The sequence below is a fragment of the Westiellopsis prolifica IICB1 genome, from assembly GCF_004323185.1.
In the GTDB taxonomy this organism is placed as follows: Bacteria; Cyanobacteriota; Cyanobacteriia; order Cyanobacteriales; family Nostocaceae; genus Pelatocladus; species Pelatocladus prolificus_A.
Map to the genome: position 1 here is coordinate 2,453,785 of NZ_NAPS01000002.1, position 40,900 is coordinate 2,494,684.

The following is a 40,900-nucleotide window of genomic DNA, read 5'->3' on the forward strand; positions in this document are numbered from 1 at the left end:
GAACTGGGAGTTTTCCCCTCAGAACTTGAAACTTCGACTTCAGAACTCGAAACTTCGACTTTAGAATTTGAAATTTCCACATCAGAACTCGAAACTTCGACTTTAGAATTTGAAACTTCAACTTCAGAACTCGAAACTTCAACTTCAGAACTCGACAGTTCCACCTTAGAAATTAAAACTTTAGCCTTAGAACTCGCAAGTTTGACTTCCGAAATCGAAATTTTGACTTCTGAGTTTGAAAGCTTGAATTCAGAACTTGAAACATTGACTCCAGAACTCCAAACTTTCACCATCTCCCCACACTCCACTCTTCCCCAATTTCACTTCCTCTTAGAACAACTACGTCAAAACGAACAGCACAACCTTCGCACAGTCTTGATTTTTGATCAATTTGAAGAATTTTTCTTGATTCACACTGAGTCAGAACCAAGGCGACAATTTTTTGAGTTTTTAGGAGAATGTCTGAAGATTTTGTCCGTCAAAGTCATTGTGTCGCTGCGGGAAAATTACTTACATCATTTGCTGGCGTATAATGATCTACCCGGCATGGAGATCATAAATAAAGATATTCTAAGTAAAAATATTCTCTATAAATTAGGGAACCTTTCACCTGGTGACGCTAAAACAGTTCTCGAATACTTAACCGCAGGTACTCGTTTTCAACTGGAACCTGCATTGTTAGAACAATTGATACAAGACTTAGCAGGAAAATTAGGTGAGGTGCGTCCAATAGATTTACAGATAATGGGCGTCCAATTACAAACAGAGAATATCACTACCTTGGCAGAATATCAGCAGTATGGTGATCAAGCACAAGAAAAGCTGATTCAGCATTATTTAAATGAAGTCATCGAAGACTGTGGGATAGAAAATCAGCAGTTAGCAAAACTGGTACTGTATTTACTCACAGATGAAAAAGGTAGTTGTCCCCTCAAAACTCGTACAGAATTAGAACAGGATTTACAGCAATATTTAATTAGAGATAGAAAAACAGAGAAATTTTTATTGGATTTGGTCTTACAGATATTAGTCAAATCCGGGATTGTGATCTTAGTGCAAGAAAACCCTTATGATCGCTATCAATTAACACATGATCATTTAGTTAATTTCATTCGTCAGCAACAACAACCAAAATTAAAACAGCTAACGGCGGCACAAGAAAGAAAAACAGGCTTGAAATCAGCGAGGAAAATCATTGTTGATCGTTTTTTCAAACAAATTCTCTTTGGTTCATTTGCCGCAGGATTTATATTTGCTGTGATGACAGTTATAGCTTTTGATGCTACTAGGCATAAGCATACTGAATTGAGTGAAATGTATCTGATTCAAGGTGAAAAATTAGCAAGAGAAGGCAACTTTGAAGATGCTGCTAACCACTTCCGCAAAGCCCAAAAATGGAATTCTGATTTAAAGTTTGATTCCAAAGCCAAAGCACAAGAGTTTATTAACAAAGCCAAAGCCGAACGCTTGTTTGTGGAAGGACAACAACGTTTGGAAACTAATGAACTAGAAAGCGCAGTAAGTAAGTTCCAAGAAGCACTAAAACTGGATACTCAAATCGGGCGGTTAGCAGCTCCAGTTTTAATTTATGAAGGAAACAAATTTATGAAACAGGGCAAGATAAAATTAGCTGCGATCGCTTATATCAATGCCCAAAATGTAGATCCAAAAGTAGAAATTTCTGCTGACGCCTGGAAAGAAATTTGCTTACAAGGTAGCTTAAAAAAACAAGCAGCAGATGTTATGCTAGCCTGTGAAAACGCTGTACAACTAGCTGCTGATAATCAAAAAATTCGAGTTGTACGTGGTCTTGCTAGAGCAATAACCGGCAACAAACAAGGAGCAATTGAAGACTTTGAAGCATATATCGCCGCAACAGATAGTAAAACAGGAAAATCAAAAGTAAGAGCTTGGATTAAAGCTTTACGCACTGGCAAAAACCCCTTTACAGATAAAAAATTGAAGAGATTACTAGGAGAAAATAAAGAGTAGTATTTAATTATAATTGTCAGTCAATACAAGTGTGCATCCCAATTTTGCATGAATAGCCAGGGATTTAAATCCCTGTCTGAAAGCTAAAGTCCTCTATAAGAGGACTGGGAAAATTCTTTAACAAGTATTTTTCAAAATTGGGATGCTCCCGTTAACAATTGCCTCAGAGAAAGCTATGGCGGAGCAAGCAAAGCAATTAATTGAGCGAGTAAAATTAGAAGAAACAGGTACACGGATAACTAACTTCTACAACAATTTTACTCACTCCAAACAACGTCTTAAAAACCTCTGGGGAATTTCTGAGGAAGCACCCCAGTGCATGTGAATATAAGAGGCGTGAAGATTGAGATGTGGTGAATTAGATCCCCATCCTTCACACCCTGTAAATTCTTCATTGTCAAAGCGATAAGTTTCAAATAGTGGCTGCTCAAAATTGGACATTAAATAGGAACGATGAAACTCATGTCCATAAACTGTTGTTCCTGCATTTACTAATAAACTATCTTGCAGAACAACAGCGCGGCGATATCCCAAAGTTAAACGTCCACTCATAACTGCGGTTGTAGGTAACACTCCCACCATCGACCAAGATTTACCTGCAAAATCGATAACTTGCTCACACAAATACATCAACCCGCCACACTCGGCAATTGTTGGCATTCCCGTCAGAATCGCTGTTTTAATTGCTGCTTTGGCATCAGTATTTTCAGCAAGGTTCTGGGCGAACACTTCTGGAAACCCACCACCAAAATACATACCTTGGACTCCTTCTGGTAGCTTAGGATCTTCTAAAGGACTCCAAAAAACCAACTCTGCACCCAGTTGTTGTAACAAGTCGAGATTGTCTTGGTAGTAAAAATTAAAAGCGCGATCGCGTGCCACAGCAATCTTTACAATAGACGAAAGACAAACAAGCAATTTATCCCCCCTGTCCTCCTTATCCCCCTTGTCCCCCCTGTCCCCCCTGTCCCTCTTGTCCCCCTTGTCCCCCTGTCCCTCTATTCTCAGCAACGGTAACAACCTCTCCCAATCAAAGCAAGTGTCACCCAAATCAGCAAATCGCTCAATTAAAGCATTGAGTTCGGGAAGTTCAACTGTGGGTACTAAACCGAGGTGACGATCAGGAATGGTAATGTTATCTTGGCGACGCAGTACACCAAGAATTGGTAATTGTAGGGGTGTAAGAGAATCTTTGAGTAATTGCAAGTGGCGATCGCTACCAACACGATTTAAGATTAATCCGGCTATTCTAATTCTGGGATCAAAAGAATTATAACCGTGAGCGATCGCAGCAACAGAACCAGACAAACGGCTACAATCAATCACTAATATTACAGGTAAATCTAACAGTCTTGCTATATGAGCAGTACTGGCATAATCAGTCATTTGTCCTATGTCATTGGTCATTTGTTCTTGGTGTTTTGCCAATGACAAATGACTACTGACTAATGACGAAACTCCATCAAACAACCCCATCACGCCCTCAATTAGGGCATAATCCATACCTTGGCTGTGACGAGTAAAACACTGTTGTACGTATGTTTCTGAAGTTAAAATCGGGTCTAAATTACGACAAGCACGTTTAGTTACATGCTGATGAAACATCGGATCTATATAATCCGGCCCTACTTTGAAAGATTGCACTTGGTGCGATCGCCGACACAAAGACGCCAGCAGGGTGAGTGTGACTGTTGTTTTACCCACCCCGCTACGTTCTCCTGCAATAATTAAAGCCATAGCAATTTTAGATTTTAGATTTTAGATTTTAGATTTTATACGCAATCCAAAATCGAAAATCTAAAATCCAAAATAGAATTACCCATTCCCTAATTTGAGTATTTGTCCTATGACTGCGAGACTTTCTTCAAACAGCGCTTCATTTCCCCAACGTTGTACCTGTTGACTCAACAAAACTTCGGCTTTCTGTTCAGAGAGTGAAGTTACTTGCTGGAATAATCCGGCAGATTGGGCGCCACCTTGGGTTTCCATCCGCATACAACCGCCAGTTTCCGTACAGATTACAGTACCACAGTTAGCTTGAGGATTGGTAGAACTTAAGCGTAAAGCAATCAAGTCCCCTGGAACTTCGCCTACATCAGCTACAGGGACTCCTGCTAATTCCGCTTCTACTTGCCGTTGGTTATCGGTGCTAAAGCTGACGCGGGTAATATCATAATCATCACTTTCTTTTTGATAAGAAACCGGACGCCAATTCAAACGACTTGCTAACCAACCTAAAAAGAGTAACGCCTGTGTGGAGTTACCTTTTTCGTAATCAATATTTACTCTGTCAATCTCAATCAAGGCGGCGCGACGCTGGGGTGGGTCGTAAGCTTCTGCTGTCAATTCTTGCCATCCAGAGAGGCGACGCCAGTTCAAGTCAGCTACAGGTACACCATTTTCCACTAATGCTTGTAGGCTGAGTAAATCTATTTCTGACTTATTAAAGTTGCAAGAATCTACAATCACATTATTGCATATTGCCGCCAAGCGTTTGAATAAACCGTTGTTGGCGTCAGGCGTGGCTTTCCACCACAAAAACTTAGGTAAACCGCCAATCGTCAATGCTGGGATCATACCACCAATCCGTTCTAAAGCGGTGGCGGTTCCAGTAAGGGTAATGTATTCACAACACACCAGACTGGTGGATGCGCCTTTTTGAATGGGACAGTAGGCAGAGACTTGTGCTTTGACACCTTCGTCTTCTCCGACTACTGGTAAAAGAGTAATAATCCGACAGGGGTTACGCAGAGCAATTTCGTCAGCAATTCTGGGACTTTTTGCATCTAAACCATAGGATGCAGACCCATTCTCTGTTGTCCCACTCTTGTAACGTTTAGCAACTTCTTCCCGCAACAGAGTCAAAGTTTCCTCGGTAGCTGTTCCAGTTTCTGTCAATCCGTACTTTTTCTGTAATTCTCGCAATGCTGCTTGGGTTTGCGGGCCAGGGATACCATCAATTGGCCCATTGTAAAATCCCAACGCAGCAAGTAAATGTTGGGTTTCTTCCGACTCATAAACCACCAAAGTAAATGTGGTTGCTCTTGTCGCTGCTGGAAGTGTACCATCTTCGCCAGCCATGCCATAACTTTGCCAAATTTGGCTGAGTTCCGCTTCAATATCTGTTAGCGAAACATCCTTGGGAGCCTGTAGTGAAAAAATAGTAGGAGCTTGGGGAGTCATAAGAATAATTTTGTCATTTGTCATTGGTTATTTGTCATTGGTCATTGGTCATTGGTCATTGGTTTTACTAATGACTAATGACTAATGACTAATGACTAATTTCTATAGTCTGCGCCAACGGCGACCATCTTGGTTAATCAATAATTCCGCTTCCACGGGTTCCCAGGTTCCAGCTTCATAGTGGGGAATGGTTGTTGGATCTGCGGGTGCATCCCACACAGAAAGAGCTGGCGTGACAACCTGCCAAGCAGCTTCTACTTCGTCTCCCCGTGTAAATAATGTTTGATCGCCCATCATACAATCTAAAAAGAGGCGATCGTAGGCATCAGAAGTTGCGGTGATGCCAAAGGAACCATAACTAAAGTCCATATCAACCGAACGAGTCCGGAAATCTGCCCCAGGCATTTTAACTTCAAACCGTAGAGAAATACCTTCATTCGGCTGAATCCGCATTGCTAAAATATTTGCATTCATCTGTTGCGCTGCGGATTGAAACATCCGAGAAGGAACTTCGCGGAAGTGGATAGAAATCTCGCTAACTTTTTTTGGCATTCGCTTACCAGTACGCAGGTAAAAGGGAACTCCTTGCCAGCGCCAGTTGTCAACCAGGAATTTCATCGCTACGTAAGTAGGTGTAGTTGAATTGGGATTGACTCCAGGTTCTTCTCTATACCCAGGTACTGGCTTACCTTTCATCCAGCCAGCGCTGTACTGTCCACGCACAGCCGAAAGATTTAAATTGTTGATATCTGCTAAACGTGTAGCTTGGAGTACTTTAACTTTTTCTGTACGGATACTATCTGCATCCATAGCGTTGGGAGCTTCCATTGCTGTCAAGCAATAAAGTTGCATCAAGTGATTTTGCAACATGTCCCGCAGTGCGCCGGAGCTTTCATAGTAGCCAGCCCGATCTTCTACTCCGACGGTTTCAGCTACGGTAATCTGGACGTGGTCAACAAAGCGACGATTCCATAATGGTTCAAAAATAGCATTAGCAAAGCGAAATACTAGCAAATTTTGAACTGTATCTTTACCTAAGTAATGGTCAATGCGGTAGACTTGCTGTTCTTTACAATATTTCTGCACTACTAAGTTCAGACTTTTAGCCGAAGCCAAATCTCGACCAAAGGGTTTTTCAATGACTAGACGATGTTTGTAGGGATCGTCCAGCATTCCCCCGGTTCCTAGTTGTTTAATTGCTTCTGCAAAGAAGTTGGGCGCCACAGAAAGGTAGAACATCCGGTTTCCTCGTGTTCCCCGTTTCTCGTCTAACTCATGCAAAAAAGTCTTGAGTTTATGGTAATCTTCGGGCTTATCGATATTACCAGAGCAGTAAAATAATCCTTGAGAAAAGTCCTGCCAGAGTTCCTCTGGACCAACACCGCCATGAACCTCTTCCATCCCTTTTCGCATTTGTTCGCGGAAGTATTCATGAGTCCAGTCCCGACGTGCTACGCCAACGATGGTTGTCTCTGGTGGAATGCGTCTCTCGCGTCTTAATTTATATAGTGATGGCACAAGTTTGCGCCAAGTAAGGTCTCCAGAAGCACCAAAGATAACTATAATCTGGGGTTCGGCCATCCCTTGTTGTTGTAGACCGACCCGCAAAGGATTTTCTAGCAGACTGACCATAGGAATGAATTTTGAATTTTAGGTTTGAGATGTTGGATCGGGGATCGGGGATCGGGGATCGGGGATCGGGGATCGGGGAAGGTGGGGCCCCCTCTGGGGATAAGGGGTAACGGGGATTGGGGATTGGGGATCGGGGATTGGGGATTGGGGATTGGGGATCGGTTATTCTCCCTTGTCTCCCAGCTCCCAGCTCCCAGCTCCCTGCTCTCTGCTTCCTTGTCTTCCTTGTCCTCCTTGTCTCCCTACACTTCCTCCACACCCCACACTCCCCACTCTCCCTTGTTTCCCTTGTCCATTATTCTTATACTGGCGACAACTGCTTGACTTTGTTTTCTAAAGAATCCATTAAGGATTGGAAGGGCTTGACAAATTTGTCGATTCCTTCTGTTAGCAGTTCGTCCATCACTGCGTTGATGTCGATGTTCACGTCTGGATCTTTGAGATTTTCGATCAGGTTGTAAGCCTCATCTACGTCTGTTTCCACTCGGTTAGCGACATCGCAGTGATCAGCACAAGCTTCGATGGTTGCTGGTGGTAAGGTGTTAACGGTGTCCTGACCAATCAACTCATCAACATACATGACGTCGCTGTATTGGGGGTCTTTGGTGCTGGTGCTAGCCCACAGCAAGCGCTGCACTTTTGCACCTTTGGCTGCCAATTCTTGCCAACGATCGCTTTGTACAATCTTTTTATATTCCTGATAAGCAATCTTTGCATTAGCGATCGCTACTTTTCCTTTAATTGCTTTTAGCTTGGCTTCAACGTTGAGATCGTCAACGCCTTTGGCTAGCTTGGCATCAATTTTACCGTCAATGTTGCTGTCAATCCGACTGAGGAAGAAGCTAGCTACAGATGCAATTTTGCTGATATCTTTACCTTCTGCTGCTCGTTTTTCTAAGCCGCGAATATAAGCCCAAGCTGTGTTAATGTAGCTTTCTACAGAGAACAGCAGCGTGATATTGACATTAATCCCTTCGGATATTACCTGCTCAACTGCTGGCAAACCGGGTTCTGTGCCAGGAATTTTGATCATGACATTTTCCCGACCAATTTCTTGAAAGTAACGACGAGCCTCAGCAATTGTAGCTTCGGTGTCATGAGCAATTGTTGGTGGTACTTCTATGCTGACGTAACCATCCAACCCATTTGAGGCTTCGTAAACAGGGCGCAGAATGTCGCAAGCATCACGGATATCTTGAAATACCAGTGACTCATAAATTTTGTAAGTTGGCAATCCTGCTTTAATTCCAGTTTCGATATCTTGGTCATAAATAGCATTACCAGCGATCGCTTTTTCAAAAATAGTTGGATTGGAAGTAATGCCACAAATACCTTTATTTTCCACCAAATCTTTCAATTCACCAGACTTAATAATGTCACGAGTCAAATTATCCATCCAAATACTTTGACCGTAATTTTTGATCTCTAATAAATGATTTGTCGTCATATTTTTTCCCTCCTGCTTATTCTCTTTGCTAGAGAAATTTTCAAACCTAGTAAGTTGTTAGTTGTTAATTGTTGCTGATTTCCCGCTAACACCTTACGGGCTAACGACCGTTAGCCCCTACTAACCATTAACTTTTACTACTACTAATGGCCGTTTTGAATAAAAGACTCTACCTTTGCTACATCCTCTCTACTACCAATAATTAGAGGTGTACGTTGATGTAGTTTCTTTGGTACCACGTCCAAAATGTTCTCATGTCCGGTTGTTGCTCGACCACCTGCTTGCTCGATCAAAAAAGCAAGGGGAGCTGTTTCATAAAGTAAGCGTAGTTTACCTTCTGGCTTTTGAGCGGTTCCAGGATAGAGAAACACACCACCTTGAATTAATACTCTATGGACATCGCTAACCATTGCCCCACTGTAACGAGCGCTATAACCTTCTGTACGATGAACGTAACGGATATATTCCCGAATTGATTCATCCCATTGCCAAAAGTTGCCCTCGTTCACACTATACACCGGACCATGGGCAGGAATCTGAATATTTTCTTCAGTGAGGATAAACTCTCCTAAACTAGGGTCAAGGGTAAAGGAATGAACGCCCCTTCCTATAGTATAGACCAGCATCGTACTAGGACCATACAGGATGTATCCAGCAGCGATTTGTTTACGTCCCGTTGCAAGCAAATCTTTTGCTGTACCATCAACATCTTCTCCTTCCTGTTGACGAATTGAGAAGATGGAACCCAAACTCAAATTAATATCAGTGTTAGATGAACCATCAATGGGATCATATAGCAAAGTGTAGCGGCCAATGGGACAGTTTTCGGGAATATAGTAGGGATTTTCCATTTCTTCAGAAGCCAAGCGACATACTAACCCGCTTTGCTTAAATACTGCGATAAATACGTCATTGGCGTAGACATCCATTTTTTTCACAGATTCGCCCTGGACGTTAGTCTCGCCTGTAAAGCCGAGAACACCTTCCATTAAACCAGCGCGACTGAGGTGACGAGCAATGAGTTTGCCAGCCAAGCCAATACGATTCATCAGCGCACTTAAATCTTGTGCTTGTGGCGAAAAAGTCTGGAGTTGTTGCAGGACGTGACGGGATAAAGTAGTACAATCACGATCTAAGCTGCGGTTAGCTGTAGCATCTTTAATGGACTGCTCTAAAGATTCTGCTGCTTTCGTCATTATCTTTGTCCTCCATAGCAATTAGCTATTTGTTGGGTTGATCCCGTGCCTTGCAACTTGTGGTTGCTGCCTCTATCTTAGAAAGTTAATTTGACAATTCAGAGGTGACTTTAGACAAACTAAAGAAATCAACCTTTTATCATGCTCAATTAAAGTTGTTTGCTTACTTGAGATGATTTTTTCAGGCAAATCTACCTAGTCTTACAAGTAATCAAAATTTATTCGCTATGCACCAGCCATTAGTAATAATGACCAATAATTCCTTATTCAGTGGGGGACTTACGGCGATTTAGCTAAACTCTTAATCAAACAGCAATAGCCAACTAGTGGCTAACTTACCTGGAAGTCACAACTAGCTGGCTATTTAGCTGCTATTTAATTTTTGATCGATTCACTACGTTTTGGTTACTTGCGGTAACTTATAACTTGCCTAAAAAGTAAGCAATTTGCTATTATTATCTTTCGTCAGTTTTAAAAGATATATATTACCTTTTCGCCCAACTGCCTCGTCGGTTATCCTCCCTTGGTCTTGCCTTGTTGACTTTGAGTTGACGGCCCATCCATTCAGCACCATCTAATTCTGTAATCGCTGCATCCTCTTGGGCATCATCATCCATTTCAACAAAAGCAAACCCGCGCAGTCTACCCGTATCGCGGTCGGTCGGTAACACAACTCTTTTAACCTGGCCGTATTCGGCAAAAACAGCCTTTAAATCGTCTTCGGTAGCGCTGTAGGAGAGATTTCCAACGTAAATAGTCATTTGGATCACGTAAGTCTCAACTCGAGGCGATAAATTCAGCTAATTAGTAAAGTTAACAAGAAACGAAAATACTTTCGTCTGGTCTAACATTTAGGCTGAATTTTTCGCGTACGCCTCATATGATAACCGATCTTGACATTTTTTAAAGTGTGAGATTTTACAAACACCTTTAACTTCAAATTAGTCTCTCTTATATGTGGAGTTTGATTGATGATAAGGTGAATCTTTGAAAGATTTATTCATGCTATTTCTACCAAATATACCTATTTGTGCAGATGCGGGATTTGCCAATTTAGGAATACGTGATTCACAAAAAAATAATAACCATTTGTGAACATATGTTCTTTCTCTCAGAATTGCTACGCGATCGCACCCAATCCTAAAAGTATATTCAACTATTATTTCTCAAAGGAATTAGCTTAAGCGAGTTTGGGGAAAGATGGGGACGGACACTAAAGCGTCCTACGCATTGAGGCGGCTGAAATGTCGGAACCTGTGTCCGACATTTCAGCCGCCGTCCCCACGGCTGAAGCTCGTGGGCTTTCTGCTTCTATTGCTGTAATTTCATTTTTGCTTTATTCAATAGCTATTGATTGAGGACCACTAGATCTACCATTCGTTTGTTCAACGCTAGAAGCTGTATGAACATTTGGGTCAGTTTGTTGATCAAGCCAACTTTTAACAGGGTCATCAGCAAGATTTAGTCGCAGTACCCCAGAGAAAAAACCACCCATGAATGATACTGGGTGCTGGGCAAATTGTTGAAAAATAGGCGTTAGTTCATCCAAAAACATAATTATAGTCTCCTAAATTACCTAGATGAGTCTCAAAATTGGTGAATTTTATTCATCGTAGTGTGTGCGAGGAAGTTTGTTAGAAAGAAATGCTTCACTAAACTAAGAAGAAGAAAATCAATCTAAATGATTCCTTCTTCCTAGTTTCTACATTAATGTGAGTCCGATAAATATTATCAGACTAAGCAATCAACTCGCCCGCAAGCCCCTTAAAACTACAGGAAGTGGGTTTTTGCTATTAGCTCCAAATTGATTTGAGGGCGGGATGTTAGGCTAATCAAACCCATCGAATTCACGTTAAATTAACTAATTAATTGGGATTTACTTCAGGCATCATGCATTTATCTGAATCACAACCTGCGGGTCCTACTTCGATTAATTCACCGAAATCATAATGACTCAATGCTGTGTGAAAATCATTCGTTTTACGACGTACTATGACTTCTTGCATCAGTTTTTCGTACTGATCCTTTGTAATTGGTTCAAAGGGCAAGCGTGGAAAAGTTTGATGATCATCAAATCGCGCTAAAAGAGCTGCACTGATATAACCTTCATCATCACGAATAGTTTCGTATATACGACTTCCCAAAGCTTCTACTTCTTGCTCTCGCAGTTCAATTGTAGCAGATGTGTTATGGGTCACATAAAATTTCTGCACCTGCATATAGAAATCCATCTGAGATAAAGCGCTAAATTTACTAATGTCAACTTCATCAGCGCCTGATAAATCAGCCCAAGGAACAGCCACAGGAATTTCTACTAACCACTCACTGACTCTAGAATCAAAGGGGTCATTTAATAAATTCCCCTGTTCATCTTTATCAGATTGAGAAGGTATGACATTGTAACCATAGTCAATACATGCTAAAGCTACTGGATCATTTTTACGGAAAGTGATTCTGCGAATAAATCTTTGGGCTTTGGGGGGGTGCCATCCTGGAGAAGCACTAGTCAACAAAGATTTTGTACCACTAGGCTGAACAGTGGTGCAACGATTTGGACGTTTAAGATTATGCTTGGAGCAATAATCCCAAACTACCTGATGCACAATATTTTTCCAGGTACTCAAGTATTTTTGTTCTTCATGTTTAAACGCCAATCCTTGAGCAGTGTTTGGTCTTCCTTCAGCCCACCAATATAACCAATCAACCCCAAAAGCATGAACAAAGAAATCAAATAAACCAGTAAAAGAAACTCCGACAATCGGGTCAAGTTCACGGCTGTATTGATAGCGTGGCTCTTGGAATTTGTGATGCAAAAGAGCAGCTACAGATAATGCACCTGCGGTGAAGGCTTCTTCCTGTTCTTTATAGTTAAATGGATCAATTTGATTGAGATGGATTTCTGATAAATTACAGTGGAAGTTAGCACCAATAATCTCCAGTTTTGTTACCCTAAAGGCTTTTTATCCTCTAGTTCTACAGGTTCTATAATTCCCTGTAGCTCGGCATACATTTTCTACCATTTGGTAGCCAGGGACTCTTGGAGACATTATTGCTCTCTTAACGCTCAGTCTCTATGCTCTACGGTGTCTGGTGATTTTCCAGATTACCACGGGATTGGCAGGTTCATCTGCTAATGATTCCTGTTCTCAGCCTTCCCCGTTTTTCCCCAGTTTTTTACGTGAGGCAAGTATTATCAAATACCACACGGATTTAAACCATATCTACTCAAACGATGTTCTAATTCTTGAGCATCAATATCTGGGTGACGTTGTTGTATCCATTCTTTGGCTTTTCCTTGCTCATAAGCTTGCAAAAATTCAGTTTTCAATTCTGGTATATTTAGCAGATCACAGTTAGCTCTGGCTACAGCTTCACCAGCCCATTGAATTGCACCTTCGCCACTGTAGTATTGTTTGCGAACAGCATCAACACATTCTTCTAATGTTGGCTTACGGTGAAAAACTCTGGTGTGGTTTGCCATTCGCAGTGAATCCCGTTCTGGATCAATACGCCAGTTGCCGTTTTCATCCTGATGCCAAAGGTTTGCTTTCGCATCAGCAAACAAATTATCACTGCTATAACCTTGACGTATTCCCGCACTTCTTCGGATATTGCCTGCAACAATTGTTACAGCAGCTTCATCGATCAACAAACAGCATTCTACTGAATTTAATTGACGCCCAATTGCTTTATTAAGGATAGAAGCGCAGCGCTGGTACAGTCCAGGCAGTTTTACAGGATTGGCAACTCCTCCAAAGCCATTAAGAACTTCTCCGGCTTGACGCACATCACTGATATCAACTATTACTTGAATTTCCTGAGTCAATCTTTCATCTGTAGAGAGTTCTAGTAAACTCTGATATGATTGCACCCAGCCTTGACGGCTGTCTCCGACATGGATGATAACGCGGTTAGCATTTGTATCTATTTTGACTTCTGTCAATTCATGCCGTTCTAGACGGGGAGTAAAACCAATTTCTCCCTGTACAGTTACATTTAAACGATTACGAATTGGGGGCAATTGGTTGATGTATTTTGGTTCTAAAATTGCTCCAGTACCACAGCCCATCATTGCCAAATCCATCATCAAACCAAAAGCACTCCAGTCTTGGAGGTTGGTAGAAGTACAATTGTAAGCCCCAGAAAAATTCTGTGGCTTGGCTATCCAGTCTGTACCACCAACCCACAGCCAGCGCCCACTGGGTAATGCTTTCAAGTTACGCTGCATCCGTTCGAGAATGTCAGCCTCTTGTGGTTGTAGTTTCCCTAAACTGATTAAACCTCCCAAAGTGCGATCGCACACCTGTTCCCATGTTTCTCTTGTTTGTGCCTCTCTACGACGGCTGTAAGTTCTAAAAAACACTGGGTTAGCAGCTGGGGCTGTTTCTGGAAAGTTTGCACTCTGGCGTTTTCGTTCAAGCTCTCGAACCATAAATCAAGCCTTGTTGGTCTCTCATCAGATTATGACTATACGTTAACTAGCCTCAAGGGTCAAAGCTTGAAAAAAGTATCAGTTTACGGTAAATTTATATCTACAACTACCCAGTAATCTTGTAAGCTTAATCGTATCTTACATATATAAAATTAAAATAATTTATACTTATTCATATCACGTATTATATTTAGGTATTCAGACACATTAATTTTGGATTTATATAATATAACTTTTTTCAATTTTATTAATAAATTAGGTGATTTACAATTATTTACTGGTGTTGAAAAAGTTAATGATATTGCTCAATACGGTTCAGTTAGTATTTTTTAGTTAAATGGACGATGTTTAAAGACTTACCATGATACATATCTATATTTGCTTAAACACAAAGGTTTTGGCGTGGTTTGAACTATATTGAATTATTGATTACTTTCAATTTATGTATAAGATTATTAAATAATTATAAAAAATAAAAAAATCTGATTTCGCGAAATCAGATTTTTTAAATTTAAAATATTACTAATTTATTCGCAAAAAACATTGAAGACAAGAAAATACTAAGTAATTTTTAGGAACCCATATCTGATTGATCAAGATATTTTTATTACACATTCAATCTTGAGCATAAAATAAGAAATAATTTTGCTGAGAAGCTAATTTCAATATGTTTAAGATAATTGAATATTTCAGATAGCAATATTTTTGACTATATTCAGCAAAAATTCGGCTTTGAGCAAGATTTGATCAAAAAATAATATTTTTGATAAATTGAAATAATTCTATGTAATTCATTATATATTTCTAATGGAATATATAAATTAAAGGATATATAATCCCTCTTCTGCCAAGAGTCAGAAAATAAACTATGTGCAGACTCTGACAATAGGCGTTTGTCAGATGCCATTAGTTAGACATATACTATGACCAGAAATGCTTGATTATCTTACCAGCACTAGTATTTATGGACTTACATGAATCGCAGTGCGATCGCAAAGAGTTGATGAAACAAATACATTTTGACAACTTGTTTAGTGAGATAATTAGATCGTGAGGAAAAGAACGGAAGCACGTTGAAATTTCAAGGGGGAAATATGAAAAGTAAAATATTGGCAGCTTTAACCTTAGCAGCTCCCCTGTTCTTTACTGGTGCAGTTAGCGCCAACAATCCGCAGCAAGTACAAAAGCTGTTATCAACTGGGGAATGTATACAGTGTAATCTATCAGGAGCAAACCTCAGTGGTGCTCACCTAATTGGTGCTGACTTAAGAGGTGCAAATCTTCAAGGAGCTAACTTGGAAGGAGCAAATCTCGAAGGTGCCGATCTTACGGGTGCAAACTTGGCAGGTGCTAATTTAGAATCAGCATTTGCAACCAATGTTAATTTCAAAAATGCCAATCTCAACGGCGTCAATTTCACCAGTGCCACGATTTTAGATTCTAATGTCCATGGCGCATCAATGAATAACCTCAACATCACTAATGCTGAAATATACAATACAGGAATCGGTATTGGTGGTGACAGCGCGGATATTCCTGATTGGGACTAAAGGAATACCAAAAAAGAAATTATTCAATATTTCGTAGGTGCATTACCAAACAATCTCTGATTTTATTGCTGGTGCGTTAGGCGTTTTGCTAAAACGCACCGTAAGATTTGAAGAATTTTTAAGGAATTTTTCGCATAAGTTATACAGCATTTGAACCCAGTTAAAGTGACGTGAGCTTCCAAAGAACAGCATTCGTTATATCTTAAGAGAAACTGTCTAGTTTGCTAGTAGACTTGAGCTATAAGCCAGCAATTTATTTGAGGGCGAGTAGGTTGCTTGGTCTGATAATATTTATCGAACCCACTTAAAGTGGGTTTTCGCTATTAGCCCGCACTTAAGTCGCGGGCTATATTTTGGTAAAAATAAATACTTTGTTAAACTCACATGATATTTTGGAGATAGTAGGTAGCTAATTTAGTATTTTCCTATATACGTACAGCCACCATTACCACAAATAATTTTAAAAGTCTAGGCTGTGTGAATACATAAAAATTTTTATTAAGTCTTAATATCAATCTTACTATCAACATTAAGAATAACAGCTTAAGATTGCCTAAATATCAGGTAAAATCGGCATTTAGACTTGTATAAATAAGGGATGAACTTATTAGTGCATGATTTGTACTTGAATGAGTACGATCATAAGCAGCTTACCAGTCTGAATGCTAGCCCACCAAATGGGCAAAATTGGTAAGAGCAAAACTTGAACTTTAGTTCAAGGCACATGTCTATATGTGTAAAGTGATGTGTTAGTGCATCGCCGACTCAACAGCCTTTTGGTTGTAATTGTCCCGATCAAAGTAACTCAACTGTCACAATCATGGGAGCGGAAATGCAAGAACCGGAAGTAGTAGAAACAAAGTCTCCAGAGGCAATAGTGCCAGAAATGAACAACCAAACAGGAACCATTACAAAAATCCAGCCTACTGCACAAACTCAAGACCAATGGTTAAAGTATGGAGAAGTCGCTTCTAGCTTTTTAGCGACACTACCTGAATACTTGGGAACCTTCTTTAACAAGTACAAACAGCCCCTGGTTACTATTGGTTTAATTGTGGGAGCAATTGTCGCTGTTAAAGTTGTCTTGGCGATTCTGGATGCTTTAAATGATATTCCTTTAGTAGCACCGACTTTTGAATTAATTGGTATTGGCTACTCTGCATGGTTTATCTACCGTTATTTACTCAAAGCTTCTACCAGGCAAGAATTAACCAGTGAAATTGCAACTCTCAAATCACAAGTGGTGGGTAAAGACGCCTAAAACTGAGTAATTCAGTACCCAAGCGCGATGGCGCAGTAGCGCCCGCCGCCGGCGATCGCATTATTGGTACGCCACAAATTGCTGCTGGATCTCGCCTCCTCCCAAGTGGTCAAGTAGATTCTTACCAACACTTGGCCACTTGTGTCATCACATTTAATTAGACGCTTTGACAATGTATTCAGATTCAATTGCGTCTAGTCTTCCCGTTCGCACCAAAGCTTGATAAACCATAGCGGCTACCTCAGCACGGGTAGCTTCTTTATTTGGATTTAGCGTTTTGGGATTGGGGTAGTTGACTACAAGATCATTGACTGTGGCTGCTGCTATTTTGTTGTTAGCATACTTAGGGATTACTTTTGCATCCCTGTAAAAACTTAATATTTGAGTTGGGGAATCAGGAACATTTAAATTCATACCACTAGTAAGGGCAACCAATACCTGTACCCGTGGAATTCTTTGCTGTGGTCTAAAAACTTTGTTAGGGTAGCCTTTCAAAAATCCTGTACCAATAGCTTGATCAATAGCTGAGTTCGCCCAAAATTGAACTGGTACATCCTTAAAAGCGATCGCACTCTTAGTTTTGCCAACTTCTTTCCCAAATGCTTGTTCCACAATCGCTGCAAATTCAGCCCGCGTTACAGGCTGATTTGGTCTAAAAGTGTAATCTTCATAGCCCTTAATAATATTTCGAGAGGAAAGCGCATCAATAAAACGACGCGCCCAAAAATCGCCAGGTACATCAGTAAATGCGATCGGTGGGGGAATTGTTGATTTTTGCTCAGGAATGACTAGTGGGATCGTTTTGTTGGTAATAAAAGGTGGTGAAGATGGTTGTTGTTGAGGTAAAGTATTAAAGTTAACACTAGGAGATGGTGTTACTACAGGTAACTTATCCTCAACAGATGTAGATGATTGCTGGCGAGATTCGACATTAGGAGCAGTTTGCTTAGGTGGAGTACTAGGAGAAGTTACCGAACTAGAGTCAGGTGACAACAAGCTGTTGAAGTTCCATCCAGATTCCTTACGAGAAAATGACCAAAACAAAATTGCCCCGATAGTAGCAAAGGCAACAAGAATACCAATAAATTCATCAAAGCCGAGGGCATTTGTTTGAGATGACTTAGGATCGGGAGGCGTGTCTGTCATCGATGATTATCCTTGATTGTTGGTTGTTAATTGTTGGTTATTGGCTGGTCTTTTTTTATTACCAATTACTTGCTTCCCGTAATAACCACTAACTACTATCTACTATTTACTCTCTACTAACAAAGTTTCTTATAAAACTCGTAACAAGCTGGGAATGCTGTGTATTGCTGCTAAAGTCTGAATTTCTGCCAAAGCTTGTCGAAAATCTCCTTCTCGGACATCGTGGGTAACAACAACAATTTCTGCTAAATCTCCTTGAAAGCCTGTTTGAACAACTGATTCTAAGCTGACACCGTATTTACCAAAGCAAGTGCCTAATTTACCAATTACTCCTGGTTGGTCTTGAGTGAGAAAACGGGTATAGAATCTGCTAACAAGTTCTTCTGGTGGTGTAATTTCGCAGTAGTCTTGATGTCCACAAGTCAATAGAGGATTGGGTGTGGTTGTACTGGCTTGTAGTGCTGCTACTAAATTTAAAATGTCAGATGAGACAGCGCTAGCAGTCGCACCTGCACCCGCACCTGGGCCAAAAAACATTACCTGTCCAATCGGTTCTCCTTCCACAAGGATGGCATTATAAACACCGTTGATACTAGCTAGGGGATGTGCTTTGGGAACTAGGGTGGGGTGAACTCTAACGGAGATGGGGTGATTGGGGGATGGAGTGATGGAGGAAGAATTAACTGTTTTAGCTATTGCCAATAATTTAATGACAAACCCTAATTTATCCGCATAGGCTATGTCTGTTTTGCTGATTTGGCGAATACCTTCACAATAGACATTTTGCAGTTTGATGCGTCCACCAAAGGCTAATGAGGCCAGAATAGCAATTTTGTCTGCGGCATCCAAGCCATCAATATCGGCTGTCGGATCGGCTTCTGCATAACCCAATTTTTGAGCATCAGCTAAGACATCATTAAAACTGCTGCCTTCAGTTTGCATCCGTGTCAGGATATAGTTGGTCGTACCGTTGACAATACCTGTAACAGTATGAATCCGGTTAACGCTCAAAGATTGCTTCAGGGGTTGAATCACCGGGATACCACCACCAACAGCAGCCTCTAGCATGACATAAACACCAGCTTTATTGGCAGCTGTAAAGATTTCATCTCCAAAACGGGAAATTACTGCTTTGTTAGCAGTCACAACGTGTTTGCCATTTTCAATAGCTTTGAGAATTAGCGATCGCGCTGGTTCGAGTCCACCAATGACTTCGACGACTATATCTATCTGCGGATCATTGACAATTGCTTCCAAATCTGTTGTTAATACAGCATCTGGGACTTTGACCGCGCGGGGTTTATCGAGCGATCGCACTCCCACCTGGTGTATTTCTATATCTCGCAACAACGGGTGACGTCCGACACTATCTTGCAAAAGTTGCACCGTACCCGTACCTACCGTACCCAAACCTAGTATTCCCAGCTTTACGCCCACGAATCTTATACCAAATTTCACCAACAATAATTCAATAATAATTGTAGGGTGAGCATTGCCCACCCTACAATTATTACTTAGTCAATTGTCCTACTCTACCTTGAAGCCTATGAGCGCGTCTATGTCATTTGTCTTTTGTCACTAATGACCAATGACAATTGTACAGACGCGAGGAACATCGCGTCTCTACCAATGACTAAAATTAATATGTTTCAACGTGCCAGCGACCAGCTTTCTTAATTTCTTTCTGGTAGTCGCTCCAATTAACACCCTCTTTCGCTGCTGCTGCTGAAAGTGCTGCATCAATGCCATCTTCCATACCACGCAAACCGCAAATGTAGGTGTGGGTTTTTTCGTTCTTAATCAAACTCCACAGTTCATCTGCATGTTCAGCAACGCGGTCTTGAATGTACATTCTGCCGCCTTGGGGGTTTTTCTGTTCGCGGCTAATGGCGTATGTCAAGCGGAAGTTATCAGGATACTTCCCTTGCATTTCTTCCAATTCTTCTTTATAAAGAATATTTGGAGTTGTGGGAACACCAAAAATCAGCCATGAGAAACCTTTGAACTGGTATTCTGGGTTAGCAGCTTTTTCGGCATCCTTAAACATCCGCCACAGATAGGCACGCATAGGGGCAATACCTGTTCCTGTTGCCATCATAATTACGTTGGCATCTTCGTCTGCGGGTAGTAACATTTCCTTACCCACTGGGCCTGTGATTTTCACATCATCTCCAGGCTTGAGGTTACATAGGTAAGTAGAGCAGACTCCGTAGACTGTTTCGCCACTTTCTGGATGCTTGTACTCCAATTGACGAACGCACAGCGATACAGTTTTGTCGTCTACATCATCGCCGTGACGAGTCGAGGCGATGGAGTACAGTCTCAATTTTTCTGGTTTACCATTCTTATCCAGTCCTGGCGGAATAATACCAATACTTTGACCTTCTATGTAACGCAAATTTCCGCCAGAGAGGTCGAACTTGAGATGCTGAACGATACCAATACCGTTTTCTCCTACTAATGCTTCATTGGAAATACATTTACCAATGTAAGGTGCATTCGGACGGTAAAGATTGACAGGAACGTCAGCGTGGGCATCTTTTTTAGCTTTCGCTTGAGTCATGGTCTTGCCTTTCGTCTCATTCTTCTGGGGCTGTTGCTGGACTGGTGGTTCAGCATTCACAGGTGTGGCATTACCATTTCCTTCGTAAGCAGATTCAGCAGATGTGGCTTTACCATTTGTTTGCTGTAAAACACTCACTGGTTGTATGCTAACTATTCTGCCACCCAGGCGAGTAATACGTCGCATTTCCTGATTCATGCGGCTGTAAGGCACTTTGATGAACACACTGCCACTGTTACGAATTTGATGGTTCGTCTGATCAGTTTCTTCGCTCTGACGTAGACCAACCACTTCGTAAACGAAAACACGGCTACCTGATTCTGTGTTGGCAGCTCCTTCAACAGTACCTCTGTAGTACATTCGTTCTACCACTCCGATATTTACTTAACCTGTTCTCACAAAAAACCCTTTCACCACAGATGCTGTTCTTTGAATTACCAAATTTTGGTTACAAAAAACTAACACTGGGAAAAGCAGCATCAGCCAATGCCTTGTTACGTAGACTCACCAAAGATACTAAGGCATGGTAATAGTCACACCTGTTCACCTTCTAAGGTAGAGGATAAGTTCTTTGGAGAATGTTAATAATGAGTCAATTTAATTTTTTTTTCGTGATATGGCATCGCTACAACTTGACACTCTCACCGCCAAAGCTCAAGGTTGGCGCGAGATTCCTGATTCAACGAGCGATGCTTTTAGTGCAAGCACTACGAGTCTTACTCGCTCTCCACAGGCTTAAAATCCCGTATGTCTTACGGTACTGTAATACTTTGTTTACTTACTCACCAGTTATGCCGCTTAGTTTTTACGACTACAGGTATTTTCGGTAAACTATTGGCATTTTACCACAGTCCCTGCATGCAATTCATCTTACGGCCATAGAGCAATCTTGACAGTGAGATAATTTTCGCAAGAAGGATAACTCTGTTTGACAATTTTTAATATTATCGAGTTTTGCTTGTTCTCTAATAAAAATTTGAAAAAGGTAAAAAACTACTTTAAAAATCAGATTATACCCTATAGACTTGAATTAACAGAGTCATAAACTGCAATCCGATCATACCATAACGCTCTTAAGAGCTAGCATTTTGCTGCCACATAGAATAAAAATTCCAAACCCATGATTTCTGGGGTTGTGACTTAAACTTTAGTGGTTGGGGATTGACTAGACAAAACTGAACAACCCTTCTCACTCACGTTCGGAGTTGTTGCGACTATTTTCAGTATTGTTGCGAAAAACCGAACGTGAGTGAGAATCCACCCCAAAAATATAGTTGGCCAAGCCAACAAACCACGCATGGTTGTTCAGTTTTGTTCAGTAAAAATGAAGCGGCTGTACAGCTAGTGTTTCGGGAGTTTTCGTGATTGCTAAACATTCACAACCATGATTTGAAAAACGCAATTTCTTGCTGTTAGCAAGCCTTGTATAGAGTAACCCCTTCTGTTAGAATCCAATATATCACTAGGATTAAATACTTACCAGCAACAACTTAGACAATAAAAACGGGTAACAATTATTACTGTTAAGCTTACCCGTTGTATTTCTATTTGTGCTGTTAAGTAGCAAGAACGCAGGATAAACCAAAGGGGTAAGCTCTTGGCTTGATTTCTTGTAGGTGTGAAAAATTATTGATTGACTCATCTTTAGCATTTAGAGGAGATTTATGAGTAATAAACCAGAACGAGTGGTACTAATTGGAGTAGCCGGAGACTCTGGATGTGGTAAATCTACGTTTTTGCGTCGTCTGACAGATTTATTCGGTGAGGAGTTGATGACAGTTATCTGTTTGGATGACTATCATTGTTTGGATCGCAAGCAGCGTAAAGAAACAGGTATAACCGCACTTGACCCCAGAGCCAACAATTTTGACCTGATGTACGAGCAAATTAAAGCGCTCAAAGAAGGTCAATCGGTCATGAAACCTATTTATAATCACGAAACCGGCGCTATCGATCCACCGGAACACATAGAGCCGAATCATATTCTAGTGGTTGAGGGGCTACATCCTTTATATGATGAACGTGTGCGATCGCTAATTGACTTCAGTGTCTATTTTGATATTAGTGATGAAGTTAAAATTGCTTGGAAGATCCAGCGAGACATGGCTGAACGTGGTCATCGTTATGAAGATGTTTTAGCTCAAATCAATTCTCGCAAACCTGATTTTCAGAAGTACATTGAACCACAAAGAGAATTTGCTGATGTAGTTCTTCAGGTATTACCTACCAACCTCATCAAAGAGGATAAAGAGCGTAAAGTTCTGCGGGTACGGATGCTACAACGTGAGGGTAAAGAAGGCTTTGAACCAGTTTATCTGTTCGATGAAGGCTCTACAATCCAGTGGACTCCCTGTGGACGCAAACTGACTTGTTCCTATCCTGGTATGCAACTGTACTACGGTTCAGATGTGTACTACGGTCGCTACGTTTCTGTTTTAGAGGTAGATGGTCAGTTTGACAATCTCGAAGAAGTGATTTACATCGAAACTCACCTCAGCAAAACATCTACTAAGTATCAAGGTGAGATGACTCACTTGTTACTCCAGCACCGCGAGTATCCTGGTTCCAACAATGGTACAGGTTTGTTCCAAGTGCTAACAGGATTAAAAATGCGCGCCGCCTACGAGCGTTTAACAGCAAAGGAAGCCAAAATGGCCGTTCAAGTTTAAAAAAACAGTATTTGTGTCAAATATCTAAGGGACACCAAGAGTGTCCCTTTTTTTATAACTAGAAATATTGTTATGATTGCAGATTGAGTAGCTAGATTAAATGTTGTCATTTAGTCAGCAAACTCACATTGTTTTGGAGGAATTAAATTTGTCTAAACGCTATCTATTTACCTCCGAGTCAGTGACCGAAGGTCATCCAGATAAAATTTGTGATCAGATTTCTGATGCAATTCTAGATACCTTGCTCACACAAGACCCGACTAGTCGTGTGGCTGCGGAAGTTGTGGTTAACACTGGTTTGGTATTGATCACTGGTGAAATCACTACTAAAGCAAGTGTTAATTACGTCAATGTCGCTCGCAATAAAATAGCAGAAATTGGCTACACCGATGCTATTAATGGCTTCTGCTCCAACAGCTGCTCAGTCCTGGTAGCTTTGGATGAGCAATCGCCTGATATAGCTCAAGGCGTAAATGTTGCCCATGAAGCTCGTCAGGATAGCGAGGAACAATTCGATAAAGTTGGTGCTGGCGACCAAGGTATTATGTTCGGTTTCGCTTGTAATGAAACACCAGAACTGATGCCTTTGCCAATCAGCCTTTCTCATCGTATTGCCCGCCGACTAGCAGCAGTTCGCAAAACAGGTCAACTATCCTACCTGCGTCCTGATGGCAAAACTCAGGTAAGTGTGGCTTACCAAGATGGACGTCCTATAGGTATTGATACTATCCTGATTTCCACACAGCACACACCTACCATTGGTGATATCACCAATGAGGTAGAAGTGCAAGCCCAAATCAAAAAAGACCTCTGGTCAGCAGTGGTTGAACCTGTGTTTGGTGACTTAGAAATCAAGCCAGATGAAAATACCCGCTTTTTAGTTAACCCCACTGGTAAATTTGTCATTGGTGGACCACAAGGAGACTCCGGTCTAACTGGACGTAAAATCATTGTCGATACCTATGGTGGTTACTCCCGACATGGTGGTGGAGCCTTTTCTGGTAAAGACCCCACTAAAGTAGACCGTAGTGCTGCCTATGCTTGTCGCTATGCGGCAAAAAATATTGTAGCCGCCGGTCTAGCAGAAAAGTGTGAAGTCCAGCTTAGTTATGCCATTGGTGTAGCACGACCAGTGAGCATTTTGGTGGAGACTTTTGGCACTGGTAAAGTTGATGATGAAACCTTGCTGCAACTAATTACAGATCATTTTGAACTGCGTCCAGCTGGGATTATCCATTCCTTTAACTTACGCAACCTACCAAGTGAACGAGGCGGACGTTTTTATCAGGACGTCGCAGCTTACGGTCACTTCGGTCGGACAGATTTAGATCTGCCTTGGGAGCGTACTGATAAGGCAGAATTGTTGAAACAAGCACTCAACAAACAACCTTCAACTGCTGCGATCGCTTAATTTAAAACCAGAGTTAGGAGCCAAAAGTAAAAACTATGGCTCCTAATTTTTTGTTATCCCCTATTCCTGATATTTGTATAAAATTCATCAATATAAAAACTGCTTAAATACCATCAGAGTAAGACTAATTATAATATTGAGCGAATATTAGTTCTTGCTATAAAGGAAGATAAGATTAGGTGAGAGTCACTGATGTCAGTGATTTCATGCCTAAACTAATTTGCTAATTTTGGCGGATGGATAAGAAGATTTGAGGGATATAAACTCATAAGCCAACCGCTGTTGACAATAGTTTACAAACAACAAAAGTGTCAGCCAACGAACCCTCAACCGATGAACTACCAACTATCGAATTTCCCTCGCGAGGGAAACTCAAAGCTAGTTCTTGGCGCATCCATCAAAAAATAGGCTATGGTTACTTTCTGGCAATTGGGATTGGGTTTTTTGGTTCACTTGCTGGATTGTTTGTTGCGAACTTTTACCGAGGACAACAAATCAAGGAATTAGATCACGCCCATTACCAGACGCAAATGCTGGTAAATTACAAAGATGCGATCGCAGATGCACAAATCCAGAGTACGAATTTGCCTGCTGTTGTGGAAGATCCCGAAAGACTAGCCTACAGAAGAGACAAATTTCTGGAAAATATTGAAAAAACCAAAAAAATAGAAAATCAAATTATGGCTTTTCTGGAAAGCAAGCCTAGAAACCTAGCAACCAGTGAAGCTTCTTTACAGACTTTATTACAAAATTACGCGACTAATTTAGACTCCTACGTTCAAGATATTGAGTCTATATTAGAACCAATTAATAACCAGCAAATATCACAACAACAAGCATCCATAGTCCAGAACCAATTATTAGCTGTGATGCGCGGTGAAACAGCTGCGCGCCTAGATCAACTATACAAATATTTGAATGATCTCCTGCAAAGCGCTGAACAAGTAGAAGAGAGGATGAAAAATGACGTCAGCCAGTCTAAAGGAATTGAAAGATCAATAGTCATAGCTAGTATGCTCTTGTCAGTCGGAGTGGCCGCTGTTGTGGCTTGGCGTACTTCGCGAGCGATCGCCGAACCAGTGATCACAGTTACTCAAGTCGCGGAACAAGTCGCACGGAAATCAAATTTCGACTTGCGAGCGCCTATCACCACTGAAGATGAAATAGGTTTACTAGCAAAATCACTGAATCGTCTTATTGGTCAAGTATCAAAACACACTAAAGAACTTGAGCAAGCCAAAGAATTAGCAGAAGGAGCAAATAAAGCCAAAAGTCAATTTTTGGCAAATATTAGTCACGAACTACGTACACCCTTAAATGCAATTATTGGCTTGAGTCAACTACTTCAGGATGACGCTGCTGATACCAGCTTAGGAGAAGAGTTTATTAATGACTTGGAATCTATAAACTCTGCTGGTAGGCATCTTTTGTTACTGATTAACGACATTCTAGACTTATCAAAAATTGAAGCAGGGAAAATGACTTTTTACCCAGAGACATTTGACCTGATGACATTAATCAATAGTGTTGTTTTAACAGTAAAACCGCTAGTAGAAAAAAATGCTAATGTCCTAGAAGTCGATTATGAGCAAGAATTGGGCATCATGCACACTGATCAGACCAAGCTCAGGCAGGTACTTTACAACTTGCTCAGTAACGCCGCTAAATTTACTACCAACGGTAAAGTGGTACTAAATGTCAAAAGAGAAAAAGTTTACAAATCCCGCGAAGAAGCCGTCGAAATCATAATCTTTACTGTAACTGACACAGGCATTGGAATGTCTTTACAGCAACAACAGCAGTTATTTCAACCCTTTACACAAGGGGACGCCTCAACTACGAAAAAGTATGGTGGGACTGGACTGGGGTTAGCGATTAGCCGTCACTTTTGTTTGATGATGGGCGGTGAAATTTTTGTCAAGAGTGAGCAGGGAATAGGGTCGATTTTCACCGTACGTTTACCAATGATTGCTAATGGGTAGGGATCGAGAATTAAGCATGAATTCAGTTAACAGTTAACAGTTAACGTTTATCTACAAAATTATTTTCAAACTTCTACTATTACTTACCAGTCAGGCTTTTATCAAGCTACACTATGTCGATTATGCATGATTTGAATTTATAGCAAAATTTCGTTTATATCTTCGGTAATCTCTGTTTTTCTTGTATTTGAGTGAGCAAAAGATTTATGCGAAATATGCATAGATTGCAAAAAATTCAAGATTTGCCAACTACTAAAAGAAGTATATTTTGAAGAATGTCTGAAAACGGACTAAATTTAAGTAGCTTCTAATACAGAAAAAAGTATTAAAAATTACTCCAATAAATGTACGTAATGAAAAGATTTTGGCGGAAAGGGACAATAAACAAGTGCTGAAGAATATTTTGATGATTGGGGCGATCGCCCTAATGTTTCTTATAGGCCCGCTTATAGGCAATGCTGTTGCTGCACCAGTTGATGTGAACGCAGCAATTTCTAATGCTCAAACTGCTGCTGATACAGCATTTATGCTAATTTGTGCAGCTTTAGTATTACTAATGACTCCTGGACTTGCCTTTTTTTATAGTGGATTCGTACGTTCTCGCAACGTTCTCAATACGTTGATGATGAGCTTCGTACTGATGGCGATTGTGGGAGTAACTTGGGTTCTGTGGGGCTATAGCCTTGCTTTTTCGCCTGGAAATCCGTTTATTGGTGGTTTACAGTGGCTAGGTTTAAATGGTGTTGGCACAGAAGTAACTGATTATCTCAAGGGGTCAAATCCTCCAGAGATTCTGTCCTATGCACCAACAATTCCCCATCTGGCATTCATGATTTACCAAGCCATGTTTGCTATTATCACCCCAGCTTTGATTTCTGGTGCGATCGCCGAACGAATGAGCTTCACTGCCTATAGTTTATTTGTACTACTATGGTCTACTTTTATTTACTCTCCTCTAGCCCATATGGTTTGGGGAAAAGGTGGATTCATTGGTTTAGCAGGGGGCTTGGGCGCTCTCGACTTCGCAGGTGGTACAGTCGTTCATATTAGTTCTGGGGTTTCTGCTCTAGTTGCAGCGATCGTTCTTGGTCCTCGCAAAACCTATCCTGATCGTCTTAGTCCTCCTCACAACGTTCCCTTCATTTTGTTAGGAGCTGGCTTGTTGTGGTTTGGCTGGTTTGGCTTCAATGCTGGTAGCGCTCTTGCTTCAGGTAGTTTAGCAACAATCGCCTTTGTTAACACCAATACAGCAGCCGCAGCAGCGGCATTAACTTGGTTAATTTTAGAAAAAGTTTTGCGGGGTAAACCAACCGCAGTCGGTGCAGCTACAGGTGCTGTGGCTGGTTTAGTGGGTATTACTCCCGCCGCAGGCTTTGTCACACCACTAGCAGCCATTTTAATTGGCAGTATCACCGCTTTTGTTTGTTTCTACGCTGTTAGCTTTAAACATAAAGTACAAATTGATGACGCCCTTGATACTTACCCTGTACATGGCGTGGGTGGAACAGTAGGTGCAATTTTGACAGCAGTCTTTGCAACCACCACAGTTAACTCCGCAGCAAAAAACGGTTTACTTTACGGTAATCCAGGCGAATTATTAGTCGAGCTAGCAGCAATTGCGATCGCTTACGTTTTTTCTGGGGTAGGAACCTTCGTCATTCTCAAGTTGATTGATGCTACCGTTGGTCTGCGTGTGAAGGAAGTAGCAGAAATGCAAGGTGTAGATATCAACGAACACGGAGAAGAAGGTTACAACGAAGAATTTGGCGATCGCATTTCCGTGAGTAATAAGTAGCCATCATGGGGTAAGTACATATAATATCTGGTTAAAGATTTGGTATATTCCCCAGAATCGTGTCCACTTCTGCAAAAACTTCTCCTACCTGGGCAATTTTATCGCTGATCATCAACGGTATACTCTTGCTAGCGGTCATCCTCCTAATTTGGCGACAGCAGGGTGTTACCGCTTTTTTAGCGAATATATTGCCAAATCACGTCAATGCAAATGCTTCATCCCAACCCACACCAGAATTGGGTAATCGTCATCAACTCAATTATCAAGAATGGGTAGGTATTCTCAAGCAAGAAGCCAAAGTTGCTGCTGAAAAACACCCCACTCATCTGACCATACTAGCTGGAGATTCTTTAAGTCTGTGGTTTCCTCCGGAATTTTTACCTGAAAATAGGAATTGGCTAAACCAGGGTATTTCAGGAGAAAACAGCACTGGATTATTAAAAAGATTAGAAATTTTTGACCGTACCCAACCAGAAACAATTTTTGTAATGATTGGTATTAATGACTTAATCCAGGGCTATGACGATGAGATAATTTTAAACAATTATCGGCAAATCATGCGTTACCTGCGTAAGGTGCATCCGCAAACACAAATAGTGATTCAGTCAATTTTGCCACATGCAGGAGAAGAAGCAACTTGGGAAGGGCGAGAAAAATTACTAAATATTCCAAATAATCGCATTCTGAAGTTGAATCAGCAATTAAAAACTATGGCGACAAAAGAAGGCGTCAAATATTTAAATTTGCATCCGCTATTTGTCAACAACCAGGGTAATCTCCGTCCCGAATTCAGTACCGACGGCTTACATCTTAATCCCCAAGGTTATTTAGTCTGGAGTTCTGCTTTACAGTTATATAGTCAGATAGAACTAGAAAATAGGCCCTAGTAGTACAAGATAGGGAACTTCCTAATCTCCCAATTTCCCACATCACTTAGTGCCTCGGTACGAGAAAATATGAAAAAGTGATTTTTGTTGAAAAAAACCAATGGATACTAAAGCTTTTAAACGTTCACTTCAACATTCGGAAAATTATCATCGTAAAGGGTTTGGTCATCAAGAAGAAGTCGCTACCCAGTTACAGTCAGAATATCAAAGCTCACTGATTCAGCAAATACGGGACAATAATTATACCATTAATCGGCAAGACGTCACAATCAGATTAGCCCAAGCTTTTGGTTTTTGTTGGGGTGTAGAACGTGCTGTAGCGATGGCTTATGAAACTCGTAAACACTTCCCTACGGAACACATTTGGATTACGAATGAAATTATTCACAATCCTTCTGTTAATCAACGAATGCAGGAAATGAAAGTAGACTTCATCCCAGTCATAACAGGGAAAAAAGATTTTTCGGTTGTGGAAACTGGTGATGTTGTGATCTTACCTGCTTTTGGTGCCAGTGTTCAAGAAATGCAGGTACTGAACGATAAAGGCTGCAAAATTGTTGATACTACTTGTCCTTGGGTATCAAAGGTTTGGAATACTGTTGAAAAACATAAAAAGCGTGAATATACCTCAATTATTCATGGCAAATATAAGCATGAAGAAACAGTTGCAACTAGTTCTTTTGCTGGGAAATATCTCATTGTTTTGAATTTAAAAGAAGCAGAATATGTAGCTAACTATATTTTGCATGGTGGAAATCGCGAAGAATTTCTCGCTAAATTCAGTAAAGCTTGTTCACCAGGATTTGACCCCGACAAAGATTTAGAAATGATTGGCATTGCCAACCAGACTACAATGCTCAAAAGTGAAACTGAACAATTGGGTAAGCTGTTTGAGCATACCATGATGCAAAAGTATGGCCCAGCTAATTTAAATGACCATTTCCAAAGCTTTAATACCATCTGTGATGCCACTCAAGAAAGGCAAGATGCTATCTTGGAATTGGTAGAACAAAAACTAGATTTAATGATTGTAATTGGTGGGTTTAATTCATCAAACACTGCCCAATTGCAACAAATTTCTTTTGAGCGGGGAATTCCTTCTTACCACATTGATAGTGTGGGTAGGATTTTATCTGGCGATCGCATTGAACATCGATTATTAAATGGTAATTTGGAAATCACAGAAAACTGGTTGCCTAAAGGAAAAATTGTGATTGGTGTAACTTCTGGTGCTTCTACACCTGATAAGGTAGTCGAAGATGTTATCGAAAAGATATTTAAATTAAAAACAACAGTAGCGATCGCCTGATTTGGTTTTGAGATCACGTAGCATTCCTAAATCATCCCCTAGAGAGTAGACCCCTGACAACTCTGGCGAAGTCGGGGGTCTTGGCTTTGCGATTTTCACAAATCATAAAACACTTAAAACAGCACGTCTCTGGTGGGTTTAAATGTCAATTGATTTGTATTATTCAAGCAGTATTGGGTATTGTTATATATACGGTTTAGGACGGTATATCATACCAGAAGTAGATATTTATGAAAAGACTTTACAAACTGCAATAATCACTTTAAGATATGTAACAAGGGTAAAAAAACACCCGCACATCATAAGTAACGTAATTGCAATCATAAGAACAATGACAGCAACCTTACAAAGACGCGAAAGCGCTAACGTATGGGATCGCTTCTGTAACTGGGTAACCAGCACCGACAACCGCCTATATGTAGGCTGGTTCGGCGTACTCATGATCCCAACCCTCTTAGCAGCAACCACCTGCTTCATCATCGCCTTCATCGCCGCACCTCCCGTAGACATCGATGGTATCCGTGAACCTGTAGCAGGTTCCTTGATGTACGGAAACAACATTATCTCTGGTGCAGTAGTACCTTCTTCCAACGCAATTGGTTTGCACTTCTATCCCATCTGGGAAGCAGCTTCCTTAGATGAGTGGTTGTACAACGGTGGTCCTTACCAGTTGGTAATTTTCCACTTCCTCATCGGCGTATTCTGCTACATGGGTCGTGAGTGGGAATTGTCCTACCGCTTAGGAATGCGTCCTTGGATTGCAGTAGCATACTCAGCACCTGTAGCAGCAGCAAGCGCAGTATTCTTGATTTACCCCTTGGGTCAAGGTTCCTTCTCTGATGGTATGCCCTTGGGTATAAGCGGAACATTCAACTTCATGTTGGTATTCCAAGCAGAACACAACATTCTGATGCACCCCTTCCACCAACTCGGTGTAGCAGGTGTATTCGGTGGTAGCTTGTTCAGCGCAATGCACGGTTCTTTGGTAACTTCTTCCTTAGTTCGTGAAACAACCGAAACCGAATCTCAGAACTACGGTTACAAGTTCGGTCAAGAAGAAGAAACCTACAACATCGTAGCTGCTCACGGTTACTTCGGTCGCTTGATCTTCCAATACGCTTCCTTCAACAACTCTCGTAGCTTGCACTTCTTCTTAGCTGCTTGGCCTGTAATTGGAATCTGGTTCACCGCATTGGGAATCAGCACCATGGCGTTCAACCTGAATGGTTTCAACTTCAACCAATCAGTAATTGACTCACAAGGTCGCGTGATCAACACTTGGGCAGACATCATCAACCGCGCTAACTTGGGTATGGAAGTCATGCACGAGCGCAACGCTCACAACTTCCCTCTCGACTTGGCTGCTGCTGAAGCTGCACCAGTTGCAATCTCTGCTCCCGCTATCAACGGTTAATCTTTAGATAGCCTGGATGCAATAAGTCTCTACAATTAAATAGATGAGAAAGCGCTCTCCATTTCGGAGGGTGCTTTTGTTTTTGGTATACTGTTTCCTTGCGATCGCACACTATTTTTTATACTTTAGTTGATGGAACTTTTGGAACTGAAATTGCTTGAGTATTTTTGATCCAGCTATTATTATTAATTTCCTGCTATTAATTCTCTGCTTAGTAGCTGTTTGGTTTTACTGCTATGCAATCTATGCAGCGATCGCCTTTTCTCAGCATCCCTATCCAGTTGCTACAGAATTTCATCCACCAATCACGATTCTGAAGCCGATTTGTGGACTTGAGGCTGATGCTTACGAAAATTGGGCTTCTTTTTGCCAACAGCAGTATCCTGTTTATCAGATTATTTTTTGCGTTCGTGACAATCAAGACCCTGCAATACCTTTAGTCAAGCAAATTATCAATGACTTTCCTCAAGTCGATATTCAGTTGATAGTTAGCGATCGCACTATTGGTACAAACCTGAAAATCAGCAACATAGCAAACGCCATACAATTTGCCAAATATGAATTGCTGCTGATTGCTGATAGTGATATCAAAGTCACAAATGACTACTTGCAACGAGTCATTCAACCATATCAAGACAAAGAAGTTGGTGTCGTCACTTGTTTGTATCGTTCTTTACCACATGAATGGGTGACAACACTAGAGGCTATTGGTACTGCGACTGATTTTCATGCAGGTGTTTTAGTCAGTAACAAAATTGAAGGTATAAAATTTGCCTTTGGTTCTACTATTGCCATTCGCAAACAAGTATTGGAAAAAATAGGAGGATTAGAAGCGATCGCTGATTATCTCGCAGATGATTTTCAACTTGGCTACCTTCCAGCTCAAGCAGGTTACAAAGTTGTCCTTTCTGATTATGTCGTCGAGCATGTACTGACAACCACATCTCTAGCTGATTCAATCAATCGTCAGATCCGTTGGGCGCGCTGTACAAGAGTTTCTCGTCCTTGGGGTTATTTAGGATTGATTTTTACCTATGGCACGATCACCAGCTTGCTATTACTACTTACCACAGGAGCATCAATCGTGGGCTGGACTGCACTATTTATAACTTGGATAATGCGGTTAATAATGGGTTGGGTTGTGGGAGTTAAGATTCTTAACGATTCTGCTGCTAAAAAATATTTGTGGCTAATTCCTGTATGGGATTTCATCGACTTTGCAATCTGGTGCTATTGCTTTGTTGGTAACACAATTGAATGGCGGGGACAGCAATTGAAAATCACAAAACAAGGTAAGTTAGTTGCAATGAAAACATAGGGATTGGGGATTGGGGAATAGATTTTCATGTTCTGGTTGTGTAATTTATTATATGACCGATACTTCTTTTGATGGTATAGAAGAAGCAGATGACCTAAGTGGAGTCAATTCCATTTTCCAAAATCGTTCGACTGAGCGCTCACGACGGAGTCCAAAATCCATAGACGCCCCTTGGGCGGCTTCTCGTAGAGTAATCCAAAATCTAAAATCAAATGACCGTTTAGTTAATTACAAGCTGCGAATTATTAATGGAGATATATATACCTGTGAAGAAAACTTTATTTCTCAGTCCTCCCTCCTTCGATGGGTTTGATGGTGGTGCAGGTTCTCGATACCAAGCCAAACGAGAGATTACCTCATTCTGGTATCCTACTTGGCTAGCACAACCTGCTGCTCTTGTACCTAATAGCAAGCTTGTGGATGCGCCTCCCCACGCACAAACAGTGGAAGATGTGCTGAAAATTGCTAGAGAGTACGAATTAGTAATCATGCACACCAGTACACCATCACTACCTAATGATGTGAAGTGCGCCCAAGCCATTAAAGCTCAAAACCCAGATGCACAGATTGGCTTAATTGGAGCGCATGTAGCAGTATTACCAGAGCAGACGCTACAGGAAAATCCCATAATTGACTTTGTTTGTCGCCACGAATTTGACTATACCTGTAAAGAACTGGCGGAAGACAAGCCTTGGGACAGCATCAAAGGTCTAAGTTATCGCGATCGCCAGGGTAATATACATCATAATGAAGACCGTCCGTTGATTCACGATTGGGATTCTATGCCCAGTGTCCTGCCAATTTACGCCCGTGATTTAGATATTACAAAATACTTTATTGGCTATTTGCTGCATCCATACATTTCTTTTTATACTGGACGCGGTTGTCCGGCAAAATGTACCTTCTGTCTTTGGCCGCAAACGATTGGTGGACACCTGTATCGTCATAAAACCCCGGAAGCAGTGGGACGCGAGATGGCAGAAGCGAAAGCCATCTTTGGGGACAAAGTGCGGGAATATATGTTTGATGATGATACATTTACAATTGATAAGCAGCGAGCGATCGCCATTAGCGAACACATGAAGCGATTGAAGTTGACTTGGAGTTGTAACGCTCGTGCTAACTTAGATTACGATACTCTCAAGCAACTACGCGATAACGGCTTACGTCTATTATTGGTAGGATTTGAATCGGGTAATCAGCAAATATTAGACGGTATTAAGAAAGGAATTAAGCTGGAAGTTGCCCGTAAATTTATGGAAAACTGTCACAAGCTTGGTATCACTGTACACGGCACATTTATTATTGGTTTACCTAACGAAACTCAGCAAACCATTGAAGAAACGATTCGCTTCGCTTGTGATCTAAGTCCTCATACAATTCAGGTTTCAATTGCCGCTCCTTATCCTGGGACAGAACTTTATCAGCAAGCACAGGACAATGGTTGGTTTAGTGATAATTCTTTAGTTGCTAATTCCGGCATTCAAATGTCTACACTACAATATCCGAATCTCTCCAGTGCTGATATCGAAGATGCAGTTGAACGGATGTATCGTAAGTTTTACTTCCGTCCCAAAGCCATTATTCCAATTGTCGGTGAAATGCTGACCGACCCACAGATGTTAGTGCGTCGTTTGCGTGAGGGACGTGAATTTTTTGCCTACCTCAAAGAACGTCATACCCAAGCAGCCGCGAAAGCATAATCAAAGCGAAACCACCCTAGAAGTATATTATGAGTTACAGAATGGATCGCCGCGCCTATGCGGAAACCTATGGTCCGACGGTAGGCGATCGCATCCGCCTAGCCGATACAGAATTATTTATCGAAGTTGAACAAGACTTTACCACCTACGGCGATGAAGTAAAATTTGGTGGTGGTAAAGTCATTCGCGATGGAATGGGACAATCCCCCATCTCTAACGCCGATGGTGCTGTGGATATGGTAATCACCAATGCTTTGATTCTCGATTGGTGGGGTATCGTCAAAGCAGATATCGGTATTAAAGATGGCAAAATCTTTAAAATGGGTAAAGCCGGCAATCCCTATATTCAAGACAATATAGATATTATTATTGGCCCTGGTACAGAAGCCGTCGCTGGTGAGGGTATGATTGTCACAGCAGGCGGTGTTGATTCCCACATCCACTTTATTTGTCCCCAACAAATCGAAGTGGCGATCGCATCCGGAATTACTACAATGCTCGGCGGTGGTACTGGCCCAGCTACAGGTACAAATGCTACTACCTGTACACCTGGCCCTTGGAATATTTACCGAATGCTGCAAGCCGCCGACGCCTTCCCCGTCAACCTGGGATTTTTGGGTAAAGGTAACACCAGTCAACCCCAAGGACTTACAGAACAAATTTTAGCTGGTGCGATGGGATTAAAACTCCATGAAGATTGGGGAACCACACCAGCAACGATTGATACTTGTCTTAACGTTGCTGATGAGTACGATATTCAAGTAGCAATTCATACTGATACCCTTAACGAAGCAGGATTTGTAGAAGACACCATCGCCGCTTTTAAAAATCGTGTCATCCACACCTATCACACCGAAGGCGCAGGTGGTGGACATGCACCGGATATTATTAAAGTCTGCGGTGAGGCAAATGTTTTACCATCTTCCACCAACCCCACTCGTCCTTACACTGTTAATACTCTCGATGAACACCTAGATATGTTGATGGTTTGCCATCACCTTGATCCGGGAATTGCTGAAGATGTGGCGTTTGCTGAGTCACGCATTCGTCGCGAAACCATCGCCGCAGAAGACATTTTGCATGATTTGGGTGCATTCAGCATGATTTCTTCTGACTCCCAAGCAATGGGAAGAGTAGGAGAAGTAATAATTCGCACTTGGCAAACTGCACATAAAATGAAACTGCAACGGGGAAGCCTTGGTAGAGATAGTTTAGCCGATAATTTACGGGCTAGGCGCTATGTTGCTAAATATACTATAAATCCGGCGATTACCCATGGAATTTCTCAGTTTGTGGGTTCAGTGGAAGAAGGTAAATTAGCAGATTTGTGTTTGTGGCGTCCGGCGTTTTTTGGTGTGAAACCAGAAATCGTCATTAAAGGTGGAGCGATCGCATGGTCACAAATGGGAGATGCTAATGCTAGTATTCCCACACCCCAACCTGTACATATGCGTCCGATGTTTGGCAGTTTTGCAGGTGCGCGTCACGCGACATCCTTAACTTTCGTTTCGCAAACAGCATTAGAAAACGAGATTCCTAGTCAGTTGAAGTTGCAAAAGCAAGCAGTTGCAGTTTCAGGAACACGCCAGTTAAGTAAGCAGGATATGAAGTTGAATGATGCACTACCGCAGATTGAAGTTGATGCAGAAACTTATGAAGTGAGAGCTGATGGGGAGTTGCTGACCTGTGAACCTGCAACAGTTTTACCAATGGCGCAACGCTATTTTTTGTTCTAATAGGATTGCTATGCTGACATCTTGCACCAGCTGCAATCAGCCGTAAAATAAATTTTCGGCTCAAAGCTTAAACCCATTAAAATGGCTTAAAACTTTAACTAGTCGGTTTTAAACCGACTTTAGCTTTAAGCCCAAATTTTAATTTAGGGTTAGGTGCAAGATATAAGTATGGCGATCGCACTCTTCAAATTCATGTTGGTTACAAAAATCTCTGATCCATAGAGAACATTAAAGCGTTTGTTCAATACGCTTCAACGTTGCTTATTAACCTTCCTTGATCCATAGAGAACATTAAAGCGTTTGTTCAATCCGCTTCAACGTTGTTTATTAACCTTCCTTGATCCATAGAGAACATTAAAGCGTTTGTTCAATACGCTTCAAGGTTGCTTATTAATGTGAAAATCTGAAAGCGATGCTGCAAAGCAATGTATGCTGAGAGCTTGCATCTACCTTATATCCCGCAATAAGGTTCAGATAAGACAAATTACACACATTGTTTTCCTGTTCCCTGTTAAAACTTTTTCGTTCTCTATCTCCTTATTAACTAATAAATTTTGTATAAACAGGTCAATTTTTTGGGTCGAAATATGCTGCATAACAACGACGTGGGCAAAATTTTCCTCTGTGGCTAATTGCCATTTGCGGCACAGTTCGATTCCAGGTTTATCAAAAACCACTGTGGTTGAAAAATCATTAAGTAAAGGATGATAATTTATTTCTAAGAGGCGATCGCGCAGATACCGCGCATTTTGCAAGCAGCTAGCAACTTCCTTTTGAAAGTGGTGACTTCTGGTTTGGATAGCATACCACAAAAGTAAAGCAGCGATGCCGCTACGTGAACCCAAAATAGTTGTATCTTGACTACCAATATATTCAACACTTGTCTCTATTTTGTTGACATAAGGTTGACGGGTGAGAACAATTCCATAAGTGATCGGAGAACCAATAAACTTATGACCGCTGACAGAGATACTTCCAATTGGATAATCCCGAAAACTAATTTTTGGCGCTCCTTTGATAAAAGGAATTAACATTCCCCCGAGTGCGCCATCACAGTGGATGTAATAGCGAACTCCTACCCTTTCTACTATCTCAATAATTCGCTCTATATTATCTACTGCTCCTTTCATAGTCGTGCCTAAATTGATATTAATGATGGCACTTTGATGTTTTCGCTGTGATAGCTCATACTCTAGATGTTCATAGTTAATTTCCCCATTAAATTGAGAACATATCACAACATGAGGTATTTTTAATAAACGTGCTGCTTTGGCAACTGAATAATGAGTATCACTGGAAGAATAAAGAATTGCATCAGGGTTGAGTTCTCTACCCAAGAATATACCGTAGAGATTGCCTTCTGTACCACCACTGGTGAGATATCCCCAGTATTCTTCTAACTCATAAAGTTGGGCAAACCAGCTAATACATTGTCGTTCAAATTCTTTAGAATGAAGAGCAAAGTTGCCCTCGACAAATGGATCACCTACATTATTAAGATAATATTGAAAGAATGGTAGTAATAAAGCGTAATCAAAGTCGAGATTCGCAGGATAGCCTATAGAAAGTTTTGTGCTTTTGGCTAGATGCTGCTGTAATCGTTTCAAAATTACTGAAGTATTTTTATCAACTAATCGGGGAAACATAAGTTTATTTTTCTTCTTAACTTTGTGAATTTTCTTATGGTTTCTCTGTTATGAACTGATAAAGGGTACCAGAGAACAGAAAAGCGAAAAAACTGGATTTAGGCTGAAATACTTACTGCACGATCTTTTTACTCGTGCTTTTTCGCCTTAATCACATGATTTTTGGGATAAAAATATGAATGACAATGAATTGGTTAGTTATCTTCTGTCTAGGTTGTAGCAAAGCTTCTCTGTTTTGCAGCTATGTAATCATTACCTAAACATAAATGAACTTTCTTGAGTCGAGAGAAGTTTGAATAGTATCAAATATTCATTTAACAAGCTTGTCAGCTAAACTCATCTCTACACTAATCACATCATTTGTTTATGTCTTTTTGGTCACTAAGTTGCTACAGCCACTAACAATTTCATTCTAGCTCTTTGTAAAGGGTTTAAGCTCTTTGCTAATAGCGCAAGTTGTCTGAAGACAACTTCATAAAATCGGCGTTGCTGATTTCATGTATGAAAATGATTTTAGGTAATTCCAAAACCTTTGTACTAGACGCGATATATCGCGTCTCTACACTAGATTCATACCGCGATTCAGCAACGCCATCAAATCAAACTGCGATTTCAATCGCAGGCGTTTTTTTGAACATTTGCGATGCTCCGTTTCTTGTTTCAACCTTGGAGTTTCAAGCTCTGAACTCGAAGTTTCTCGTTTCAAACCTCAATCATAGAGAATTTCAACAAGCGATCGCACAAATCTCAGAGTGTAAAGCACCCTGAGATTAATCACCCACAACTGGGTTATTGAAGTTTGTAGTAAGTACCAAGCGTGCTGACTACAAACTTATCAAAATTAATAATGATTACCAGCTTTGCGGTGATGCATCGCTGTCACGGTATCCGATTGTAATAACTTACCATTGTCAACGATCGCATACACAACCCAATGGTCGCCGCATTCCATGCGTTTGTTAACTGAACATTCCAGATAAGCGATTGAGTCGGTGATGATTGCACAACCGTTATCTGCAACTGCTGTGGAAAAGTCCTTAAATCTATCTTCTCCGGGAGCAAAGTTTTTGCGGAAGTGTTTCATATAATCTTGGTAATTTTCTTCACCCAAGATATTCAAAACAAATTTACCACCTGTATGCATGATCGATTCCACCGCTCTTTCTTTGGCGATCGCCACAGTAATTCCCGGTGGATTAAAAGTTGCTTGTGATACCCAAGCACCCAACATTCCCGTAGAAACTTCACCTTGTTTGGCTGTGACGACGCAAACAGAACCAACAATCCGCCCAACAGCTTGTTCCATCTGGCTTGCAGCAGCTTGAGTCAAACGTGGTTTTTTCGCTTTTCTCAGGGTTTGGGCAAAATCTGTCGCCATTTCTTCACATTCTTTGAGCATCACATCCGTAGGTTTAAATCTTGCTTTTAAAGTTTCAAACCCAAATCGATAACCAGCATCTTTAAGCTTACCTTCAATTAAATCAAAAGCCTCGCCACTCCAACCATAGGAACCAAAGACACCAGCTAATTTACTGTTGTCACCAACGGCGAGAACAATACCCAAAGCTGTGTGAATCGGTGTAGGTGCATTCCCACCAATCGTCGGAGAACCGATAATAAAACCATCACATTTTTCAATTGCGGCGCGAATTTCATCAGGTTCAGCAAATTCGCAGTTAATGGATTCGACAGCGACTCCACCTTTGGTAAGTCCCAAAGCAAAAGCTTGTGCCAGAGTTGCTGTGTTACCATAAGCTGAAGCATAAAGCAAGGCAACGGAAATCTCACGTTCAGTTTGTGACTTGCTCCAAATTTCGTAGGCTTTGGCTAGTTCCAACAAACCATAGCGAATTAATGGCCCGTGGATAGTAGCATACATTCTCACTTGCAACTCTGATAATTTTTCCAAAGCGGCTTGCACGTGAGTAGCATGGGGAGCCATCAAACAGTCAAAATAGTAGCGCTGGTCTTCTTTAAGGAGATCCCAATCTTCATCAAAGACTTCATCACCGCACAAATGCGCCCCAAATAGCTTATTCGAGTAGAGAATTTGGGTTTGTTCGTCGTAAGTGCAGAGTCCTGTCGGCCAGCGTGGACTGGGAATTGGAAAGAATCTCAAAATATGACCCTTACCCAAATCCAGAGTTTCTTTCCCCCGCATGGAAATAATTTTCAGTTCGCGATTCGGGAAAGCTGCGCGTAAATTTGCAGCACAGGGAAGCGAACAAACAAAAGTCAGTTTGGGAACTAAATCTAAAAGTGCTTTGATTGTGGCAACGCGGTTAGGATTAAAATGACCAAGAATCACATAATCCAACCGTTCCCAATCATTCAAACACTGCCTGAGTGCATCTAAATAAATTAAACTAAAAGTCTCCGGTGGTGGATCAATAACTGCAACTTTCTCACCACTAATTACATAAGAATTAGAGGTTGTACCTCTAGCTAGCGCGTATTCAATTTCAAACCGCAGGCGTGTCCAACTGCGCGCGCGCAGCACAGTTGTATTTGTCGCAATTGGTAAAACCTGCACATCGCGAGGATTAGGATTGGTCATAGGTATTTACGTGAGGGGAGGGGATTTTTTGGAGATAGGGGATCGGGGATCGGGGATCGGGGATCGGGGAT

General features: G+C 41.2%; 27 protein-coding genes and 2 pseudogenes. 15 read left to right on the top strand and 14 right to left on the bottom strand.

Features of this window, described 5'->3' with window-relative positions; translation table 11 throughout:
* Positions 1-1,992 (top strand): nSTAND1 domain-containing NTPase (locus B4U84_RS24890; RefSeq protein WP_131121055.1); only part of this gene is annotated, 1,992 nt, incomplete at its 5' end.
* 261 nt (positions 1,993-2,253) lie between these two features.
* Here B4U84_RS24890 and B4U84_RS24895 read toward each other — a convergent pair.
* The 9 genes and pseudogenes from B4U84_RS24895 to B4U84_RS24945 all read right to left on the bottom strand — a co-directional run.
* Positions 2,254-3,729, bottom strand: coding sequence for a cobyrinic acid a,c-diamide synthase CobB (locus B4U84_RS24895; protein WP_131120883.1), 1,476 nt, complete (start codon positions 3,727-3,729; stop codon positions 2,254-2,256).
* A gap of 78 nt (positions 3,730-3,807) precedes the next feature.
* Positions 3,808-5,175 carry a glucose-6-phosphate dehydrogenase assembly protein OpcA gene (gene opcA, locus B4U84_RS24900; protein ID WP_131121056.1) on the bottom strand — a complete coding sequence of 456 codons (1,368 nt, stop codon included), beginning with the start codon at positions 5,173-5,175 and terminating at the stop codon, positions 3,808-3,810.
* Positions 5,176-5,277: 102 nt separating this feature from the next.
* The gene (zwf, locus tag B4U84_RS24905; RefSeq protein WP_131120884.1) at positions 5,278-6,807 is read right to left on the bottom strand and encodes a glucose-6-phosphate dehydrogenase; all 1,530 of its coding nucleotides are present in this window, start codon (positions 6,805-6,807) and stop codon (positions 5,278-5,280) included.
* Positions 6,808-7,108: 301 nt separating this feature from the next.
* The gene (gene tal / locus B4U84_RS24920) at positions 7,109-8,254 is read right to left on the bottom strand and encodes a transaldolase (protein WP_017312098.1); all 1,146 of its coding nucleotides are present in this window, start codon (positions 8,252-8,254) and stop codon (positions 7,109-7,111) included.
* A 143-nt stretch (positions 8,255-8,397) separates the two neighbouring features.
* Entirely contained in the window at positions 8,398-9,450 is a 1,053-nt protein-coding gene (gene fbp / locus B4U84_RS24925; RefSeq protein WP_017312097.1) for a class 1 fructose-bisphosphatase, read from the bottom strand.
* 485 nt (positions 9,451-9,935) lie between these two features.
* Positions 9,936-10,211, bottom strand: a complete 276-nt coding sequence (rbp, locus tag B4U84_RS24930) for an RNA-binding regulator (protein ID WP_017312096.1) — start codon at positions 10,209-10,211, stop codon at positions 9,936-9,938.
* A 575-nt stretch (positions 10,212-10,786) separates the two neighbouring features.
* Positions 10,787-11,005, bottom strand: coding sequence for a ssl0294 family protein (locus B4U84_RS24935; RefSeq protein ID WP_017312095.1), 219 nt, complete (start codon positions 11,003-11,005; stop codon positions 10,787-10,789).
* A gap of 310 nt (positions 11,006-11,315) precedes the next feature.
* Positions 11,316-12,386 (bottom strand): annotated as a pseudogene (gene nrdJ, locus B4U84_RS24940) (ribonucleoside-triphosphate reductase, adenosylcobalamin-dependent); the annotation flags it as partial.
* Between the two features lie 263 nt (positions 12,387-12,649).
* Positions 12,650-13,882, bottom strand: a pseudogene (locus B4U84_RS24945) (glycyl radical enzyme family protein); the annotation flags it as partial.
* 1,094 nt (positions 13,883-14,976) lie between these two features.
* Between B4U84_RS24945 and B4U84_RS24950 the strand changes: the two are divergent.
* Positions 14,977-15,432, top strand: a complete 456-nt coding sequence (locus tag B4U84_RS24950) for a pentapeptide repeat-containing protein (protein WP_131120886.1) — start codon at positions 14,977-14,979, stop codon at positions 15,430-15,432.
* A gap of 820 nt (positions 15,433-16,252) precedes the next feature.
* On the top strand, positions 16,253-16,693 hold the full coding sequence (locus tag B4U84_RS24955) for a CAAD domain-containing protein (RefSeq protein WP_017312092.1): 441 nt from the start codon (positions 16,253-16,255) through the stop codon (positions 16,691-16,693).
* A gap of 153 nt (positions 16,694-16,846) precedes the next feature.
* Here the strand turns inward: B4U84_RS24955 and B4U84_RS24960 are convergent, their stop codons facing one another.
* The 3 genes from B4U84_RS24960 to cpcD/petH form a co-directional block, all read right to left on the bottom strand.
* Positions 16,847-17,839 (bottom strand): S-layer homology domain-containing protein, encoded by a 993-nt coding sequence (locus tag B4U84_RS24960; RefSeq protein ID WP_131120887.1) that lies wholly within the window; start codon positions 17,837-17,839, stop codon positions 16,847-16,849.
* Between the two features lie 129 nt (positions 17,840-17,968).
* Positions 17,969-19,276 (bottom strand): homoserine dehydrogenase, encoded by a 1,308-nt coding sequence (locus B4U84_RS24965; RefSeq protein WP_131120888.1) that lies wholly within the window; start codon positions 19,274-19,276, stop codon positions 17,969-17,971.
* Between the two features lie 202 nt (positions 19,277-19,478).
* Positions 19,479-20,762 (bottom strand): bifunctional rod-capping linker CpcD/ferredoxin--NADP reductase PetH, encoded by a 1,284-nt coding sequence (cpcD/petH, locus tag B4U84_RS24970; protein ID WP_017312089.1) that lies wholly within the window; start codon positions 20,760-20,762, stop codon positions 19,479-19,481.
* 1,304 nt (positions 20,763-22,066) lie between these two features.
* Between cpcD/petH and B4U84_RS24975 the strand changes: the two genes are divergently transcribed.
* The 11 genes from B4U84_RS24975 to ureC all read left to right on the top strand — a co-directional run bounded on the left by B4U84_RS24975 (position 22,067) and on the right by ureC (position 36,626).
* Positions 22,067-23,071: a phosphoribulokinase gene (locus B4U84_RS24975; protein WP_017312088.1), complete on the top strand. Its 1,005-nt coding sequence runs from the start codon at positions 22,067-22,069 to the stop codon at positions 23,069-23,071.
* Positions 23,072-23,219: 148 nt separating this feature from the next.
* On the top strand, positions 23,220-24,482 hold the full coding sequence (gene metK, locus B4U84_RS24980) for a methionine adenosyltransferase (protein ID WP_131120889.1): 1,263 nt from the start codon (positions 23,220-23,222) through the stop codon (positions 24,480-24,482).
* 308 nt (positions 24,483-24,790) lie between these two features.
* The gene (locus tag B4U84_RS24985) at positions 24,791-26,464 is read left to right on the top strand and encodes a sensor histidine kinase (protein WP_131120890.1); all 1,674 of its coding nucleotides are present in this window, start codon (positions 24,791-24,793) and stop codon (positions 26,462-26,464) included.
* A gap of 406 nt (positions 26,465-26,870) precedes the next feature.
* Positions 26,871-28,259: an ammonium transporter gene (locus B4U84_RS24990; protein WP_476426359.1), complete on the top strand. Its 1,389-nt coding sequence runs from the start codon at positions 26,871-26,873 to the stop codon at positions 28,257-28,259.
* A gap of 59 nt (positions 28,260-28,318) precedes the next feature.
* Positions 28,319-29,146, top strand: coding sequence for an SGNH/GDSL hydrolase family protein (locus tag B4U84_RS24995; protein WP_131120892.1), 828 nt, complete (start codon positions 28,319-28,321; stop codon positions 29,144-29,146).
* 100 nt (positions 29,147-29,246) lie between these two features.
* Positions 29,247-30,455: a 4-hydroxy-3-methylbut-2-enyl diphosphate reductase gene (locus tag B4U84_RS25000; RefSeq protein WP_017312082.1), complete on the top strand. Its 1,209-nt coding sequence runs from the start codon at positions 29,247-29,249 to the stop codon at positions 30,453-30,455.
* A gap of 331 nt (positions 30,456-30,786) precedes the next feature.
* Positions 30,787-31,869, top strand: coding sequence for a photosystem II reaction center subunit D1 (psbA, locus tag B4U84_RS25005; protein ID WP_016860104.1), 1,083 nt, complete (start codon positions 30,787-30,789; stop codon positions 31,867-31,869).
* A gap of 157 nt (positions 31,870-32,026) precedes the next feature.
* Positions 32,027-33,187 carry a bacteriohopanetetrol glucosamine biosynthesis glycosyltransferase HpnI gene (gene hpnI, locus B4U84_RS25010; protein WP_131120893.1) on the top strand — a complete coding sequence of 387 codons (1,161 nt, stop codon included), beginning with the start codon at positions 32,027-32,029 and terminating at the stop codon, positions 33,185-33,187.
* A 52-nt stretch (positions 33,188-33,239) separates the two neighbouring features.
* On the top strand, positions 33,240-33,500 hold the full coding sequence (locus B4U84_RS25015) for a hypothetical protein (RefSeq protein ID WP_131120894.1): 261 nt from the start codon (positions 33,240-33,242) through the stop codon (positions 33,498-33,500).
* The gene (gene hpnJ / locus B4U84_RS25020; protein WP_017312080.1) at positions 33,454-34,890 is read left to right on the top strand and encodes a hopanoid biosynthesis associated radical SAM protein HpnJ; all 1,437 of its coding nucleotides are present in this window, start codon (positions 33,454-33,456) and stop codon (positions 34,888-34,890) included. Before B4U84_RS25015 ends, hpnJ begins: the two co-directional genes overlap by 47 nt.
* Positions 34,891-34,919: 29 nt before the next feature.
* Positions 34,920-36,626 (top strand): urease subunit alpha, encoded by a 1,707-nt coding sequence (gene ureC, locus B4U84_RS25025; protein WP_026082037.1) that lies wholly within the window; start codon positions 34,920-34,922, stop codon positions 36,624-36,626.
* Positions 36,627-37,096: 470 nt separating this feature from the next.
* Here ureC and B4U84_RS25030 read toward each other — a convergent pair whose 3' ends face one another.
* Positions 37,097-38,272, bottom strand: a complete 1,176-nt coding sequence (locus B4U84_RS25030) for a histidine decarboxylase (RefSeq protein ID WP_017312078.1) — start codon at positions 38,270-38,272, stop codon at positions 37,097-37,099.
* Positions 38,273-38,773: 501 nt separating this feature from the next.
* Here B4U84_RS25030 and B4U84_RS25035 point away from each other — a divergent pair.
* Positions 38,774-39,040 (top strand): hypothetical protein, encoded by a 267-nt coding sequence (locus B4U84_RS25035; RefSeq protein ID WP_017312077.1) that lies wholly within the window; start codon positions 38,774-38,776, stop codon positions 39,038-39,040.
* Between the two features lie 73 nt (positions 39,041-39,113).
* On the opposite strand, the gene B4U84_RS25040 is transcribed toward B4U84_RS25035, so the two are convergent.
* Positions 39,114-40,829 carry a diflavin flavoprotein gene (locus tag B4U84_RS25040; protein ID WP_017312076.1) on the bottom strand — a complete coding sequence of 572 codons (1,716 nt, stop codon included), beginning with the start codon at positions 40,827-40,829 and terminating at the stop codon, positions 39,114-39,116.
* Between the last annotated feature and the right edge of the window lie 71 nt (positions 40,830-40,900).

Bases quoted from the DNA above. Each gene is read 5' to 3' on its own strand.
- B4U84_RS24895 (WP_131120883.1), bottom strand. From the start codon at position 3,729: ATGGCTTTAATTATTGCAGGAGAACGTAGCGGGGTGGGTAAAACAACA.
- opcA (WP_131121056.1), bottom strand. From the start codon at position 5,175: ATGACTCCCCAAGCTCCTACTATTTTTTCACTACAGGCTCCCAAGGAT.
- zwf (WP_131120884.1), bottom strand. From the start codon at position 6,807: ATGGTCAGTCTGCTAGAAAATCCTTTGCGGGTCGGTCTACAACAACAA.
- tal (WP_017312098.1), bottom strand. From the start codon at position 8,254: ATGACGACAAATCATTTATTAGAGATCAAAAATTACGGTCAAAGTATT.
- fbp (WP_017312097.1), bottom strand. From the start codon at position 9,450: ATGACGAAAGCAGCAGAATCTTTAGAGCAGTCCATTAAAGATGCTACA.
- rbp (WP_017312096.1), bottom strand. From the start codon at position 10,211: ATGACTATTTACGTTGGAAATCTCTCCTACAGCGCTACCGAAGACGAT.
- B4U84_RS24935 (WP_017312095.1), bottom strand. From the start codon at position 11,005: ATGTTTTTGGATGAACTAACGCCTATTTTTCAACAATTTGCCCAGCAC.
- B4U84_RS24950 (WP_131120886.1), top strand. From the start codon at position 14,977: ATGAAAAGTAAAATATTGGCAGCTTTAACCTTAGCAGCTCCCCTGTTC.
- B4U84_RS24955 (WP_017312092.1), top strand. From the start codon at position 16,253: ATGGGAGCGGAAATGCAAGAACCGGAAGTAGTAGAAACAAAGTCTCCA.
- B4U84_RS24960 (WP_131120887.1), bottom strand. From the start codon at position 17,839: ATGACAGACACGCCTCCCGATCCTAAGTCATCTCAAACAAATGCCCTC.
- cpcD/petH (WP_017312089.1), bottom strand. From the start codon at position 20,762: ATGTACTACAGAGGTACTGTTGAAGGAGCTGCCAACACAGAATCAGGT.
- B4U84_RS24975 (WP_017312088.1), top strand. From the start codon at position 22,067: ATGAGTAATAAACCAGAACGAGTGGTACTAATTGGAGTAGCCGGAGAC.
- B4U84_RS24990 (WP_476426359.1), top strand. From the start codon at position 26,871: ATGATTGGGGCGATCGCCCTAATGTTTCTTATAGGCCCGCTTATAGGC.
- B4U84_RS25000 (WP_017312082.1), top strand. From the start codon at position 29,247: ATGGATACTAAAGCTTTTAAACGTTCACTTCAACATTCGGAAAATTAT.
- psbA (WP_016860104.1), top strand. From the start codon at position 30,787: ATGACAGCAACCTTACAAAGACGCGAAAGCGCTAACGTATGGGATCGC.
- B4U84_RS25015 (WP_131120894.1), top strand. From the start codon at position 33,240: ATGACCGATACTTCTTTTGATGGTATAGAAGAAGCAGATGACCTAAGT.
- ureC (WP_026082037.1), top strand. From the start codon at position 34,920: ATGAGTTACAGAATGGATCGCCGCGCCTATGCGGAAACCTATGGTCCG.
- B4U84_RS25030 (WP_017312078.1), bottom strand. From the start codon at position 38,272: ATGTTTCCCCGATTAGTTGATAAAAATACTTCAGTAATTTTGAAACGA.
- B4U84_RS25035 (WP_017312077.1), top strand. From the start codon at position 38,774: ATGAAAATGATTTTAGGTAATTCCAAAACCTTTGTACTAGACGCGATA.
- B4U84_RS25040 (WP_017312076.1), bottom strand. From the start codon at position 40,829: ATGACCAATCCTAATCCTCGCGATGTGCAGGTTTTACCAATTGCGACA.